This window comes from Martelella alba, assembly GCF_005217455.1.
In the GTDB taxonomy this organism is placed as follows: Bacteria; Pseudomonadota; Gammaproteobacteria; order Enterobacterales; family Enterobacteriaceae; genus Acerihabitans.
In genome coordinates this window covers 57,672-115,342 of record NZ_SZPQ01000011.1, presented here as the reverse complement: position 1 = coordinate 115,342, position 57,671 = coordinate 57,672, and the positions used below count along the sequence as shown (strand labels likewise).

Annotated in this window: 53 protein-coding genes, 1 tRNA gene and 2 pseudogenes (2 of these 56 cut by a window edge); 21 read left to right on the top strand and 35 right to left on the bottom strand. The window is 57.0% G+C overall.

Translation table 11 applies throughout. The features are described 5' to 3' along the window. From FCN80_RS09955 to FCN80_RS09945, 3 genes are all read left to right on the top strand, one after another. Positions 1-237: the final stretch of an efflux RND transporter permease subunit gene (locus FCN80_RS09955; RefSeq protein WP_136990003.1), read on the top strand. 2,934 nt of this gene lie to the left of the window's left edge; the window shows 237 of its 3,171 coding nt (coding positions 2,935-3,171); its start codon lies off the left edge, out of view; its stop codon occupies positions 235-237. An 85-nt stretch (positions 238-322) separates the two neighbouring features. Next, complete coding sequence (gene folM, locus FCN80_RS09950) at positions 323-1,048, top strand: dihydromonapterin reductase (RefSeq protein ID WP_136990002.1); 726 nt, start codon at positions 323-325, stop codon at positions 1,046-1,048. Further along, positions 1,026-2,120, top strand: a complete 1,095-nt coding sequence (locus FCN80_RS09945) for a hypothetical protein (RefSeq protein WP_230492594.1) — start codon at positions 1,026-1,028, stop codon at positions 2,118-2,120. Before folM ends, FCN80_RS09945 begins: the two co-directional genes overlap by 23 nt. On the opposite strand, the gene FCN80_RS09940 is transcribed toward FCN80_RS09945, so the two are convergent. From FCN80_RS09940 to FCN80_RS09930, 3 genes are all read right to left on the bottom strand, one after another. Continuing rightward, entirely contained in the window at positions 2,114-2,497 is a 384-nt protein-coding gene (locus tag FCN80_RS09940) for a hypothetical protein (protein WP_136990001.1), read from the bottom strand. The genes FCN80_RS09945 and FCN80_RS09940 overlap by 7 nt on opposite strands. 315 nt (positions 2,498-2,812) lie before the next feature. Then, positions 2,813-4,369 (bottom strand): hydantoinase/oxoprolinase N-terminal domain-containing protein, encoded by a 1,557-nt coding sequence (locus FCN80_RS09935; RefSeq protein WP_136990000.1) that lies wholly within the window; start codon positions 4,367-4,369, stop codon positions 2,813-2,815. A 3-nt stretch (positions 4,370-4,372) separates the two neighbouring features. Continuing rightward, entirely contained in the window at positions 4,373-5,464 is a 1,092-nt protein-coding gene (locus FCN80_RS09930; RefSeq protein WP_136989999.1) for a DUF917 domain-containing protein, read from the bottom strand. Between the two features lie 912 nt (positions 5,465-6,376). On the opposite strand from FCN80_RS09930, the gene FCN80_RS09925 reads away from it, so the two are divergent. Together FCN80_RS09925 and FCN80_RS09920 are read left to right on the top strand one after the other, a co-directional pair. Continuing rightward, positions 6,377-7,111, top strand: a complete 735-nt coding sequence (locus FCN80_RS09925) for a helix-turn-helix transcriptional regulator (RefSeq protein WP_136989998.1) — start codon at positions 6,377-6,379, stop codon at positions 7,109-7,111. Positions 7,112-7,170: 59 nt separating this feature from the next. Beyond that, the gene (locus tag FCN80_RS09920) at positions 7,171-8,799 is read left to right on the top strand and encodes an ABC transporter substrate-binding protein (protein WP_136989997.1); all 1,629 of its coding nucleotides are present in this window, start codon (positions 7,171-7,173) and stop codon (positions 8,797-8,799) included. Positions 8,800-8,896: 97 nt separating this feature from the next. Here FCN80_RS09920 and pta read toward each other — a convergent pair whose 3' ends face one another. From pta to FCN80_RS09860, 13 genes are all read right to left on the bottom strand, one after another. Next, the gene (gene pta, locus FCN80_RS09915) at positions 8,897-11,038 is read right to left on the bottom strand and encodes a phosphate acetyltransferase (protein ID WP_230492593.1); all 2,142 of its coding nucleotides are present in this window, start codon (positions 11,036-11,038) and stop codon (positions 8,897-8,899) included. A 263-nt stretch (positions 11,039-11,301) separates the two neighbouring features. Beyond that, positions 11,302-12,111, bottom strand: coding sequence for a DeoR/GlpR family DNA-binding transcription regulator (locus tag FCN80_RS09910; protein WP_136989995.1), 810 nt, complete (start codon positions 12,109-12,111; stop codon positions 11,302-11,304). A 229-nt stretch (positions 12,112-12,340) separates the two neighbouring features. Beyond that, complete coding sequence (gene ppk2 / locus FCN80_RS09905) at positions 12,341-13,153, bottom strand: polyphosphate kinase 2 (RefSeq protein WP_136989994.1); 813 nt, start codon at positions 13,151-13,153, stop codon at positions 12,341-12,343. Between the two features lie 135 nt (positions 13,154-13,288). After that, positions 13,289-13,906, bottom strand: a complete 618-nt coding sequence (locus tag FCN80_RS09900; protein WP_136989993.1) for an RBBP9/YdeN family alpha/beta hydrolase — start codon at positions 13,904-13,906, stop codon at positions 13,289-13,291. Further along, positions 13,903-14,865, bottom strand: a complete 963-nt coding sequence (gene citG / locus FCN80_RS09895; RefSeq protein ID WP_136989992.1) for a triphosphoribosyl-dephospho-CoA synthase CitG — start codon at positions 14,863-14,865, stop codon at positions 13,903-13,905. The genes FCN80_RS09900 and citG overlap by 4 nt, the downstream gene beginning before the upstream one ends. Next, a complete protein-coding gene (gene citX, locus FCN80_RS09890) occupies positions 14,855-15,400 on the bottom strand; it encodes a citrate lyase holo-[acyl-carrier protein] synthase (protein WP_136989991.1) in 546 nt (181 codons plus the stop codon). The genes citG and citX overlap by 11 nt, the downstream gene beginning before the upstream one ends. Further along, positions 15,401-15,742: a citrate lyase subunit alpha gene (locus tag FCN80_RS27225; protein ID WP_306767864.1), complete on the bottom strand. Its 342-nt coding sequence runs from the start codon at positions 15,740-15,742 to the stop codon at positions 15,401-15,403. Next, on the bottom strand, positions 15,633-16,928 hold the full coding sequence (gene citF / locus FCN80_RS09885; RefSeq protein WP_306767863.1) for a citrate lyase subunit alpha: 1,296 nt from the start codon (positions 16,926-16,928) through the stop codon (positions 15,633-15,635). The genes FCN80_RS27225 and citF overlap by 110 nt, the downstream gene beginning before the upstream one ends. Positions 16,929-16,954: 26 nt before the next feature. Further along, complete coding sequence (citE, locus tag FCN80_RS09880) at positions 16,955-17,830, bottom strand: citrate (pro-3S)-lyase subunit beta (RefSeq protein ID WP_136989990.1); 876 nt, start codon at positions 17,828-17,830, stop codon at positions 16,955-16,957. Continuing rightward, positions 17,827-18,120, bottom strand: a complete 294-nt coding sequence (gene citD, locus FCN80_RS09875; protein ID WP_136989989.1) for a citrate lyase acyl carrier protein — start codon at positions 18,118-18,120, stop codon at positions 17,827-17,829. Before citD ends, citE begins: the two co-directional genes overlap by 4 nt. A 29-nt stretch (positions 18,121-18,149) precedes the next feature. Beyond that, positions 18,150-19,238: a [citrate (pro-3S)-lyase] ligase gene (gene citC, locus FCN80_RS09870; protein WP_230492592.1), complete on the bottom strand. Its 1,089-nt coding sequence runs from the start codon at positions 19,236-19,238 to the stop codon at positions 18,150-18,152. 16 nt (positions 19,239-19,254) lie between these two features. Beyond that, positions 19,255-20,136 carry a fumarylacetoacetate hydrolase family protein gene (locus tag FCN80_RS09865; protein ID WP_136989988.1) on the bottom strand — a complete coding sequence of 294 codons (882 nt, stop codon included), beginning with the start codon at positions 20,134-20,136 and terminating at the stop codon, positions 19,255-19,257. Positions 20,137-20,223: 87 nt separating this feature from the next. Continuing rightward, on the bottom strand, positions 20,224-21,594 hold the full coding sequence (locus tag FCN80_RS09860; protein WP_136989987.1) for a 2-hydroxycarboxylate transporter family protein: 1,371 nt from the start codon (positions 21,592-21,594) through the stop codon (positions 20,224-20,226). 407 nt (positions 21,595-22,001) lie between these two features. Between FCN80_RS09860 and FCN80_RS26760 the strand changes: the two genes are divergently transcribed. From FCN80_RS26760 to FCN80_RS09850, 3 genes are read left to right on the top strand one after another with little or no spacing between them, the layout of a single operon-like run. Next, positions 22,002-23,033 (top strand): sensor histidine kinase, encoded by a 1,032-nt coding sequence (locus tag FCN80_RS26760; RefSeq protein WP_230492591.1) that lies wholly within the window; start codon positions 22,002-22,004, stop codon positions 23,031-23,033. A gap of 27 nt (positions 23,034-23,060) precedes the next feature. Beyond that, positions 23,061-23,645: a sensor histidine kinase gene (locus FCN80_RS26755; protein ID WP_230492590.1), complete on the top strand. Its 585-nt coding sequence runs from the start codon at positions 23,061-23,063 to the stop codon at positions 23,643-23,645. After that, positions 23,635-24,330 (top strand): response regulator, encoded by a 696-nt coding sequence (locus FCN80_RS09850; protein ID WP_136989986.1) that lies wholly within the window; start codon positions 23,635-23,637, stop codon positions 24,328-24,330. Before FCN80_RS26755 ends, FCN80_RS09850 begins: the two co-directional genes overlap by 11 nt. A gap of 64 nt (positions 24,331-24,394) precedes the next feature. Here FCN80_RS09850 and maeB read toward each other — a convergent pair whose 3' ends face one another. From maeB to FCN80_RS09835, 3 genes are all read right to left on the bottom strand, one after another. Beyond that, positions 24,395-26,674 (bottom strand): NADP-dependent oxaloacetate-decarboxylating malate dehydrogenase, encoded by a 2,280-nt coding sequence (gene maeB / locus FCN80_RS09845; protein WP_136989985.1) that lies wholly within the window; start codon positions 26,672-26,674, stop codon positions 24,395-24,397. A 446-nt stretch (positions 26,675-27,120) separates the two neighbouring features. After that, positions 27,121-28,395 carry a beta-ketoacyl-ACP synthase II gene (gene fabF, locus FCN80_RS09840; RefSeq protein WP_136989984.1) on the bottom strand — a complete coding sequence of 425 codons (1,275 nt, stop codon included), beginning with the start codon at positions 28,393-28,395 and terminating at the stop codon, positions 27,121-27,123. Further along, the gene (locus tag FCN80_RS09835) at positions 28,392-28,904 is read right to left on the bottom strand and encodes a winged helix-turn-helix transcriptional regulator (protein WP_136989983.1); all 513 of its coding nucleotides are present in this window, start codon (positions 28,902-28,904) and stop codon (positions 28,392-28,394) included. The genes fabF and FCN80_RS09835 overlap by 4 nt, the downstream gene beginning before the upstream one ends. 386 nt (positions 28,905-29,290) lie before the next feature. On the opposite strand from FCN80_RS09835, the gene FCN80_RS09830 reads away from it, so the two are divergent. The 3 genes from FCN80_RS09830 to FCN80_RS09820 all read left to right on the top strand — a co-directional run bounded on the left by FCN80_RS09830 (position 29,291) and on the right by FCN80_RS09820 (position 32,369). Beyond that, positions 29,291-30,166, top strand: a complete 876-nt coding sequence (locus FCN80_RS09830) for a winged helix-turn-helix domain-containing protein (RefSeq protein WP_136989982.1) — start codon at positions 29,291-29,293, stop codon at positions 30,164-30,166. A gap of 2 nt (positions 30,167-30,168) precedes the next feature. Next, positions 30,169-30,636: a FidL-like protein gene (locus tag FCN80_RS09825; RefSeq protein WP_136989981.1), complete on the top strand. Its 468-nt coding sequence runs from the start codon at positions 30,169-30,171 to the stop codon at positions 30,634-30,636. Between the two features lie 164 nt (positions 30,637-30,800). After that, entirely contained in the window at positions 30,801-32,369 is a 1,569-nt protein-coding gene (locus FCN80_RS09820) for a sensor domain-containing diguanylate cyclase (RefSeq protein ID WP_170975361.1), read from the top strand. A 12-nt stretch (positions 32,370-32,381) separates the two neighbouring features. Here the strand turns inward: FCN80_RS09820 and FCN80_RS09815 are convergent, their stop codons facing one another. The 3 genes from FCN80_RS09815 to FCN80_RS09805 all read right to left on the bottom strand — a co-directional run bounded on the left by FCN80_RS09815 (position 32,382) and on the right by FCN80_RS09805 (position 34,480). Beyond that, positions 32,382-33,143, bottom strand: a complete 762-nt coding sequence (locus tag FCN80_RS09815; protein ID WP_136989979.1) for a molybdopterin-dependent oxidoreductase — start codon at positions 33,141-33,143, stop codon at positions 32,382-32,384. After that, complete coding sequence (locus tag FCN80_RS09810) at positions 33,136-33,780, bottom strand: cytochrome b/b6 domain-containing protein (protein WP_136989978.1); 645 nt, start codon at positions 33,778-33,780, stop codon at positions 33,136-33,138. The genes FCN80_RS09815 and FCN80_RS09810 overlap by 8 nt, the downstream gene beginning before the upstream one ends. Before the next feature lie 73 nt (positions 33,781-33,853). After that, positions 33,854-34,480: a hypothetical protein gene (locus tag FCN80_RS09805; RefSeq protein ID WP_136989977.1), complete on the bottom strand. Its 627-nt coding sequence runs from the start codon at positions 34,478-34,480 to the stop codon at positions 33,854-33,856. Positions 34,481-34,709: 229 nt separating this feature from the next. Here FCN80_RS09805 and FCN80_RS09800 point away from each other — a divergent pair, with 229 nt between their 5' ends. Both FCN80_RS09800 and FCN80_RS09795 read left to right on the top strand, forming a co-directional pair. Continuing rightward, positions 34,710-35,381: a heavy metal response regulator transcription factor gene (locus FCN80_RS09800; RefSeq protein WP_136989976.1), complete on the top strand. Its 672-nt coding sequence runs from the start codon at positions 34,710-34,712 to the stop codon at positions 35,379-35,381. Continuing rightward, entirely contained in the window at positions 35,378-36,802 is a 1,425-nt protein-coding gene (locus FCN80_RS09795; protein ID WP_136989975.1) for a heavy metal sensor histidine kinase, read from the top strand. Before FCN80_RS09800 ends, FCN80_RS09795 begins: the two co-directional genes overlap by 4 nt. A gap of 24 nt (positions 36,803-36,826) precedes the next feature. On the opposite strand, the gene FCN80_RS09790 is transcribed toward FCN80_RS09795, so the two are convergent. From FCN80_RS09790 to FCN80_RS09735, 12 genes and pseudogenes are all read right to left on the bottom strand, one after another. Continuing rightward, the gene (locus FCN80_RS09790) at positions 36,827-38,557 is read right to left on the bottom strand and encodes an ABC transporter ATP-binding protein (protein ID WP_136989974.1); all 1,731 of its coding nucleotides are present in this window, start codon (positions 38,555-38,557) and stop codon (positions 36,827-36,829) included. A 9-nt stretch (positions 38,558-38,566) separates the two neighbouring features. Then, the gene (locus FCN80_RS09785; protein WP_136989973.1) at positions 38,567-39,514 is read right to left on the bottom strand and encodes an acetamidase/formamidase family protein; all 948 of its coding nucleotides are present in this window, start codon (positions 39,512-39,514) and stop codon (positions 38,567-38,569) included. Positions 39,515-39,567: 53 nt separating this feature from the next. Then, positions 39,568-41,177: pseudogene (locus FCN80_RS09780) on the bottom strand (ABC transporter substrate-binding protein). A 13-nt stretch (positions 41,178-41,190) separates the two neighbouring features. Continuing rightward, entirely contained in the window at positions 41,191-42,117 is a 927-nt protein-coding gene (locus tag FCN80_RS09775) for an ABC transporter permease (protein WP_136989972.1), read from the bottom strand. Further along, on the bottom strand, positions 42,117-42,965 hold the full coding sequence (locus FCN80_RS09770) for an ABC transporter permease (protein WP_136989971.1): 849 nt from the start codon (positions 42,963-42,965) through the stop codon (positions 42,117-42,119). Before FCN80_RS09770 ends, FCN80_RS09775 begins: the two co-directional genes overlap by 1 nt. Further along, positions 42,962-43,555, bottom strand: a complete 594-nt coding sequence (locus FCN80_RS09765; RefSeq protein WP_136989970.1) for an ANTAR domain-containing response regulator — start codon at positions 43,553-43,555, stop codon at positions 42,962-42,964. Before FCN80_RS09765 ends, FCN80_RS09770 begins: the two co-directional genes overlap by 4 nt. Then, the gene (locus FCN80_RS09760) at positions 43,552-44,691 is read right to left on the bottom strand and encodes a transporter substrate-binding protein (RefSeq protein WP_136989969.1); all 1,140 of its coding nucleotides are present in this window, start codon (positions 44,689-44,691) and stop codon (positions 43,552-43,554) included. Before FCN80_RS09760 ends, FCN80_RS09765 begins: the two co-directional genes overlap by 4 nt. Positions 44,692-44,982: 291 nt before the next feature. Then, complete coding sequence (acuI, locus tag FCN80_RS09755) at positions 44,983-45,966, bottom strand: acrylyl-CoA reductase (NADPH) (RefSeq protein WP_136989968.1); 984 nt, start codon at positions 45,964-45,966, stop codon at positions 44,983-44,985. A 47-nt stretch (positions 45,967-46,013) separates the two neighbouring features. Continuing rightward, positions 46,014-46,628 (bottom strand): acrylate utilization transcriptional regulator AcuR, encoded by a 615-nt coding sequence (gene acuR / locus FCN80_RS09750; protein ID WP_230492589.1) that lies wholly within the window; start codon positions 46,626-46,628, stop codon positions 46,014-46,016. A gap of 60 nt (positions 46,629-46,688) precedes the next feature. Beyond that, a complete protein-coding gene (locus tag FCN80_RS09745) occupies positions 46,689-48,296 on the bottom strand; it encodes a DHA2 family efflux MFS transporter permease subunit (protein ID WP_136989966.1) in 1,608 nt (535 codons plus the stop codon). Beyond that, entirely contained in the window at positions 48,283-49,419 is a 1,137-nt protein-coding gene (locus FCN80_RS09740; RefSeq protein WP_230492588.1) for an HlyD family secretion protein, read from the bottom strand. The genes FCN80_RS09745 and FCN80_RS09740 overlap by 14 nt, the downstream gene beginning before the upstream one ends. Continuing rightward, entirely contained in the window at positions 49,416-49,877 is a 462-nt protein-coding gene (locus FCN80_RS09735; RefSeq protein ID WP_136989965.1) for a MarR family winged helix-turn-helix transcriptional regulator, read from the bottom strand. Before FCN80_RS09735 ends, FCN80_RS09740 begins: the two co-directional genes overlap by 4 nt. A 295-nt stretch (positions 49,878-50,172) precedes the next feature. On the opposite strand from FCN80_RS09735, the gene FCN80_RS09730 reads away from it, so the two are divergent. From FCN80_RS09730 to FCN80_RS09715, 5 genes and pseudogenes are all read left to right on the top strand, one after another. Next, on the top strand, positions 50,173-51,513 hold the full coding sequence (locus FCN80_RS09730; RefSeq protein WP_136989964.1) for an anaerobic C4-dicarboxylate transporter: 1,341 nt from the start codon (positions 50,173-50,175) through the stop codon (positions 51,511-51,513). Between the two features lies 1 nt (position 51,514). After that, the gene (locus tag FCN80_RS26420; protein WP_170975360.1) at positions 51,515-51,670 is read left to right on the top strand and encodes a hypothetical protein; all 156 of its coding nucleotides are present in this window, start codon (positions 51,515-51,517) and stop codon (positions 51,668-51,670) included. Positions 51,671-51,711: 41 nt separating this feature from the next. Beyond that, positions 51,712-51,787 (top strand) — tRNA-Asn (locus tag FCN80_RS09725). A gap of 161 nt (positions 51,788-51,948) precedes the next feature. Continuing rightward, positions 51,949-53,217: a tyrosine-type recombinase/integrase gene (locus tag FCN80_RS09720; RefSeq protein WP_136989963.1), complete on the top strand. Its 1,269-nt coding sequence runs from the start codon at positions 51,949-51,951 to the stop codon at positions 53,215-53,217. A gap of 635 nt (positions 53,218-53,852) precedes the next feature. Next, a pseudogene (locus FCN80_RS09715) lies at positions 53,853-54,180 on the top strand (IS1 family transposase). A gap of 96 nt (positions 54,181-54,276) precedes the next feature. Here FCN80_RS09715 and FCN80_RS09710 read toward each other — a convergent pair. Continuing rightward, positions 54,277-55,182 (bottom strand): LysR family transcriptional regulator, encoded by a 906-nt coding sequence (locus FCN80_RS09710; RefSeq protein ID WP_136989962.1) that lies wholly within the window; start codon positions 55,180-55,182, stop codon positions 54,277-54,279. Between the two features lie 112 nt (positions 55,183-55,294). Here FCN80_RS09710 and FCN80_RS09705 point away from each other — a divergent pair, with 112 nt between their 5' ends. The 3 genes in view from FCN80_RS09705 to FCN80_RS09695 are tightly spaced (at most 52 nt apart) and all read left to right on the top strand, a layout consistent with a single transcriptional unit that may run on beyond the window. Next, positions 55,295-56,260 (top strand): transporter substrate-binding domain-containing protein, encoded by a 966-nt coding sequence (locus FCN80_RS09705; RefSeq protein ID WP_170975359.1) that lies wholly within the window; start codon positions 55,295-55,297, stop codon positions 56,258-56,260. A 52-nt stretch (positions 56,261-56,312) separates the two neighbouring features. Next, complete coding sequence (locus FCN80_RS09700) at positions 56,313-57,176, top strand: DMT family transporter (RefSeq protein WP_170975358.1); 864 nt, start codon at positions 56,313-56,315, stop codon at positions 57,174-57,176. A gap of 26 nt (positions 57,177-57,202) precedes the next feature. Continuing rightward, positions 57,203-57,671, top strand: partial view of a 2OG-Fe(II)-dependent halogenase WelO5 family protein gene (locus FCN80_RS09695; RefSeq protein WP_136989959.1) — the 5' portion only. 419 nt of this gene lie beyond the right edge of the window; the window shows 469 of its 888 coding nt (coding positions 1-469); its start codon is at positions 57,203-57,205; its stop codon lies off the right edge, out of view.

Here is a 57,671-nt window from a genome sequence, read left to right as displayed (position 1 = left end):
CCCATCGTCATGACATCGATTGCCTTTATCGCCGGCACCGTTCCGCTGATCCTCGGCCACGGGCCCGGCGCGGAAGTGCGAAGCGTCACCGGCATCACGGTGTTCGCCGGTATGCTCGGCGTCACCGGGTTCGGCCTGTTCCTAACCCCGGTCTTCTATGTGGCGTTGCGCACGCTGGTTAATCGGAAAGCCGACTCGCCGGCGTCCGGCCAACGGGGGGAGCGCCACGCCAGCTGACGAAAGAGAAATGGAGCGCGGGGGATGTTTGTCGATATAATGACGCCATTCCAAGACGCGAAGCCAATAGGTTCAGGAGTTCTGGTTGACAAACATCACCCCACCCGCGCCGGTACTCATTACCGGCGGCGCGCGCCGCATTGGGTTGGCGCTGGCCGAATCCTTGCTGCGACAGCGCATTCCGGTCATTGTCAGTTACCGGCAATATTATCCGGCGCTGGACGAATTGGCGCGCCTCGGCGCCCAGTGCGTCCACGCGGATTTTTCCGATAACCGCGGGATCTATGCCCTGGCTGATGAGGTCAAAAACCGCACGCGCAAACTGCGGGCCATCGTCCATAACGCCAGCGCTTGGCGGGCCGAAAGTCCCGATGTGCCGCCGGAGGAAACCCTGGCGGAAATGTTGCAGGTGCATGTCAACGCGCCCTATCTGCTGAATCTGTCCCTTGAACCGCTGTTGCGCGGCCAGGGGCATGCCGCCGCGGATATCATTCATATCACCGATTTCGCGGTGGACAAAGGCAGTAAAAAACATATCGCCTATGCCGCCAGCAAAGCGGCGCTGGATAACCTCACCCGCTCCTTCGCCCGAAAAATGGCCCCGGATGTGAAGGTCAACGCCATCGCGCCGGCCTTGATTCTTTTCAATGAGGGGGACGGCGAGGCGTATCGCCGTCGCGTGCTGGATAAGACACTGATGGGGATCGAGCCTGGCGAACAGGAGATCGTTAATCTGGTGCATTATTTGTTCCAATGCCGCTACATGACCGGCAAGACCCTGAGCCTGGATGGCGGACGATGCCTGCGGTAAGCCGGTCGGACGCGGGGAGTTCCCCGACATGGGGCTGATTGCCGACGATGACGTCCTGTTTCATCCGGGCAGCCTGCTTGACGCCGATGGCCGTATCATCGCCCCTTACGATATCGAACAGCAGCCGGGTGCCGAACGCGGCGGACAATACCACGCCCTGGCCGACCAACCCGGTATCCTGTGCGCCGCCGCCGCGCCTTTCATTCTGAATTACGCCGAAATAGCCGAGGCGCACATCGTCAACGGCATGGGCGTGGCCCTGGGCGATGCCATTATCGGCCTGACCGCGCTTCGGGCTTTGCGACAACTGAACCCACGGCTGCGTTGCCTGCTTTACCGACCGGCGCGCATCCCGGCCTATGTCGACCAGCTTTACCGTCTGGCCAACCATCTGGTGGCCGATATGCGCTCGTTGCCCTGGCGTCTGGCGGATCTGCCAACCGGAGCGCCGCGCATTGATTTGGGTAACCATCTGTTCTGGCCGGACTTTGCCACTTTGCCCATGATCGATTTTTTCCTCCGGGCGCTGGGCACGAATCCGGCGCAAACGCCGCCGGCCCTGAAAACCAACCGATGGCTGGATGATGTGTGCCTGCCCGCGCCGCCTCGGCCCTGGGATCGACAGGACTATGTGCTGTTTTGTCCGCAGTCCAGCACGCCGCTACGCAGCATTCCCGTGTTTATGCATCAGGTTTTGGTGGAGGGGCTGTGGCGGCGCTTCGGTTGTCCTGTGCTAGGTTTTGCCGCCGTTTCCCACACCCGCTATAGTGATATCCGCCCGCGTTCCATCGATACCGCCCAATTCCTCTCCTGGATAAAACACGCCCGTTTCGTGCTGACATCGGACTCGGCGGCCGTGCATGCCGCGGCCGGATTCGCCGTCCCGACGCTGGCCTTGTTGACGTCTATCGCGCCGGAACTGAGAGTGCGGGATTATCCATTATGCCAGCCGCTGCATCTGGCGATACCGGCGCTTAACAACGTGCATGCCAGCAGCCGCCGAGAGGATATCGCCCTGGTTGAACAAGCCTACCGAGACATCGATTGGCGGCGGTTTGGATTCGATCAATAGACGATACCGTCGCCGGATTCGGCGCGGGCATCGCCATACCGTTCGGGCCGGGGCCAGATCACGCCGCGGGCCATGATGGACTGAAAGGCGGCATCGCGGGCAATCTTATCGGTATCCATCAATAGATTCTGGCCGACGTATAAATCCTTTGGCAACGACGTAATATTCGTGCCCTGGATATTAAGATAATCGCCGACGAACAGGTTACTGGGCAATTGCGCGATTGGGGTGTTCTCCAGGTCCAGACCGCCGTCTATGCCCATGTTATCCGGCAACGCGTAGATTTGGGAATTCTCCAGAAAAAGATTGCCGCCCACCTGCAGATCTTTCGGTAACGTTTTTATCGGCGTGTTTTTCAAATCCAGGTCTTCGATCACATGCAATTTTCCCGGCAAGCATTCTATATCACAATGCCTCATTATTAACGAGTTGATTATAGTCAGTTTATCCGGTATCTGGGTGATGCCGCTGGAGGTCAGATTCAACGAACCATAAATTACCGTGCTACCATCACCTTTCCTGCAAAATTCGAGATTGCTTTCAAAGAGGAATTTATAAAAGCAAGAATCAGGGGTAGACATTATCTTTCTCCCACACACTCCCACACATATTCACAAAGCCACTTTTCCCATTACAAAGCGAAACTGTCGTACAACCCAGAGTAGCTAATACCTTCACTCGTGCTCCCGCCGTCAGAATTTCAACGTCCCCACCGCCTTGGCGCGTATACGCAGCGCATTGCCTGGCATATAGGCCAGGGGCAGCGTATCCAGTTCAATAATATCCACCGTGTCGGGTATGGCGCCGGCATTGATGGCCGCCGCCCGCGCGCCCGCGGCGGCGGACGCCAGACGGGCCTCCCGATCGCCGCTGTCCAGCGAAACAATGGTATCAACGACGCCGCTGACCTGGGCGATGGCGACCCCGACGGCGTTGGCGACATCGGCGTCGGCCGGACGGATCACTGTCGAGGCGCCTTTCAGGCGGGTGGGCAGCAGGCCCGCGCCGCCGCCCACCAGTACGACCGGCATAGGCGCGTCATGGCTTTTCAGACGGCCGATGACCTCTTCCACCATAGCGACATAGCAGGCGAACGCGCCTTCGACCAGCCCGGCGGAAAGATGCCGCACCCGGCTGGCGTCCCCTAGCCGCATCATCCCCTTGGCCACCGCGATATCAGTGACGGTCAACGTATCGCCGCCGAAAACCAGCGCGCGCTGCCGCAACTGATAGCCGACGCTTTGCGGCCCTATCTGAATGGCGCCTTTGCCGTCCGTCGTGACGATTGAGCCGCCTCCCAAACCGATGGAGACGATGTCGGGCATCCGGAAGTTGGTCCGGACGCCGCCGATTTCCACCGCGTGGCCGGACTCCCGCGGCAATCCCCTGGACAGCACGCCGATGTCAGTGGTGGTGCCCCCGACATCCACCACCAGCGCATCGCGCATATCGGCCAGGTAAGCGGCGCCGCGAATGCTGTTGGTAGGCCCGGAGGCGATGGTCAGTACGGGAAATGCCCGCGCCTGGCGCAACGGCATAAGCGTACCGTCATTCTGGCCGAAAAAGATATCCGCCCGAATGCCGTGGCGCCGTAACGCCTGATCGAACCCCTGGGTGATGCCGTGCGACACCCTTTGCAGCGACGCGTTCAAAATGGCGGCGTTTTCCCGCTCCAGCAAACCCACCGAACCAATATCTCCCGAGAGGGAGATCGGCATATCCGCGCCGAGTTCTTCCCGCGCCCATTCTGCCACTTGCCGTTCCTGCCAGCCGGAAACCGGAGCGAACACGCCGCAAACGGAGATGGAATCCACCCGGCCCCGCACGGATTTCAGGCATTCACGGACTCGCCTTTCGTCAAGGGACGCCAACAATGCGCCGTCGTACTCGTAACCGCCGTCGACGGTAAACAGCCGGGCCGACAGTAACGCCCTGAGGTCCGCCGGGATATCGCTCATCGGCGGGATGGCCAACGTGGCCGGCGCGCCCAGCCGGAAATGGGCCAGGGAATTGAGTCCTTTGCGCTCCACGATGGCATTGGTGCAGTGGGTGGTGCCCAGCATGGCCTGGCCGACGGCGGATTTATCGACGGCCGCCTCGCGCAGTAGCGCCGCGATGGCATGGCCGATCCCCTCCATCGCCTCCGGCGTGGTGGGTTGCTTTATCCGGGCGACAATGCCCTTGTCCCGGTCCAGTAAGACGGCGTCGGTGTTTGTTCCGCCGACATCAATGCCGATTCGATAGGTCATGGCTCATCCCTCCTGGGCGGCGGCCAGGGTTTCCACCGCGATGTAGTCGGTCTGATAGCGAAAATAGCGGGGCCCGGCCACATCAATGCCGCGCGCCGTCCGCCATCTCGCGTTGGCCGGCACGCCCAGGGCGGCCACCCGCACGCCGTAGCGCAGGCGCTCGCCCAGTATCGGCCGCCCGGTATCCTCGTCCAGCAGCAGGATCAGATCCGGCGTCATGCATAATGGCCGCTGACCGCATTGGGCTAGCAGATATTCGTTCTGAAAAAAAACGTCGAACCGCCGGCCCTGATAATCGTCTATACCGACAAAACCCACCATACCACGGGTGAAACCACCCTCGCTGCGCTGATCCACCATGACGGCCTTGCCGCGAAAAAGGATGTGCCCTCCCAGCGCGTCCACCAGCATGGTCAGCACGTCGCGCTTGCCGCGCCGCGCCGCCTCAACCTGCTCGCCCAGCCGCCGCATCTGGCTCAGGGTGCCGATAATGCCCGACGCCGCGGCTTGCGCCGGTGAGATGGGATAGGCGGCGAAGATGGCCGCCCCGCCCATTTTCACCGAGACGGCCCGGGCGAATTTCTCCGCGCGCACATTGTCTTTGGCCTCGATCACCGCGGCATCGCCCTTCTCGTCGACTACCACGAAGGGCGACGCCGCCACCTGATCCAGGTGGAACGTGGTCATCTGGAATTCCGGAAAGGCCCGTCCCATGGCATCGAGGTCCGCCACCGGCAGGCCGAGTCGGGCGGCGGTCGCCAGCGGCAATAATGAGTTGATGCCGCCGGCCTCAATGGGATAAATGCCGTCGATGGACCGGCCGAGACGCTCTTCTATCAGTCGACAGGCGATAAGCGATTCGTCGCCGTTCGGCACTTTCTCCATCATAACCGTGGGGGAGCCTATCATACCGGTGGAGAGGAGTAGCGCATCCGTCTTGAACGCCGCCACCGGCAGCAGCCCAGGCGGCCCCTTCTCCTCCACGGCCGCCAACGCCATGATTTTGCCGATGTAGGGATCGCCGCCGCCGCCGCTGGCGAGTAGCGAAGCGCCGATACTGATTTGTTCGATGGCGTGTTTGTCCAATAGCCGCATGAATCATCCTTGGTATGAGTGAGGGTCCGGGTTAACGACCACCGAGACGCGGGAAACCGCACGTCGAAACCGGGGTAGGCGCGCAATGCGGGCGGCCAGGGTAATTCCCGGGGCGTATCCCATCGTTGGCCGCCGGCGGTCACCCGGCCGTTAAGACCACTGTCTGCGGCAGACTGCCGCTGGCCTCTTTGTCGGCAGCGTTCGCTCGCCCCGACCAGGGCGTCGTTTATGCGCCGGAGACGCGTTCAATTGTCGCCGTGATGCTGCCCGAATTATCGCGTGTCGATCTTTACGTTAATAATAGCCCGATCATAATTCGGTAAAACCGTATTTTAATTTTCAATAACCAACAACAAATAAAGCCATAAAAAGTTGTCGTACCGCCAGTTTTTTGCTAAAAAAAGGATAGCATATTTCCCCCAAAAGAAAATAAACACTTCCTCATTTAATCGGGGGGATAGGAATTACCACTATTTAAATGTTAATTATTCAAATATGCCGAACCGGGGTATTTGATAAACGTTATACTCTTAATACGTCGAGTCGCATCGCGGCGGCAAGCGAGAAAGTCCCCAGGAGCATAGCTCACTTTGTGACTGGGGCGAGCGAGCGTAGCCGACAAAGCGCCGGCTTGTCGTATGACGGGTATAAATCATTTAAACGGCATCTCGACGGCAAGTCAGCGACAAATCCGCTGGAAACGGATTCAACCACCAGCGGGCGGGCCCCGGGTGCGGGACGGAAAGGTCCCTCACGCCTTGCCAGGCGCCTTGACGACGCGGCGACCGGGGCGCGCGAACGCCGCCGACAAAGACGCAAGGTGAAGTACGACGCGTATACAAGCGATGCGACAATTGGTTCGCGGTCATGTCAATTGTCATTAAAGATAATAATGGATTGGATGATAAATAGATGAATCATGATCTCAGTGAGGCTTTTGCGGCCTTTGAAGCCTATTCAATAAACATATCCAAGCAATTGCTGATTTTATGGGAAAGTTCCAGCGAACCCTGGGGCGTGAAAAATACCGATTCCCGTTACGTATATGCCAATAAGGCTTATTATGAATTACTTAATCTTGATCCCTCATCGGTGCGCATTGAAGGGCATTATGACGACGAATTACCCTGTTCAATCGCCAAATTCGCCTGGTTTTTCAAGGAACATGATCGTCATACCCTGGCGTTGAAGGACAGGCTGTGCTCGTTGGAAATTCACTGCTATGGCCCGGAGCAAATTCTCAAGCCCTATTATTTTGATAAATTCCCCCTGTTCGATAATACCACTGCAAAATGCGTCGGCATCATCTTTCATGCCCGCAAATTGGAAAACTACTCCCTCTTGGAGCATATCAATGGGGAAGAACCGGGCACGTTTTGTTTTTTCCCGCCAGAAGATCTTTTCTCCGAAGGCGAGCTGGATGTCATATTTTTTGTGCTGCAATCCTTGTCCAGCAAACATATCGCCAAAAAACTCAACCGTTCTCACCGAACCATTGAAAACAGATTGCAACAGATATATCAGAAAGCCGGCGTCCACAGCCTGGGACAATTTCAGGAGTTCTGTAAGGCGAAAGGCTATGACCGTTATATTCCGCAAAAATTTTTTCAACCCGGCAGTCGGATGCTAACCGCCAGCCATAATTAAACACCGCGTCGATAACGGCCAGGCCGTTTCCGTTGTCGCGCGTTAACCAGGATAAGACAATGAAATTGATCACCGTTTTACGCATAGGATATTACCTGCTGTGCCTGCCGGCCGGATGGGTATTTGCCGACGCCCGGGCCGCCAGTATCCCCGCCGGCGTCCAGTTGGACGCCCGGCAGGAAATTGTCCGGCAAAATATGGCCGAACCCGCGTCGCTCGACCCGCATAAAGTGGAGAGCGATGTGGAATTCGCCATTATCAATGATTTCTTCGAGCCGCTTATCGCCATCGGCGATGACGGCGTCATCGAGCCCCGGCTGGCCATCCGCTGGGAACAATCCCATCCCACCCGCTGGGTCTTTCATTTGCGCCCCCATTTACGCTGGTCGAACGGCGATCCCATCACCGCCGGGGATGTCGCGGCGAGCTGGCGCCGGCTGGCCGATCCCGCCACCGCCTCCCCCTACGCCAGCTATCTGGCCAATATGCAGGTGGAACATGCCGCGGATATCGCCGACGGCCGGCAACCGCCATCGGCGCTGGGCGTCCGGGCGCTGGATGATCTAAGGGTCGAAATCCGGCTGCGCCAGCCCATGGCCTATTTTCTCCAGATGCTGGCGCATCAGGTGCTGGTGCCCGTCAATACCGCGCGAATAGCCAAGGCCGGAGAAAAATGGGCGCAACCGGCAACCTTTGTCAGCAGCGGCCCTTTTACCCTGCAAGAATGGGTGGTCAACGAGAAACTGACGGGGGTGAGAAACCGCTGCTATTGGGATGACGGGCAAACACGGATTGAACGGGTCACCTACCTGCCCATCGTCTCCGAGACCGCCGCGCTCAACCGGTATCTCGCCGGCGAAATCGATATTGTCAAAACCCTTCCTGAAACCCAGTTCGCCGACCTGCAAAAGCGTTACGGCGGCGAAATGCGCATTACGCCGCTGCTGGGAACCTATTACTACGACATCAATACCCGCAAGCCGCCTTTCGATGACGCCCGGGTCAGGCTTGCCCTTAACCTCGGTCTGGACAAGGATATCATCGCCGAGCGAATCATGGGTCAGGGCCAGAGCCCGGCCTTTCTTTTCAGTCCGCCGGATATCGGCGGTCATCGACTCCAAGAACCGTATTACGCCCGCTGGACCCGCCAGCAACGCCTGGACCGGGCGCGGGAACTCCTGGCGCAGGCCGGTTTCAGCACGCAACGGCCCTTACAGTTCAAGTTATTGTACAATACCTCTGAAACACACCGGCGCCTGGCCATCGCGGCCAGTTCCATGTGGAAAAAAAACCTGGGCGTGGAAGCCATCCTGGCGCACCAGGAGTGGAAATCCATGCTGGATAAGGCGCGTACCGGCGATTTCGCCGTCGTGCGCTCGGGCTGGTATGCGGATTACAACGATCCCTCCACTTTCCTGAACAACTTTCGCGGCGGCGATAGCGGCAACTTTGCGGGCTATCGCAGTCCCGCTTACGACGCCGCGCTGGACAGCGCCGCCCGCGCGGCGTCAACCGCCGCCGCCGCGCCTTTTTATCAACAGGCTGAAAATACGCTGGCTGAAGACGCGCCGGGTATTCCGGTTTTCCATCATGTGGGCGTGAGACTGGTGAAACCGCATGTTGGCGGCTTCCATGAAACACGGCTGGGATTTATCGCCACCAAGGATCTTTATATCATGTCGCACTAGAGACGCCCGGTGGGGGCACCGTATGCGTCCAGGTTGCAGGGCGCCAGGCCGGCGATCCGGCGCGCGGACGCGCCGCCGAAGCCCCCCCGCGCCGGACTCAAGGCGCCGCCGCCGCTGTTTGCCATGAGGCTTGAATGGCGGTCAACGCGATGGTATAGACGATGTCGTCCACCAGCGCGCCACGGGAAAGATCGTTGACCGGCTTACGCAACCCTTGCAGCATCGGTCCGATGGACACCAGATCCGCCGAACGCTGTACCGCCTTGTAGGTGGTATTGCCGGTATTCAGATCGGGGAAAATAATGACGGTGGCCCGGCCGGCCACCGGCGAATCCGGCGCTTTGGTATGGGCGACATCGGCCATGATGGCGGCATCGTACTGCAACGGCCCGTCGACTATCAAATCAGGACGTTTCGCCCGGACCCGCCGGGTGGCTTCTCGGACTTTGTCCACATCGCTGCCGACGCCCGATGTCCCGGTGGAATAAGACATCATCGCCACCCGCGGCTCTATGCCGAAAGCGGCCGCCGAATCGGCGGACTGGATGGCGATTTCCGCCAGTTGCTCGGCATCGGGATCCGGATTAATGGCGCAATCCCCGTAAACCAATACCTGTTCGGGCAACAGCATGAAAAAGATCGACGACACCAGCGAACCGCCGGGCGCCGTCTTAAGGATTTGCAGCGCCGGACGCAATGTATTGGCGGTGGTATGCACCGCCCCCGAAACCAGCCCGTCCACGTCGCCGCCCTCCAGCATCAGGGTGGCGAGCATGACATTATCTTCCAGTTGTTCGCGCGCCACCACCTCGGTCATCCCCTTGTTTTTGCGCAACGCCACCAACCGCGCCAAATAACGCTCACGCAGCGGCTCCGGGTCCAGCAGTTCGACGCCATCGCCGAGCGTTACCCCCTGGGCGGCGGCCACCCGACGAATATCGTCGGGCACCCCCAGCAGGATGCAGCGGGCGATGCCTCGTTCAGCGCAGATGGCGGCCGCCTGTACCGTGCGGGGTTCATCCCCTTCCGGCAGCACGATGGTTTTGCCGGCCCGGCGCGCCCGTTCAGTCAGCGCGTAACGGAAAGCCGGCGGCGAAAGGCGTCGTGAGCGCTGCGACTCGGCGCTCAGGGATTCAATCCAGTGGGCGTCGATGAAACCGGCGATGTAATCCTGGACTTTTTCCACTCGCAAGTGATCATCCACCGGCACTTCCAAATTGAAGCTTTGCAGATTAAGGGATGTCTGCCAGGTGTTACTGTCCACCATGAACACCGGTAAACCGGTCTGGAACGCCCGTTCGCACAACGCGGCCACCGCCGCGGGGATGGGATAACCGCCAGTAAGCAGCACCGCGCCGATGGCGACCCCGTTCATGGCGGCCAGACAGGCCGCCACCAGAACTTCCGGGCGATCCGCGCACGTCACCAGTAAAGCGCCGGGACGGAAATGCTGCAACATATTGCCCAGTTCCCGGGCGCAAAACGTGATCGATTGTACCCGGCGGGTGGCCATATCCCCGGCGTTAATGACCCGCGCATGGAGATGACGCGCCATATCCACGGCGCGGGTAGCGATCAGGTCGAACCGCCAGGGTATGCAACCCAACACCTTAAGCGGACTGTTGACGAATAACGGCCGTGGACCGGACAAAGGGCCGTCGTCCTGTTTGTCGGCGTCGAACAGTTCAAACAGATCGGGGCGGGTACGCCCCAGTTCATCCACCGGCGCCTGCCATTTGTTAATGATGACTCCGGCGATACTGGAATTGCCGCAACCGCCGAAACCGGCACAGGCCAGTTCCAGGCGCGCCTTGAGCTGCGCGGGCGAATCGGTGCCCAGTGTCGTGACAAACACCATCTCGGCATTCAGGGCGCGGGCGATATCGTAATTCAACGCATTGGCGAACTGATGCCGCCGGGTCAGCATCAAGCCTTCCACCAATATCACTTCGGCATCTCGCCGGCTTTCCTGATAACGCGCGACGATCTCTTCCATCAGCACATCGTGGCGCTGGCTGCCGAGCAGGTTTTCCACGTAATCCATCGCCAGCGGCTGCGCGGCGGGAATGGCCGAATTGGCCCGAATAAGGGCGGTGGTCTGATCCGGCCGCTCGGCGCCGTCCCTGGCCTGGGCGATGGGTTTATACACGCCGAGGCGCACTCCCTTCCGTTCCATGGCGCGCATAACGCCCAAGCAGACGCTGGTCAGGCCCACACGCGTACCGGTGGGAATTAACATAATGGCACGTGGCACAATTTGACCTCTTGATAAAGGCAATCACAAAACACCGCGGTTGGGCGGCGATATCGCCGTTGGAATCTTTCCCGTCCATAATGGCGTTTTTCACGGCGAAATTCTTTTATGCCGCTTACAGACTTGCTTTCCGGCACGGGGATTACCCCCGGCCTCCTTTGCCGGTCCACCGGACAGGAGTACGCATCCGCCCCGTTGCCGCCGGCGAATGCGGCGGCGCACGCCGACCGTCGTGGGTGAAACTGGCGTCAAACAATGAGCGTCGCCAACGCCGGCAGTTCGTCCAGGGCCTGTCTATCTTCCGCTGAAATGCCGGTATCGGTGACGATGCAGTGGATATCGCTGATGGGCAATACCAGATTGAAACCGCGCCGGCCGAATTTGCTGGCGTCCATCACCGCCACCACCCGCCGCGCCGCTTTGGCCATCACGGCGCTGATGGCATAGCCTTCGTTGAAGGTGGTAATGCCCTGGCGGATATCCAGGCCGTCGGCGCCGACGAACATGATATCGGCAGTGATGTTTTGCAGCGACAGTTCGGCAAGGGCGCCGTGCATGGAACGGGTTTTATGGCGCAGCGTACCCCCGCAGACCACCAGCGTAATGTCCTGATTGTCGGACAGCGCCTGAGCGGCGGGCAGATTATTGGTAATCACCGTGATATTATCGACGTTCGCCAGTTCCCTGGCGATAAGAAGCGTCGTGCTGCCGCTGTCCAGGATAACGGTATCGCCGGTCTTCACCATGGCGGCGGACGCAACGGCGATGCGCCGCTTGGCGTCTTCGGCCATGGGGTAGCGATCCTCCAGGAGCACCTCGGCGTTATCCTTTTCCCTGGCCGGGGAACCGGCTTCGTCGGGCACGGTGGTGAAATGGGTTGCCGGTTTGCTGGCTCCGCCGTGAAAGCGGCTGACCAGTCCCTTTTGTTCCAGCAAACGTAAATCGGCGCGAATCGTAACTTCAGAAGTACCAAAAGAATCCGAAAGTCTGGCGACACTCACGCTACCGTTAAGATTGACCAGATCGACAATTTTATTCCTTCGCTCAAAAGTATTCATAAGAAAAACCTGTGCTTAAAACTTAAGCCCAGTGTAAACGAAAGAAAGAGAAAAGAGGAGTGTCGGGTTGCATATTCCTGACCGCGTTCGCGGGGAAAAGACCGGGGCGGCCCCCCGGCGGTAGGGAGGCCCCGCCCGCGCGGGGCGGCGCCGGCATTTCAAGGACACTACGCGATACCGATAACGAAGGCCCAGCCCGCGCGGGGCGCCGCCGGCGACCAACCGCGAGCTAAGGCGCCAGTCGGCCGTTTTCAATGCACACGGCGTCGAAGGGGAACACCACTTCCGGATCGGGCAACGCCAGATTTTTATCTTTGTCCTGATAATTAAGGCGTCCCAGCAGGTCGCGCAGGATATTCAACCGCGCCTGATGTTTATGGTCGGTGTGCACCACCACCCAAGGCGTGGTTGCCGTATGCGTCCCCAGCAACATCTCGTCGCGGGCATGACTGTATTGTTTCCAATATTTGGTGGCCTGTTGATCGATGGGGCTGATTTTCCACTGTTTAAGGGGATCGGTCTCACGGGATTCCAGGCGCTGCTTTTGCTCGTGTTTGCTGATATCGAGATAATATTTGATGATTTTGATTCCGGATTTCACCAGCAATTGTTCGAAATCCGTCACGGTATTCATGAACAAGTCATATTCCGCGTCCGTGCAAAAACCCATCACCCGCTCGACGCCGGCGCGGTTATACCAACTGCGGTTGAACAGCACCATTTCCTGCGCCGCCGGCAGTTGCGCCACATAACGTTCGAAGTACCATTCGGCGCGATCCCGCTCCGACGGCTTGCCCAGCGCCACGACCCTGAATTCGCGCGGGCTGAGGTGTTGGGAAATGGTTTTGATGATACCGTCTTTGCCCGCCGCGTCGCGTCCTTCGAAAATCACCAGGATCCGATCATTGGCGGCGATGATCTCCCGTTGCAGTTTCACCAGCTCGATTTGCAGCAAATGCAGGGCCTGCTCGTACTCCTTGCCCTGCAACGCTTCCGACGCGGCGCTTTCGTCATGGCGGCCATGTTGTTTATCTTTACTCATGGGTTCTCTCCCTTGCGTGGTCCCGCCCCGATCCGGCAATCGTCTGTTATCTCAACCCGACGGCACGACCGGTGGCAAACGGGGAAAATAAACAGTATGGCATAGCGGGAGGAATGGGTTGAGTGAAGCATGGCATTAAAAAGTGCGAATAAAATTTTCAATGGTGCTCAAACCATGCGCCCAGGGGCCGAAGCCGGCTTGGGCATTGATATGGCCCGCCTCTCCGATATCCATCAGTTCGCTCCCCCAGGCTTGGGCCCAATAGCGCGCCCGATCAAATGTCAGCAAGGGATCGTTATGGCTGGCCACCAGCAGGCTCGGTACCGGCAACGGCGCGGCGACGATGCGCTCTTCAATGGCGAAGCGCGCCGGCTCGGCCGGGGCCACCAGCACCACGCCGGCGGTTATGCCGGGATTTTGGCGGGCGAAATAACAGGCGCTGAGCGCGCCGAAACTGTGGCCGATAAGCAGCGCACGGCGTTCCTGGCCGGACAACGCGCGCCGGATGGCCGCCAGCCAGCCGTCCAGATCCGGCTCCAACCAGTTTCGCTGGGCGATCCTTTGCCAAGACGGACGTTGCCGCTGCCAATAACTCTGCCAGTGCTCCGGCCCGCTGTCCTGAATTCCCGGCACCAACAGCACCGTCACGCGTTCGCCGCCGCTATCGGCGGTCAGCGCCCGGTCGGGGGAGTTTTTTTGCGCCGAACGGCCGGGGACCCACAGCGCGCCCCGCGCCAAAGAGCCATTGTTCATCGCGGCAACCCCGACAACACATACGTTACGGCCAACAAGTCCGCGCTGCCGCCGGGGCTTAGGCGGCGGGCGGTCAACGCCCGGTCCATGCGCCGCAGCCGGGGAATATCCCAACCGTCCGCCAGCAACCGGCGGGCGTAGTCCTGTACGAAGGTCAGACCGGCCAGACCGCCGCGCGAGACCAGATTGGTGTCGGGATTATGAGCCATAAGCAGCAGCAAGCAATGCAGCAGGCGGCGCTGTTCGGCCGCCCCGGCGGCGGCCAACCCATCCCAGGCGGGCAACGCATAACGACGCACCGTGGCGAAACCACTGGCGGCCTCGCCGCGCGCGCCGGTAAGCCCATAGCGACAGAATAGCCGCTCGCCGGCGGTGACGCCCCGGCGTCCGCCGACGAGTTCCGTCCCGACCAGCCCGGCGCAAATCGCCGCCACCTCCAGGCACAGATTTTGCCGACCGACCGGCCGTCGTCGCCCGACCAACCGGCCGGCGGCGGCGCACAATAATCCCAGGGGAAATATACCGCCCTTGTGGGTATTGACGCCTTCGGTGGCGGCAAACATCCCCTGTTCGCAGGCCATGCCCATCGGCCGTAAGCCGGCCAGAAACGCCGCCGCAGAGCGGTGGGCATGCTGTCTGCCATAGAGGGCGAACCGTGCAAACCAGGGAGCGATGGCCGTGATGCTGTGTATAAACACATCCAGATCCATATCCCGATGGGCGCCGTTATTCTCGCTATCCACCAATCCCGGTTTCGGCGTCAGCAGCACTTCGCGATACAACGCGTCCACCGCCCGCTCCGCCACCCAGACATCGACGTTGCCGTCATCCCCGTTATCGATACCGGCGACGTCGAGACCGCCGACGGCCTCCCCGGTCCATTCGGCGACCAGGATATTATCGTCGCAAACGGCAGGCAGGGCGCGGATGGCCTGGCCGGCCAGGTTTTCAGACGGCATGACGGACAAGGTATTCCTCCAGCATTTTCTCGATTCTGGCCGATAATTGCGACAACGGATGCCGACGGGATCGGGCGCAGGCGTGCGCGGGCCGCCGGCATAAAAGACATCGCCGCCCGTCCCGCCCCAGGGAAGCCCGGCCGATGGGTCGGGCATCGGTCGCTATGACGTCCATATCCCACAATCGGCCGAGAGGATGGGCCTGTTCCAGCTTCACCGCGGCGGTCTTGAGCGACACGCCCCCACCGTTCACCGACCAACAGGCTTCCGGGCCGGTGGGCAGCCAGAAAATTTCCCGGGCCGCCACCGGCCAGCCGCCGGCGGCCAACATCCCGTCGGCGGCGGTCACAGCCAGATTCATCAAAAGCCGGTAGCCGGGCGTGTCTTTTACCGGCCCTGGCGTCACCAGCGTCAGTGACAGTAAGGGATGACCGAATTGGCGGATCCATTCCCGTTGCCGTGCCGAACGGCACTCTTTGGCCGCCAACAGCTGCTCCAGGGTAACGCCATGGGCCAAGGACGCGTCGCGGTCCACTCACGCGTCCTCTTTGACCTGGCGCACGACATCAATCACGCTGCCGTCGCGATAGCGCACGACGCCGACAATCCGGGAAGTGAACTCGATGGGCCGGGGTTCGCCGGTCAGCGTTACCGCCCGCTGATACAACTGCTCGATATCGACCACCGCCAGTCCCGCTTCTTCCAGGCGTCGGCGTATTTCCGGGCGAGCCGGATTCACCGCGATACCCTGATCGGTGACCAGCACATCAATACTTTCCCCAGGTGTGACCAACGTCGTCACCCGACGGACCACCGTGGGGATCCGGCTGCGGGTCAGCGGCGCGGTAACGATGGTAAGATTGGCGGCGGCGGCCACATCGCAATGCCCCCCCCGACGCGCCGCGCATGACGCCATCCGATCCGGTGATCACATTGACGTTAAAGTCCAGGTCGATTTCCAGCGCGCTCAAGATCACAATATCCAGTCGATCGCAACAAGCGCCTTTGGCCGCCGGGTTGGCGTACATATTAGTGGAAATTTCCCGATGCCGCGGATTGCGTTGCAGGGAGTCGGCCGCCTGGCTGTCGAAGGATTGGGTATCCAGCAGCGTATCTATAAGTCCCTTTTCATGCAGATCGACGATACTGCCGGTAATGCCCCCCAGCGCGAAGCTCGCGTGGATACCCCGCGCCGTCATCATCGTCGCCATAAACCGGGTACACGCGGTGGACGATGCCCCCGAGCCGGTTTGCAGGGAAAACCCCTCGACGAAATAACCGGAATGGGCAATCACCTCGGCGGCGGTGCGCGCTATCATCAGTTCGCGGGGATTGCTGGTGACCCGTGCCGCGCCCACGCTGATTTTGGCCGGATCGCCCACCTGATCCACCTTCACAATGTAGTCCACCTGATCTTGGGTCAGGCTGGCGGGAATATTGGGAAAAGGCGCCAGGGTTTCGGTCAGCACCACCACTTTGCGGGCATAATGGGCGTCCACCATGGCATAGCCCAGCGATCCGCAACGGGATTGGCCATGGCTGCCGTTGGCATTGCCGAATTCATCGCTACAGGGCACGCCGAGAAACGCCACGTCGATATTGAGCTCGCCATCCTGCAACAGTTTGACCCGTCCGCCGTGGGAGTGGATTTGTACCGGCTCGGTCATCAGGCCATGGGAAATGGCATCCGCCAGCTTGCCGCGCATGCCGGACGTATAGATGCGGGTAATGACGCCGGCGCGAATGGGTTCGATCAGCGCATCATTGCAGGACATTAGCGAACTGGACGCCAGCGTCAGATTTTTAAAGCCCATCCGGGACAAGGTATCCACCACCTGATTGATGACCCTGTCTCCCTCGCGGAAAGCATGGTGAAACGAGATGGTCATCCCATCGCGCAATCCGCTGCGCTCAATGGCCTGCTCCAAGCTGTCGCAAAGTTTCCGCCGGCGCTTGGCATCCGCATCCTCCAGCCAGGGCGTGGTACGGCTGGCATGGCTGAAGGGTGTCAGGCGCCCGAGATGACGATATTGCGCCTGTAGATTTTCAATAAGATCGCTCATGACATAGTCCTATTACTATTAATCCGTTACCGGCGAATGCCGGAAGCCCGCGCACGGTCCAGCACCACCCTGGCATGATTGATAATCGGTCCGTCAATCATCTTGCCGTTGAGGGAAATGACACCCAGCCCTTTGCGCTCGCCCTCCTCGGCGGCGGCCACCACCCGTCCGGCGTAATCCACGTCTTCCTGGGTCGGCGCATAGGCGTTGTGCAACAGTTCTATCTGGCGAGGATTAATGAGGGATTTGCCGTTAAAGCCCATTTTGCGTATCAGTTCCACTTCCCGCAGAAAGCCGTCCTCGTCATTGATGTCGGCGTACACCACGTCGAAGGCGTCGATACCGGCGGCGCGGGCCGCATGCAATACCGCGCAGCGGGCGAAAAACAATTCAGTGCCATCGCCCCGCTCGGTTTGCATATCCATGACATAATCGAACGCCGCCAACGCAATTCCCATCAGGCGGGGCGAACACCGGGCGATGGCCGCCGCATTGATGACCCCGACGGCCGATTCGATGGCGGCCATGGTCCGGGTGGAGCCGACCTCCCGCCCGCATTCCCGTTCAATGCGTTCTATCTGCGTCTCCAACTGGTGAATGTCGTCCGGACTGTCGGTTTTCGGCAGACGCACCACATCCGCGCCGGCGCGTACCACCGCTTCCAGGTCTTGCAGGCCGAAAGGGGTGTTGAGGGGATTGATGCGCACCACGGTTTCGATGTCACGGTACATGGGGTGCTGCAAGGCATGGAATACCAGCAGCCGGGCGCTGTCCTTTTCCCGCAGCGATACGGCATCCTCCAAATCGAACATGATGGAGTCGGGCCGATAAATAAAGGCGGTGGATAACATGGCGGCGTTGGCGCCGGGAATAAACAACATACTGCGGCGAAGCTTTTTCATGACAGGCTGTCCCATACGATGTGTTCCGCTTCGGCGCCCCTGAGCACGGCGGTCTGTATCCGGGCGCGGATCACGCAATCCAGCGCGCCTTTGTCATCAACGATAATCAATCCTTCGCAAACGCCCATGTCGGCCAGAGTTTGGTCGATAACTTGCCGTATCCGGTCGCCGAACTGTTTCATGACCTCGCTATTGACGACAATATTCAACTCGCCGTCGGCTGGCGCGATTTTCACCAGCAAATCGCTGGATTCAAAGGTGCCTGCCAAGGCCTCACGCACGATTTTCATAAAAAATGTCCTGATTAAAATAAAAACGGTTACGCGCATTCCGGGCGCTGGAATGCCGTTAGAAACTCAAGCGTACTTGGCGGTACGATTTCCCCGACCGATGATAATCGGCCTTCTTTCAGCAATGCCCTTACCCGCGAGGCGGAAATCGCCCAGCCGGACGCCTGGCATTTACGGGGGATTTCCACAACCCGGATCGGCGGGCTGGGAGAACGGGAAGGCTGTTCCAGCCATATGCGCATATCGCGGTTATACTGGCCGGTCACCGGGCAATAAGGCTCGGTACCGACAAACCGCTGGGTAATACCGAGCGCCGGCGCGAGATAGTTGCGAAATATCAACAGATCGATAGCGCTGTGCGTCTGGCCGACCAGATGCGAATCCCGCAGAAAATAGTGAGGAAACGTGGCACGGGAAATGAGGTATTCCGACCCGGGGTGTACCGTGACATTGTCAAGATGGGCCACGCCGCGCTGTACCATTTCCAGCCGCTCCGCATAGGGAAACAGCGACGCATCCTCGCGCACCACAAAAATGTGCAGCCAGTCGCTGGCCGCCGCCGCCCGCTCCGCCAGGTAGGCATGGCCGAGCGTGAAGGGATTGGCGTTCATCACCACGGCGCCGATACGCTCTCCCGGACGGTAATGCCGGGCCAGGTTTTGACAGTAATGGCTGATACCCACCGGGGTATTTTCCATCAGCGCCGCCACCGTGTCCCATTGCGCCAGCGGATAAAATCCACACTTGCGGAACAAGGGAATATTGACCGGCCGGGTATAAAGAAACAGGTGGGCGTGTCCCTGGCGCAACGCCAGGTTTTCCGCCTCTTCGAGCAAACGGGCGCTCAGATTGCCGCCCCGGTACTGCGCCGCCACCGCGACGCATTTAATCGTATTGCCCGCCAGCCCGGCGCAACCGGCCAGACCGTGGTCGCCGCGCGCCGCCGCGAACCAGCGGATATCCCCCTCCAGGTCCAGATCGCAGGCGGCCAGCAGAACACGGACCTCATCCAGATCGCGAGACGGTTCGGCGGCCGAAAATACATTTATCTCCAGCGAGTCGAAGTCAACCATATCGCCTACCCCATAGCTATTGTTGCGCGCCGGACCTGTGTCCATTTTCGGTCGCGCCGGTTCAGTAAGATGCGACGGCATAAGCCGGGCCGCCGCCGGATTGGCAATCGGTACCGACCACCCGATTGCGCAGATGGCCGATATTTTCGATTTCCACCTCAATGGCGTCGCCATCCTGTAAAAACAGCGGCGGGGTCCGTTTTTTCCCTACACCGCCCGGCGATCCGGTAATAATGACATCGCCGGCATGCAGGCAGGTGAAAGTACTGATATATTCGATCAGTTCGGCGACCGGATGGATCATGCTGCCGGTACTGTCATCCTGTACCAACCGTCCGTTTAACCAAGTGCGGATGCTGAGGGCGTTGGGGTCGGGAATTTCATCGGTGGTGGTGAGGTAAGGGCCGAAGGCGCCGGTTTGTTTCCAGTTTTTCCCGGCGGTGAACCAACTGTGTTGCCAGTCGCGAGCCGATCCGTCCATATAGCAGCTATAACCGGCCACATGCGACAACGCCTGACCGGCGGGGATGTGTTGTCCACCGTCGCCGATAATCACCGCCAGCTCGCCTTCGTAGTCGAATTCCACGGAATGGCTGGGTTTGATGATCGGCGCGTCATGCCCGGTCTGCGAGTCGGCGAAGCGCACGAACAAGGTCGGCGCCGGGTCCGTTTCATTGAATTCCCGGCGTTTATCGGCATAATTCATGCCGACGCACAGAATTTTTTCCGGGTTTTCAATCACCGGCAAAAAAAACAGCCCGTCAATGGGCATATCCGCCGGTTGGGCGCCATACGCTTCGGCCAGGCCTAGCGCATCGCCGGCCAGTAGCGCCTTGATATCCGGGTAACGCCGTCCAAGACGCCGGCCCAAGTCGATCATGCCGTCCTGCGTCGCCAAGCCGTAGCTTTTGACGCCCTGAAAAATGTAGCTTGCGAGTTTCATAACCCTTCCTGATAAACTTTCTATCGGCCCGTTCCGGCCGGTATGCGGCCTTTACCCGAGACCGCCGTCGGGTAAAGGCCTGCGTATTTAGAGCAAAAAATTACCCAGTACCAGCAAGGCGACCGAAACATTGATCGCGCCGCCGATGCGAGTGGCTATCTGAGCGAAAGGCATCAATTCCATACGATTGCCGGCGGTAAGAATGGCGACATCGCCAGTGCCGCCCTGACCGCTCTGACAGCAGGAAACAATGGCGACATCAATGGGGTACATGCCAATCTTTTTCCCCACCAGGAAGCCGGTACCCACCAGCGAACCCACGGTACTCACAATCACCAGCAGGTTGGAGAGAGTGAAGGCATTGACCAGCTCTTGCCACGGCGTAATGGCGACGCCGACGGCGAACAGAATCGGATAGGTCACCGACGTCTGGAAGAATCGGTACACCACTTGCGAACCCGCCAGCATGCGCGGGGATACGCCATGAGCCAGTTTGATGAGCACCGCGATAAACAGCATGCCTACCGGGGCGGGCAAGCCGATAAGCCGGTTTACCAGCATCCCCAGCATATACAGCAGGATCGCCAGCAACGCGCCGGCGGCGATGGCGGTGACATCAGTCTTACCGTTGTTAGCGCTTTGCAGGCTGGCGGCGGTGATGCCCTGATCCGGTCGTCCCGTCGCCATCAGGCGGCCTTCGCCGGTGAGGTGCGGATACCGTTTTCCCAAACGGTTCAGACAGCCGGACAGGATAATGGCGGTCAATCCGCCCAGCATGACGATAGGCAGGATCCGCCCTAATGCCACGCCCTGCTGCATATGCAGCAACGCGGCATAGCCGATGGACAAGGGAATGGCCCCCTCGCCCACCCCGCCGGCCATAATGGGCAGGATCAGAAAGAAAAATATCTGGAAGGGCGGCAGGCCGAGCGATAGCCCTACCGCCATGCCCACCAGCATGCCGACCACTTCCCCGCAAAACATCGGGAAAAATATCCGCAGGAAACCCTGGATCAGCGTGCGCCGATCCATGCTCATGATGCTGCCGACGATGATGCAGCAAATATAGAGATACAGAATGTTGGTGGATTTGTAAAAACTGGTGGTGGACGCCACCACTGCATGGGGCAATAACCCATAATGCACCATTGCCGAGGGGATAAATGTGGCGCAGATGGCCGCCGCGCCCATTTTACCCACCACCGGCAAACGTTTCCCTATTTCACCGCATGCGAAACCGAAAAACGCCAGGGTGGCGACCATGACGACGATATCGCTGGGGAGCTTTCCGCCCAGGCAATCGATACCGATCAATATGCCGGCCAGCAGAAATAAAGGCAGTGGGATAACGCCGACTTTCCAGCTATCGAGAATATGCCACCATTTTTCTTTCAATGTCGTTTTTTCAATCGTAGCCGTTTGATCGGCAGCGATATAACTGTCTTCTGTCGTGCTCATAATCAGCCCCTCGAATAATTGTTCGGCCATCATAATTAGAGCAAACACGGGGTTATGTGATTACCTTCAAATTAATATCGCTGTTTTAATGGACTTAAAGATTTTAATGACGTTTATTATCCCATGCGTTTATGCCATCTTCAATTTGCCAGAATAGAAATTTAATGGCATCTAAGGTTTTAATGGCGCTTATGGTTTTTATGGTTTTTATTCAGAGGCGTCGAGCCTTGTTAAGGTTAGGTAGTCATATTGTAGAGTATTTCCCCGCATCTTATCGTTGATGGCGTCATCGACTCCATCCGGCTGTGTCTAAGATCACAGTTTACGCCAAGCTCTCTTACAGGGGATTATATCCATGATAAACTTGAAATAGCGCAGTATTTTGCCCTTCAGGGGTATTTTCCATTATGCATCTAAAAATTTCATTTCATATTAAATTGTTTATCTGCCTTATCGTGTTTTTCTCGTTATTGCTCACGCTGATAGGCATATATTATTACTATGACCTTGACCGGCAACTCTATGCGGAACTGGGTGCGCACGCAAGAGTACAGGCCAGGGAAATTTCATTGATGCCCACATTGGCCGACGCGGTGAAAATCCGCGATACCCGCGCTATCGCAAAACTCATGAACCGATTGGTGGCCAGCAGCGACGCCAGCTACATCGTCATCGGCGATCGGCAGGCAATCCATTTATATCATTCCGGCGATCCGGGCATGGTTGGGAAGCCGATGATCGGCGGCGATAATACCGACGTATTGCAAGGTAAAACCAGCATCACCGTGCGCCGGGGCGGGTTGGGAATGTCATTGCGCAGTAAAGCGCCTATATTCGACGAACATCATCATATCATCGGCATCGTGTCCATTGGCTATTTAATAACGCATATTGATAGGCTGAGCGCCCGGCAATTTATTAAAATCTCTTTCATGGCGATGATATTATTACTGACATTGTTTGTTTTTTCCTGGTGGTTCGCCAATACCATGAAGAGGCAAATGTTCTTTTTGGAACCGCGTGAAATAGGGCTTATGGTACGCCAGCAAAAAGCCCTGCTGGAGTCCATATTCGAAGGCGTCATCGCCATTGACAAAGCATACCGTATCGCTGAAATAAACCAGGCGGCGAAAACTTTGCTGTCGATGAGCGAATCCTCCCGACAGCTGCGCGGTAAGCCGCTTGCCGCAGTGATTAAACCCATCGCTTTTTTTCAGGCCGATACCATGCTGGCGGGCGATACCCATGACGAAATCTGCCTGTTTAACCAGGTGACGGTCATTGCCAGCCGGGTCAGAATTATGCTGGAAGATACCCTACAGGGCTGGGTCATCACCTTTCGCGATCAACGGGAAATAAACAGTCTGAGCGTCCAGTTGAGCCAGGTAAAACGCTATGCCGACAATTTGCGCATTTTACGGCACGAACAATTGAACTAGACCGCCGCCCTGGCCGGATTGCTGCATATGAAACGCTACGACGAAGCGATACGCTACATTGAGGCCCAGTCGGAAAATGCCCAGGAAATCCTCGATTTCGTGTCGTCGCGTTTTCATTCGCCCACATTGTGCGGTCTGCTGCTGGGCAAATACGCCAGCGCCCGGGAAAAAGGCGTGGAACTGCTGTTTGACCCGGCCTGTACCCTGACCTGCCGGCCTTCTTCGCTGCGCGAAACCGAGTTGATGTCCATCATCGGCAACCTGCTGGATAACGCCATTGAGGCCACGCTGGCGCGCGAAGGCGACCGTTATCCCGTCGAAGTCTACATCGTCGGCGGCGCGAGGGAACTGGTGATCGAAATCGCTGATCAGGGCGGCGGCATCGATCCGGCCCTGCGCGAACGGATTTTCGAATTGGGCGCGACATCCAAGGACAACGGCGATCACGGGCTTGGCCTGCACTTGGTCTCCAGCTATGTGGATCACGCCGGCGGCAGTATCGAAGTCGCCGCCAATGCGCCATACGGCACCGTCTTTTCCGTGTTTATTCCCCTGCCGGGGAGCCGCTTACCCGAACCTATCAACCCGGATGAACCCGAATATGCAACCTGAACGTTTCGATGTGCTGGTGGTGGAAGATGAAGGCCAACTGGCCCGGATGCATGCTGATTTTCTCGACGGCCACCCGCAACTGCGGCTGGTGGGCATCGCCCACTCCCTCAAGGACGCCCGCGAGCAAGTACGGCTTAAGCGCCCCCGGCTGATTTTACTGGATAACTACCTGCCGGATGGCGAAGGGATAACGCTGGTGGAGGGCGAGCTGCTAAAGGGTCTTGAGTGTTCGGTGATTTTCATCACCGCCGCCAGCGATATGAATACCTGCAGCCAGGCTATCCGCTGCGGGGCGTTCGACTATATTCTCAAACCGATTTCCTGGCGTCGACTGCGCTATTCGCTGGAAAAGTTTATCCAGTTTGCCCGGACCCAACGCGCCTTTAAGGTGGTTGATCAACAAAATGTCGATATTCTTTATCAACTGCAATCCAAAAATTTCGCTCAAGAATCGGGCAGTAAAGGCATCGAAAATAATACGCTCAATTTGATCCGGCAGATTTTTATTACCGATGACGACCGCCTGTTTTCCGTCGACGATATCGTCAATCAAGCCGGGCTCAGCAAGACCACCACCCGTCGTTATCTGGAATACTGCGTAGAAACGGAATTCCTGCTGGTGGAAATGCGTTACGGCAAAATCGGCCACCCACGGCGGTTATATCGCCGCAACAAGCAGGCGTAACCGCGCCAAGGACGGAGAAAAACCCGGCGTCGCGACAGGGCGGCCGCGACGCCGGGGCGATGCCTTACAGCAGCTCGGTCTGAGCCTCGACCACCGCCAGCGCCACCATGTTCACGATGCGCCGCACCGACGCGATAGGCGTGAGAATATGCGCCGGTTTGGCTATTCCCATCAGGACCGGCCCCACCGTTACCCCTTCCGAGGAGGAAACCCGCAACAGGTTATAGCTGATACGGGCGGCTTCCATGTTCGGCATGATCAGGATATTGGCGGACCCTTTCAGCGGGCTGTCGGGCATGAGATCCTGACGGATGCTTTCCACCAGCGCCGCATCGCCATGCATTTCGCCGTCGATTTCCAATTCCGGCGCGGCGTGCTGTACCAGCTCAAGCGCTTTTCGCATTTTGCGGGAGGCGGGGCAATCGGAGCTGCCGAAACTGGAATGGGACAGCAGCGCCACTTTGGGCTCAATGCCGAACCGGCGCACCATGCGAGATGCCATCAAGGTGATTTCCGCCAACTGTTCCGGGGTCGGATCGTCATTGACATAGGTGTCGGCCAGGAAGGTATTGCCGCTAGGCAGCAATAACGCGTTCATGGCCCCGGCCACATGCACGCCCTCGCGGTAGCCGAATACCGATTCCACCACCGAGAAGTGTTCGTGGTAGCCGCCGACGGCGCCGCAGATCATGGCGTCCGCCTCGCCCCGGCGCACCATGAGGGCGGCGATAAGCGTGGTGTTGTTGATTACCGCGCGCTGCGCCTGCTCCTGGGTAACGCCGCGCCGTTTCATGATCTGGAAGTACTCGTTCCAGTATTCCTTGAAGCGGGGATCCGATTCATTGTTGACTACGGTGAAATCCTGCCCGGCGACGATATGCAGGCCCAGTTTTTTCAGGCGCATATCGATAACGCTTGGCCGGCCGATGAGAATCGGTTTTGCCAGACCCAGCGTCACCAGTTCCTGGGTGGCGTGCAGCACCCGCGGATCCTCCCCTTCCGCCAGTACCACCCGCTTCGGCTGTTTGCGCGCCTGGGAGAAAATCGGCCGCATAAACAGGTTGGTTTTATAGACGAATTCAGTGAGTTTTTCGACATAGGCATCGAAATCCGCGATAGGCCGCGTCGCCACGCCGGAATCCATCGCCGCCTTGGCTACCGCCGGGGCGATTTTAACGATAAGCCGGGGATCGAAAGGCGTGGGGATCAGGTATTCCGGTCCGAAGGACAGTTCCTGGTCCGCATAAGCCGACGCCACGACTTCACTTTGTTCGGCCAGGGCCAAGTCGGCGATGGCGCGCACCGCCGCCAGTTTCATTTCCTCGTTAATGGCCGTGGCGCCCACGTCCAATGCGCCGCGGAAGATAAACGGGAAACACAGCACATTATTGACCTGATTGGGGTAGTCGGAACGACCGGTGCAAATAATGGCATCAGGGCGGACTTCCTTGGCCAGCGGCGGCAGAATTTCCGGCTCCGGATTGGCCAGCGCCAGGATAAGGGGTTTGCTGCCCATGGTCTTGACCATATCCTGAGTCAACACCCCCGGTCCCGAACAGCCGAGGAAAATATCCGCCCCCTGAATGGCGTCCGCCAGGGCGCGCATGCCATTATCCTCAATGGCATAGGCGGCCTTGGTTTCCGCCATATTCTCCTCGCGGCCGCGATAGATGACGCCGCGGGAGTCGCAAACCACGATATTGTGGTGCTTAAGTCCCAGGGCCACCAGCAGGTTGAGGCAGGCGATGGACGCGGCGCCGGCGCCGGAGACCACCAGACGCACATCGGTGATGTCTTTTTCCACGACCCGCAGTCCATTGATAACCGCGGCGGTGCAAATGATCGCCGTTCCGTGCTGATCGTCGTGAAATACTGGTATTTTCATGCGCTCGCGCAATTTCTTCTCAATATAGAAGCATTCGGGCGCCTTGATATCTTCCAGATTGACGCCGCCGAACGTCGGTTCCAACGCGGCGATAATATCGATAAGTTTATCAGGGTCGTGCTCGTCGATTTCAATGTCGAATACATCGATACCGGAGAATTTTTTAAACAGCACGCCTTTGCCTTCCATGACCGGCTTGCCGGCCAGCGCACCGATGTTGCCCAGGCCAAGTACCGCGCTGCCGTTGGATATGACCGCCACCAGATTGCCGCGCGCGGTATATTTATAGGAGGCCAGCGGATCGTCGGCGATTTCCAGACAAGGGGCGGCCACGCCCGGCGAATAGGCCAGCGCCAAATCGCGCTGGGTCGCCAGGGGCTTGGTGGGCGTAATGCGGATTTTACCCGGCTGGGGGAATTGATGAAAATCTAAAGCGCTCTGTTTGAGTTGTTCATCCATTGTCGGAATCCTTGTGGCGTTTTTTTTAAAACCGGTACAGGTATGTAACGATGTTATGCCCTTACAGTATAAACTGTGCGCAACTTCAAACTATGAAGTAAGACATAGTCTGCGCAAGAACATGTCCGCATAAAAGAAAAATGCATTGTGCAACCACGATATCCTTACAGGAATAGTTTAACTTTTCATCTGTAGAGCGTAACGGGCAACGGCGCGGGTTTTGTTCGAGGGCCTGATTTTTATTGCCTCTACACTATCATCTCCCGGGTGGGCCAAACTATGAAGCGCGGCATAAACTCGGTAAGAAATTGTCTGTATGGCGGAAATCTTCAACACCGCCATAGCCCATCCCATCGCCAAGGCAAGGCGCGCAATGGCTTTATCCATCCTGGCCGCAAAGACGGCGTTCGCGCGGCCGGACACTGTTTCGCGGGGCGCGTCGCGTGTTACTCGGTCCAGCGTTTAAGTAAAATACTGGCATTAACGCCGCCAAAACCGAAACCGTTCGATAAAGCGTATTCCATGGCGTAGGGCAACGGTTTGCCGCCTACCAGACGCAGGCCTTCGGCGGCGGGATCCGGGTTCGCCAGATTCAAGGTGGGCGGCACCGTCTGGTCGCGCAACGCCAGCGCGGTAAAAATCGTCTCCAGCCCGCCGGCGGCGCCAAGCAAGTGCCCCGTGGCCGACTTGCTGGCGGTGATGGCCAGTTCCCCGTCGGCGCCGAAGAGATGGCGAATGGCGTTGATTTCACCCAGGTCGCCCACCGGCGTCGATGTGGCATGGGCATTCAGGTGGCGGATCTGGCGGGGTTCGACCCCCGCCCGACGTAAAGCGATTTGCATGGCCCGGCCGGCGCCCTCGCCGTCCTCCGCCCCCGAGGTCATATGATAGGCATCCGCGCTGGTGCCGTAACCGACAATCTCCGCCAGCGGCGCCGCGCCCCGCGCCAGCGCGTGATCCAACCGTTCTATCACCACCAGTCCCGCCCCCTCGCCCATCACAAATCCCTCCCGATCCCGGTCAAAAGGCCGGGATGCCTGCGTCGGCCGATCGTTATAATGCACGGCCACCGCCCTGGCCGCCGCAAAACCGCCCAAACTGACCTGATCGATGGCCGCTTCGGCGCCGCCGCACAAGGCAATGTCGGCCTCATCGTTGAGGATCAGCCGCGCCGCATCGCCGATGGCCTGCACGCCGGCCGCGCAGGCGGTTACCGGCGCGCCAATCGGTCCGCGAAACCGGTATTTAATGGATACCTGGCCGGCGGCCAGATTCGCCAGGAACGACGGAATGGTAAAGGGCGACAGCCGGCCTGGTCCCCGGGTCTCGGCAGTGCGCACCGCCTGGGCGATGGCGGGAAATCCGCCGATGCCGGTGGCGATAACCGTGGCGGTGCGCGTCTGGCGATGGAGGGTATCGGCGGTCCAGCCCGACTGCCGCAGGGCCTCATCCGCCGCCGCCATGGCGAACTGAATGAAACGATCCATTTTTTTGAGATCTTTTGCCGCCACATACCGTTCAGGATTAAAGCCGGCCTCGGCATCGTCCCGCCAATCGGGCACCCGGCCGCCTATCTTCACGGGCAACCCTTCCACGATATCATCCGGTAACGCCACAATCCCCGACCGGCCCGCCAACAAACGACTCCAGTTGACTTCCACGCCGCAGCCCAGGGGCGATACGGCGCCCATGCCGGTAATAACGATTCGACACTTGTTCATTTTTTTTCCTGTTTCGACACATCGGTATAAGGGGAGACGGGTCCGGATGCCGGTTTTTCGCCGGGCGCCGTCCCAGCGCCGCCCGTCACGCGGACATTGTGAAAATTAAGGGGCCTGCCGGTATGTTTATCAATCAGTTGCGGCGCCACGGGCCGTCCCGTCCGACGGTGAACCGGCACCACGGTGGGATCGCCGTCCAGAAACGCGTTGCCCCAACTGAGCAGGGAGAGCAAAACCGGGAACAGTTCCTCCCCCCGCGCAGTCAGGAGATATTCATGACGCACCGGGCGGGTTTGGTAGGGTTGCTTGCACAGGATGCCGTTGCTCACCAGCGTGTCAAGCCGGCGGGCCAGCATGGTGGGCGAAACCCCCAGACTTTGCCGGAATTCATCGAATTTCGTCAGGCCGCGAAACGCGTCCCGGACGATCAATATGCTCCACCATTCGCCTATCCGTTCCAGGGATTGGGCGATGGGACATCGCATTTGGTCAAAATGGGTTCTCTGCATATCGCCAACGTTGTCATTGGAATACCGGCCGGGGCGACGGCCCCTCGCGAGGGGGCAAGGGATGTTGTATTCCCCCCCGTCGCCGGCTGCCCTATCGTTTTTTCAAGTCACTACAATGATAGTACTGACTTGGGTGACTAATTTAGCTTACATGTGTAAGCTGAACAAGTCCGATCAGTGTGTCGGCCATGCTCTTTCCCGTCAGTCACGGCGTTAGCCCTAGTGCCGGGGATTCATTTACTTGCCCTTGAAATATGAAATAGGAAAGATGTCGCATATGCTCTACATTATTAAATTGTACCGTGACAGCGTGTGGATGGACACCGCTAATAAATAAGCGACGTGAAGCAGGGCGAGACGATCTCGGTTAATGCGCGGAGTGGCGTATGAAATATCTCTTTAATCATTCAGTTTTATTTGATACTACGGAATACCAATTATATTTATTGAAGGATGGGCGATCCGCCATCCGATTATCCAATACCGCGGGACGGGTTCTGCAGGAATTGATTTTATCGCGCGGGACCGGCGTTGCGGTCAGTCGTGAACAGTTATTTGAGCAGGTTTGGATAAAACAGGGACTGCAACCCTCCAATGGCAATCTGAACCAGCAAATCAGCCTGATCAGAAAAGCGTTCGCCACGCTTGGGCTTGAGCCGAATGCTATCGTCACCCTGCCCAAACGCGGTCTTAAACTCAACGATCATTTGCTGGTCGCGCCGGTGGGTCCGCTGCCATCATCCCCCCCGGCGCCGTCGGGGGGAGCGATATCACCGCACGCCGCGGACCCGGACGCGCCGCCGCCGACCGCCGACCCGGATGGGCAGGCATCGCCAACGGCGGCCGACGCCGCTGCCCAAATTTCCCCCGCGCCATCCGGTAAACCGCTTGGTCTGAAAATTCTTACCGCCGCCACCCTGGCTGTCGCTCTGGCCGCCTTGTTGCCGTTGGATATTTATTGGTTCAAAAAAGATAAACTGCCCTTATTCTTTTTTGAAAAAATTCATTCTTGCAATGTTTATACATTCAGGCCGGTTAATGATCATGAAAAACCGGCGATGAATGAACAAATGGAGAAAACACTGCAAGGGCGCATAGAAAGATGCAATAAACACCAACTGCTGCTCTTTTCATACAACATTATCAACAATGTCTCAGTACGTAATAATGCGAACCAACAGGTTTTTCTGGCCAAGTGCGATAAAGACGCCCGTGGCAATATATCAGGCTGCTTGAACTTTTATTTTTATAATTGGGATTAAAAATGAAAAAAACACTTATTGTTTTTTTGGTTTTTTCATTATTCGCCGTACTGTTCGCCAGGTATGTTTATCGTCAGCCGTTCCGGGATTTTCATTGTAAGGGCATGATGATTTTTCACGCCAAAACCACGCAGGGGCGCTTCAGCTATACCGCCGAGGCCAACATGTTTTTTATTGGCGCCCACGATGGCTTTTATGCCTTAAACGGCACATTCACCCATGACGGGCAGACATTCAACCTGCACAGAACCCAGTTTTTTACCTACCGGAAGAAAGGCCGGCAAGACGTCTACGAGATCGTCATCACACGTGAAATCATCGCAAATCTGGATAACACACCCCGTTCCGTTGCCGATCCGATATTGATGCCGGTGGGCGGATCCGTGTTGCCGCGGTTTCGGCGCATTGATAAGCATGCCATCCTGGTCAGCATGATCTCCTCGCCTTTTTTTATCTGCGCCGAAGAATAACGGCGCGGCCCGTTTTGCCGGAAACTTTGACGAAGCGTAGGAATGCATAAATACTGTTAATGTACGAGACTACCCGATGGATGACGCCACGCAGCGATACAGGGTAGGGTCGAGTCATAAACGGCAGCGCGTCTGCCTGGCTTGGGATGCCGTCGGTTATATTTATGCCAAACATGAAAAACTTCGGTTACTCCCGGCAACGAAGCCGGGAAGAAGCGGTTTACGGCCGGCAACGCTTTTCGTTGCTTTTCCAGCTTGGCGCCTCCGCGGTCGCGCTTATTATCGTCCTGATTGGGCTCAATGTCTGGTATTTGTGGCATACCCATCACTTGGCGCTGGCCCGCTCCCAGGCGACCACCGCCATTTTGACCCAGGCGTTGACCCAGCATGCCAACGATACCTTCGTTCAGGCGGAAGCGACCCTGGACGAGTTATCTTCAGTCATTGAACGGCGCGGCATTAACCCCGCGCAAGGCAGCGCGTTTCATCAGCTTTTCAAGCAAACCGCCCAGGGCATCCGGCAGATAGACGGGATTTCCCTGTTCGACGCCGCCGGCCGCATGATCGCCACACTCCAGGATCATCTGCCGGACGTCAATGATTTTTCCGATCGGGACTATTTTATCTATCATCGCACCCACTCCGATCGGCGCATTCATATCGGCAAAGTGATTCGCAGCCGGCTGACCGGCGAGCTGATACTGCCTCTTACCCGACGGCTTAACCACATCGACGGCAGTTTTGCCGGCGTGCTGCTGGAAAGCGTAATGATTAGCCGTTTTCGCAATTTCTACACCCGTTTTACCATCAACGACGATTCCACGCTGCTGATGCTGTTGAACAACGGTACGGTGCTATACCGCCATCCCTATAGCGAAAAAGCCATTGGCACCAACATCGCCGGTTCCCCGCTGTTTCGCGATAATATCCGGCAGAACCAGTCCGGCACGGTCAACAGTACCCTTGGCCACGATGCGCCGCCCATGCTTTACAGTTATGCGCATCTCAAGCAATTTCCCATTATCATCACCAGCGGCATTTCCCTGGACCAGGCCCTATCCGACTGGCGGAGCGACGCCGTGAGCCACGCGTTCATGACGTTCATTTTTATCGTCATCATTCTATTGATTTATTCATTGTTAATGCGCCAGGTTCGGGCGCGCATGCGGATTGAGCTTGAACTGGTGCACGCCCAGCAGACTTTGCGCAAGCTGAATGCCTCATTGGAAAAACTGGCGCGTTATGACGGGCTCACGGGGCTTTATAACCGGCGACATTTCGATCTGGCGCTGAAAAATGAACATCGTCGGGCCGTCGAAAACCGCCGCCCGCTCGGCCTGATTCTGCTGGATATCGATTTTTTCAAGCAATATAACGATATTTACGGCCATGTTGCCGGCGACGATTGTTTAAAACGCATCGGCGAGGCCCTGCGGGAATTACCGCTGCGTTACCGTGATCTGGTGGCGCGTTATGGCGGAGAGGAATTTATTGTGCTGTTGCCGGAAACCGATCGGCCGGGCGCGATGACCGTGGCCCATCGGATCTATGACGCCATCATTCGGCTGAATATCCCGCACGCCGGCAGTAGCGAGGGACGGATCACGCCAAGTATCGGGGTTTATGTCGGTCTGCCGGACGAAGGGGACACCCCCTCCAAAGCGGTGGTTTATGCCGATGGCGCCTTGTACCAGGCCAAACGCCAGGGCCGCAACCGTATCTGCGAAGCCTGATGGCGGCCGGCGTCAGATCCCGCTAAACCAGTTATAGCCCTGATCTTCCCAGTAACCGCCGGGATTGGTGTCGCTCACGGAAATGGCCACGATATGCTTGGCATTTTTGAATCCCAACTTGGTGGGCACCCGTAGCCGCAGGGGAAATCCATAGTCGGCCGGTAACGCGCGACCGGCGAAATCCAGCGCCAGCGTGGTTTGCGGATGAAGCGCCGTCGCCATGTCGATACTGGAATAATACCGGTCCGCGCAACGGAACCCCACGTAGCCGGCGCGCAGATCCGCGCCGATATGCTGCAAAAACAGCCTCAGCGGCACCCCGCTCCACTGCCCGATGGCGCTCCACCCCTCAATACAGATAAGGCGGGTAATCTGACCCTGTTGCGGCAGGGCCTTTAACCGATCCAGGGTCCAGGGGGTTTTGTCGGCCACCCGGCCGGAGACGTTCAACCGCCAATCGGCCACATCCACCTCCGGCACATTATATTCGGGATAGTAGGCATTGAATGGAAAGGGCCGGGTAATCTGGTCGGGACGATAGGTTTGCGCCAAGCGCCGACCGCTGAACAGCCAGGCCTGGACCCGATCATTCCAGCGCGACATGGCCCACAGCACTTTATCCACATCGTCGCCGTCCTGCATATTACAGCCGCTGAGCAAAGACAAGCCGCCCAGCGTCAACCCCGAGCGCAGCAGCAAGCGCCGCTGCAAGCGGTATAGCGCCCTACGCTGATCCGGCTCCAGGTTGGGTCCGGGTTTTGCCGGTTTAGTCATCGGCCATGTCCTCCGGTTTGCGGCGCAGGCGGCCGGTGATCATCGGCGGCAAGGTGGACGGGACAACCAACACCATGAGCAGGTGGATGACAACAAAAACACCAATACCGCTCATGGCGAAAAAATGGACGTAGCGCGCCCGGTCGAATCCGCCGAACAGCGCCGCCAGCCCGCTCAGTTGAACCGGTTTCCAGATGGAAAGACCGGACAGCACCAATACGATACCGCACAGCAACACCAGCCAATAAAGGGCTTTTTGCACGGCATTATATTTTCCGGGGGAGTGAACGAGCCGAAAACGCAAGGCCGCCGTCAAATCCGCGATAACCGTGCGGGGCGTAACCGGTAGAAAATCCCGGCGGAAATGACCGCTGGCCAGGCCCCACAGCAGGTAGATCAGCCCATTGAGGGCCAAAGCCCACATCACCGCCAAGTGCCAGGCAATGGATCCCCCAAGCCATCCCCCCAGGGTCAGCCACTGGGGAAAGTTGAAGGGAAACAGCGGGGAGGCGTTGTAGATGCCCCAACCGCTCATGAACATGCCGCACATGATAATCACATTCAGCCAATGGGTTAACCGTACCGGCGCCCTGTGCAACCGGATGGTCGGCGTGTTGGCGTTTTCGCTTATCGACATGGCGCCTCGCTTTATGACCTTGAGCGGGAAAAGGCCCGGCCGGGGAAGGGGCCGGACACGGTATTGTTATCCGTTACATGGGCGGCACGGTGCCGTTGATACCGGCCACGATCCGGGCGGCGACCATGGGCTTGGCGTTGCCCGGCGCCGGGAAGAGGATGATATGCGCTCCCGGCGCCAACAACGCGCGGCTACCAGGTGACAACGTCACAATTGGCACGTCATCCGGCACCACCACTGTCTTTTCACCGTTCTGGTACTTAACCGTCATGGTTCGGCCATTGGCGTGAACCAGCGTGCCGACGGTGCCGTTGGTCATGGTGCCCTTACGGCCATCGGCGCCTTGCCAAGGCCGAAAGCCTTCGCCGGTACCACGCATGGAGGGATCGAACACGTGCACTTCCAGCGCTTTCAGGGTACCGTCCGGTTGCGGCGCGGCGGCGGTGCCGATAAAACTATCGGGCTTGATATCGCTGATATTGCCCTTCGCCACCGCCGCGATGCCGGTCTTGTCGGTCAGGGTGGCGGTGACCGTCTGCCCCTGCCGATCGGTGAACTGCAATTGATCGCCGCTGACCTGCGTAATGGTGCCGCGCATCGGCATCGGGGGCCGCGCCGGTTCATCCGCCGCGCGCGCCGCGAGAGCGCTCAATGTCAAGGCGCCCGCCAGAATTCCCGTCAAAAAGAGATGCTTCGCCATGAAATTCTCCTGTGAGTTTTATCAATCCGGCCTGTCGCGCCGGCTCTTTCCGCATCGGTAATACCTGATCCGGCCGTTTTCTCCCCCTCAGCTTGGCAAACCAACCCGGTCCGGCGCATGACCGTTCCATGACAATAATGTCATCAAAGCGCGCCGGACAAACTGATACACTGACTCATGTCCCGCAACATTCGCTGTGTGGCGATCATCGGCCGGAGGGCATATCGGGATGCGTATATTGATAGTAGAAGATGATGACAGCACGGGCGAATACCTGCGCAAAGGCCTGGGCGAAGCCGGTTATCGGGTGGATTTGGCCCGTACGGGCACGGAAGGCCTGTTTCTGGCCCTGGAACAGGAATATGACGCCATTGTGCTTGATGTCATGCTGCCGGGGCTGGACGGCTGGCAGGTGATGGAAATCATTCGCAAGAAAAGCGACGTGCCGGTGCTGTTTCTTACCGCCCGCGATCAGGTTCAGGATCGGATCCATGGCCTGGAGCTGGGCGCGGACGATTATCTGATTAAGCCCTTTTCTTTTACGGAACTGCTGCTGCGCATCCGTACCCTGCTGCGGCGCGGGGTGATCCGAGAGGAAAACGATTTCCATCTGGCCGATTTGCATATCGACATGCTGCGGCGCAAGGTGACCCGGCAGGACATGGCGATTATCCTGACCAACAAGGAGTTCGCCCTGCTGTCGCTGTTCGTTCGCCGCCAGGGAGAGGTGCTGTCCCGGACGCTTATCGCTTCGCAGGTCTGGGATATGAACTTTGACAGCGATACCAATGTGGTGGATGTGGCGGTCAAGCGTCTGCGGGCCAAAATGGATCGTCCGTTTACGGTGAAACTGATTCATACCGTGCGCGGTATCGGCTATGTCTGCGAAGTGCGAACATGAAAAACCCGTCATTGTCTTCCCTCTCCCTGACCGCGCGTCTGACGCTGTTGTTCGCCATCCTGGCCGCCCTGGTGATAAGCGCTGTCGGATTTTATCTTTACGGCGATATGGCCCGCTCCCTGCGTCATCAGGCGGCGATCCAGACCTCTGGGCGGGTGGCGTATTTTCGCGGCCTGCTGGGCAATCAGTTTCCCATTGCCTTGCTCAGCGACAATCCGCACCTGTTTGAAAATATGCTGGGCAACGAGCGGGATATCCTGATTTTTCAACGCCCCGGCCAGGCGCCGCTCATTAACGTCAATCCCGGCCGGTACGTATTGCCGCCGGTAACGGCGGTGCGTAACGGCATGCCGCTGACCCTTGACGCCGTACACGCCGCCCGTACGCCCGAGGGCGTGCCCATCCGTTTCGTGACGGCCTGGGCCGATATTGATGGTCAGCTGCCGATTCGAATTACCGCCGGCCACGTGATGGTCAACGAAACCCGGATGTTGGCCCAATACCGCAACAGGATTATCGAAACCGTGATCGGCGCGTTTTGCCTGATAGCCTTAATGGGGTATGGCGTGTTGCGCCGCGGGCTCCGGCCGCTACGGCGCATGGCGGCGCAGGCGGAAGGCATCCATCCCGCCACGTTGAATACCCGGCTGACCGAGCAAGGCGCCCCCCCTGAGCTGCACCAGGTGATCCGGTCATTTAACGCCATGCTGGATCGGCTGGCGGACGGATATCAGCGGCTTAGCCGGTTCTCCGCCGATTTGGCACATGATATCCGCACCCCGGTTAACGCCCTGATGGGACATTGCCAGGTGGCGCTGTATCAACGCCGCCCCGCCCAGGAATATGAAAGCGTGCTGGTGCGAATCAGTGAAGAACTGGAGCGGATTTCCCGCATGGTGGAGAATATCCTGTTTTTGGCGCGGGCCGGCGAGGCGCAATCCGCTATCGCGCCGACACCGCTGCCGCTGATGGCGGAGTTGCAGCGGGTCGCTGATTATTTCGAGGGATTGGCCGAGGAACGGGGGCTGACCCTGACCTGCCGGGGCGAGGGGACGGTTCGGGCCGACGCCATGCTGCTGCGCAGAGCGCTGAGCAATTTGGTGGATAATGCCGTCCGGTATGCCGACGCCGATAGCGCCATTGTGCTGGAAGGGCGGCGCCGGAATAACGGGTTGCTCATCGAAGTGATCAACCGCGGTCCGCCGATCCCGGCCCGACATCTCGACAAACTGTTCGATCGTTTTTACCGCGTCGACGCTGCCCGTACCAGCAGCGGCAACGCCAGCGGCCTGGGTTTGTCTATCGTGCGGGCCATTATGCAACTGCACCGGGGCAGCGCCGCCGTCGTTTGCAGCCCTGAGGGGGAAATCCGCTTTAGCCTGTTTTTTCCCGACGAGACGCCCACGGACCGGGCCGCCTGAGCCGCTTTGTCACCCTCGCCGCCGCTAGCAAGCCGCCAGATGGCCGCCGCCATAATCATGAAATCGCTGCGGCGGGCTGCGGTAACCGGCGGGCTTTATGGGGTCGGGCCGCTCCATATCCGCCAGAAGCGGGCGAAAATCCCGTTTACGGCTCACATCCAGGGACGGCACCGCGCTGAGCAGCCGCCGGGTGTAGGGATGACGGGGATAATGCAATACCTGATCCCGCGGCCCGATTTCAACGATTTGGCCACAGAACATGACCGCCACGCGATGACAGATCCGCTCCACCACCGCCATATCATGGGAAATAAACAGATAGCTCAGGCCATAGCGTTCACGCAACCCTTCCAGCAGTTCCAGCACTTGCGCCTGTACCGAAACGTCCAGCGCCGATACCGATTCGTCGGCGATAATGACCTTGGGGTTCAGAGCCAGGGCTCGGGCGATACAGATGCGTTGCCGCTGGCCGCCGGAAAACTGATGGGGATAGCGCGTTAGCGCGTCGGCGGTCAGCCCCACCTGCGCCAACAGTTCCGCCGTCCGTTCCCGGCGGGCCGTCTCGCCCAGCCGCTCATATAATAGCAACGGCTCGCCCACCAACTCGAAAAGGGTCTTACGGCTGTTGAGCGCCGCATAAGGATCTTGGAACACCATCTGGATATCGCGGCGCACCTCGCGTAGACCGGCGCCGCGCAGCCCGTTCAATTCCCGTCCATCCAGCCGGGCGCTGCCGTTGAAAGGGATCATATTCAACAAGGCCTTGCCGGTGGTGGATTTACCGCAGCCGCTTTCGCCCACCAAACCGAGGGTTTCGCCAGGGAACAGATCGAAGCTGACGTTCTCCACCGCGTGCACTTGCCGTTTTGGCCGGAACGCCGGGCCGCGCACCGGAAAACGGACCGTCAATTCCCGAACCGACAACAAGGGTTTATCCGCCGTAACCGGCGCCAGTGGCGGCGCGGCGCCCAACACCGGCACCGCCGCCAGCAACCGTCGGGTATAATCCGCCCGCGGCGCGCTAAACAGTTGCGGGGCGGGCAGTTGTTCTTCCACCCGCCCTTGCCGCATCACCACCACTTCATCCGCCATTTCGGCCACCACCCCCATGTCATGGGTGATCAGCAGCAAACTGGTGGCGAAATCCCGTTGCAGTTCGCGCATGAGTTGCAAGATCTGCGCCTGAATCGTCACATCCAGCGCGGTGGTCGGCTCGTCGGCTATCAGGATTTCCGGCTGGCAGAGCATCGCCATGGCAATCATGATCCGCTGGCGCATCCCGCCCGACAACTCATGGGGATATTGCGCCAGGCGTTTTTCCACCTGGGGCAGCTTGACCGCGTCCAGCATGGACAGGATACGACGCCGAATCTCGGTCCTCGTCAAACGTTCATGGCGGCGCAAGGTTTCGGCCAATTGCTGCTCCACGGTCATCAGTGGATTCAGCGATGTCATCGGCTCTTGGAAGATCATCCCCATCCGTTTGCCGCGCAATTGCCGCATGTCGCCTTCGCCCAGCTCCAGCAGATCCCGGTTGTCGAACACAATGGCGCCGCCAGGCACCACCGCGCCATCGGGCAGCAACCCCATGATGGCGAGCGACGTCATTGACTTGCCGCTGCCCGATTCGCCAGCGATACACAGGGTTTGTCCGGGCAGCAACGCGAAACTGACATCGTCCACCACCCGGCGCGCGCCGAATGCGATAGTTAACCGTTCAACGGAGAGCACCGGCGATTCACTGGCTGTTTGCATCGTCCTTCCTCACGCCAACACCGTTTTGGGAAAATAAAACGACACCACCCAATTTGGCGCGTCGACGATTTCGCTGATGCGCAGATCACCGCATACCGAACAGAGCATATAGGCGTCTTCGGCCCCCATTCCCTCTTCCCGGCACAACCAATCAATGGTATGGCGCAGCGCGTCGCGGGCCGCGATCATCAAGTCATCGCCGATGCCGGTGAAAACCTCGTAACCGGCCCCGTCCAGATGGCGGGACACCGGACCGGGGGTACTGAAACGCGGCGCGGCCAGCGGGGTGTTTTTAATGAGATCCAGGCGTAATACCACGTCCATGGCGCTTTCTATGGCGGTACCGCACACCTCGCCGTCCCCTTGGGCGGCATGGGTATCGCCGATGGAAAAGAGCGCCCCCGCCGTCTCCACCGGCAGATACAGCGTACACCCGGCAGTGAGATCGCGGATATCCAGATTACCGCCCACCCGGCGCGGCGGCACCACGGAATGCCGACCGGGCGCGGCCGGCGCCACGCCGATGGTGCCGGCGAAGGGTTTTAACGGTACTTTACCGTATTCACCGAAGGCGCAAGGCGCCATGCTATGCCTGTCATAACGCCACAACGCCAGCGCGGGCGCGGCAAACTGGTCCGCCAGCAGGCCGAAACCGGGGATCACCGCCGTCCAGCCGAAACCGCTTGGCCGAAACTCATCGAGAGTCACCTTGAGGATATCCCCCGGCTGGGCGCCCTCCACATAGACCGGTCCGTTAACCGGGTTTATCCGGTCGAACGGCAGGCCCGAAACATCGGCCGCCCTGGATTGCGCGGTAAAATGGCCGTTACCGGAATCCAGGCAATGAAACTCCAGTATTTCCCCCGGCGCCACCCGAACGGCCGGCGCCAGGGCATTATCCCAGCCGAAATGATGCTGGGCGTGATGAAGGGTTTTCACCAGACAATGCTGACACATAACTTTCTCCCGTTACTCCCTGGCTCGGCCCGTGTCGGCCATGCCGGTCGTCATCATGACTTTATCCAGATGGCATCGTAATTAACCGGCACATGCACCGGATCCACATACAGGGCATCCGCCCCGCCCATGCGCGCCGAGTGCACGGTGAACCGTTTTTCATTGAAAATCGGCACCCAGGGCGCGTCGTTCATGGCCGCGATAAAGATCTTCCGCCACTGGGCGACCCGAGCCCCCTGATCTTGCTCACGGGTCATGGCGTCGGCCTTGGCCGCTTCGGCATCCAACGTCTTATTGCAGTAACGCGACCAGTTCCAACCACCATCGACCGCCCCCATGCAACCGAGGATCGGGCCGTAGAAGTTGGACGGATCCGGGAAATCGGCAATCCAGGCCATGCCGCCGGACCAGACCATGGGCGCCTGATCCGCCGAACCGCCGGCGGCGATCACATTGGCCTGCGCCAGCGATTTAATGGCCACGCGAATACCCACTTGCGCCAAATCCTGTTGAATGGACTGAGCGATACGCGGTTGCGGATCGGTATTCATAACATACAGCTCGGTGGCGAACCCCGTGGGAAATCCGGCTTCGGCCAGCAATTGCCGGGCCTTGGCGGGGTCATAGGCAAACCCCTGGTAGCTTGGGTCGTAGCCAGGCATGGCGGGTGGTAGCGGCTGATTGGCGGGCGCGGCGCGGCCGTTAATGATTCGCACGATCCGGTCTTTGTTGATAGCCATATTCACCGCCTGGCGCACGTTGAGATTATCAAAAGGGGGCAGTGTGGTTTTCATGGTGACATAGCCGGTTTGCAATTGATCGCCCGCCACCATCAACCCGGCGTATTTCGGATCATGCCGGAATTGTAAGAAACGGGCTGGCGGCACGCCGTCGCCGGCAATATCCACTTCGCCCTTCTCCAGCCTGAGCAAGGCCACCGACGGGTCCTGACCGATTTCAAAACGGATGGCGTCCAGATGGGGAACGCCGCCTTGTAGTAGTGCGGATTTTTTTTGAACACCAGTTCCTGGCCCAGCTTCCATTCGCTCAGTTCGAACGCGCCGGTGCCCACCGGATGTTTGCCAAAATCCGCTCCCCACTTCGCCACTTCCTCCTTGGGCACAACCGATGCGAAGTTTAGCGCCAGCACATGCAAAAAGGTGGCATTGGGTTCTTTGAGGGTGATTTTCACCGTTGACGGATCCACCACCGTTATACCGCTCAGACGATCGGTTTTACCGGCGGCCACATCGTCGTACCCGACGATGGCGCTGAAAAAACCGGCGCCGGGGCTTTGGGTTTTCGGGTTGACCGTGCGCTCCAGCGAATATTTCACGTCATCGGCGGTCAGCGCGCGGCCATTATGAAATGTCACGCCCTTGCGCAAGGTAAAGGTATACACCCGGCCATCATCGGAGACGCTATAGTCCTGCGCCAAATCCTTCACCAGTTCCGTGGTGCCCGGTTTGTAATCCATCAAGCCATCGAACAAGCTTTTGATCATCGACCAGTTCTGCCAATCATAGCCGATGGCCGGGTCCAGCGTGGCGACGTCGTTTTGATAGGTCACCACCGCCTCGCCGCCGTCTTTGGCCTCCTCCGCCTGGCCGCCGCCGGCATACAGCGCAGCCGCCAGGGCCAGCATAAGCAAACATTTTTTCATTACCTTGCTCCTGTTACTGTTTTTTTATATCGATGCGAGGATCGACCCACGGCAAAAGCAAATCCGCCAGCAAATTCCCCAACACAATGGCCACCGCCGAGACGGTGGTCACCCCCACAATGACCGGTATGTCCACTTGCTGAATGGCCTGCCAGGCCAACTGGCCGATACCCGGCCAGCCGAACACCGACTCCACCACCACCAGCCCGCCGAGAAAGACGCCGATATCGATACCCATCATGGGTATCAACGGCAGCACGGCGTTCGGCAGGACATGCCGCACGACCACCCTCGCCCGACTGAGTCCCTTGGCCCGGGCTGTGCGGATAAAATCCTGATGCAATACCTCAATCATGGATGAACGCAGCATGCGCGAATACCAGCCGCTGCCGAGGATACCCAAGGTCAACGCCGGTAGCGCCAGATGGCTGAAGCCGCCATAGCCGCCCATGGGAAACCAGTTGAGCATCACGGCGAACAGATAAAGAAACAGCATGGCGGCAATGAACTGCGGCGCGGACACGCCGATAAAAGACAGCGCCATAAGCATCCGGTCGGCCAGACCGTTACGGTTTAGCGCCGCCAGCGTTCCCAGCACAATGCCGATTGACAGTTCGCAGACGATGCCGGCGGCCATCAATTGCAGCGACGGCCCGACGCGGGCGGCAATAAGTTCACTGACCTCGCTGCGCTGGATAAACGAACGGCCCAGATTTCCGTGCAGCAAATCGACCAAGTAACGCAGATATTGCCGGTAAAACGGCAAATCCAGCCCCAGTTGGTGACGGATACTGGCCACCACCTCCGGGGTCGCGCTGCGTCCGGCGATTTGCCGGGCCGGATCGGCCGGCAGCATGAACAACAGCAAATAGCTTATCAATGTCACGCCCAGCAAGATCAGCAAGGCATGACCCAGCCGGCGGCTGAGAAACGGCAGCATTAGGAACGTCCTTTCAATGTGGGATCCAGGGCATCGCGTAGCGCGTCCCCCAGTAAATTGAACGATAGCGACAGCGCCACGATGGCCGCTCCCGGGAAAAACACCAGCCAGGGCGCCGATGTGAAATACGTCTGGCTTTCAAAGATGATATTGCCCCAACTGGCGGTGGGCGGCTGTACGCCGACACCAAGAAACGACAAGGTGGCTTCCAGCAATACGGTGGTGGAAATACCCAGGGTGGACCAGACCAGGATGGTCGGCGCCAGATGCGGCAACAAATGGACGCCAAGGATCCTGAGCGACCCGGCGCCGAGCGTCCGTTCCACCGCCACGAAATCACGGGCGCCGAGCGTGGCGGTTTCGGCATAGATCACCCGGGCTATCTGCACCCAGTTGACCATGGCGATCACCATGGCGACGATCCAGACACTGGGCTGGAAGATCGCCGCCAGCGTCATCGCCAGCAGCAACGCCGGAAACGCCATCATCAGGTCGGTAAAACGCATCAGCGCGCCGCCCAGCCGACCTTGCACATATCCGGCCGTCAGTCCGACCAGTGTGCCGATCGCCACCGCCAGGCCATTGGCCGCCACGCCGATCAGTAAAGAAGTACGGGCGCCGTAAATCAGCCGGGACAGCAGATCGCGGCCAAGCAAATCGGTACCAAGCCAGAACCGGCCGCCAGGGGCCAGGGGCGCGCCATCCATACTCAACCCCTCGGTAAACTGCTCGTTGGGATCAAACGGCGAGCACCAGGGGGCGAACAGCGCCGCCAACACCACCACGCCGATAAAGGCCGCCGACAGGCAGACCGCCGGCCGGCGCCAGAAAGTGTTCACGCCGGTCATCCGCGCTCCCCCCGTCGCGCGAACGGATTCTCCTCCCGCCACTGCCGACAGATATCCTCAATTCGCCGGTTGGTGCGCATGGATTCCGCTCTCAACCAGGCATATGCCTGCTGTTCGTCCATATCCCATCTCACCATCAACGCGGCCAGGGTCTGCGCCAGTTCGCCGGTCAATCCCAGACGGCGGCGGGATTGCGCCAAATCCCGGCTGTCCTCGTTCAGTTGCCGACGCAGTCCGACAGCCATCATCAACGTGGTAAAAACCGCCCGCTGATTAATGGGCTTGGGTAATAAGGCGGTGGCGCCCAGGTCGATGGCGCGCTGAATCTGCGACAACGCCTCATGGGAAGTCAGGGCGACGATGGGCAACCCGGCCTGGTTCAATTGCGCCAGCACACCCGGACTGGCAAAGTGCTCCAGTTCCACCAGCGCCGCGCTAAGCGTATCGGACGACAACGGGGCGTCCCGCTCTACCGTCAGCCAGCGCACGCCCATGCGAAGTAAGCTTTTTTCCAATGCGGCCAGACTTCTGGCCTCGCAATCCACCAACAGCAGCGGGTGGGTTGCAAAATCCGGCGGGATCAGGGTCATTTGATAATCCTCAATGATCGGCCTGTGGCCCGTAGACGGTCGGACACAGGTTGTCGCAAATCGGTCTGGGTCAGATAAGGGTCGGGCGCCAGACAGCGGTTTTCGCTGTGAACCAGTTCCAGCACGCCGCCGCGTAATTCCGCGATATGACAAGGAAGAAAGGCATGGTTGTTGCGGCGGGAGATTTTCAGTGACCCCATAAAAGTGACATTGTCACTGTCGTATAACGCGTCGCAAATCTGCTGGGGATCCATCACGCCGGTTTGCTGCAACGCCCGGGCGAACAGCCGTACCGCCAAATAGGCGCCGGTATAGTAATGGGAATAGTGCCGGGTACCATGGCGCCGCTGCTGGCGGGCGCAAAACAGCGGATCGGCCGTTGCGAAAAACGGCCCGCACGTCAGCAGCCGGAGTGCGCGGATGCCACCCAATTGATCCAGTTCCGCCTCGGTAAGATTGCAGCTCAGTACCGGCAACGCGATACGCCGCTCAAGACAAATAGCATCCAGTCGGCGTAAAAACGCATAGGAGGATTCTCCCACCAGGTTATTCAATACAAAAGAGGGTGAGCCGGCCAGCACGCCTTGTACCGCATCCTCCACCTGGGTATGCCCCAGATGCAGGTACTTTTCGCCAGTGATTGTTCCGCCGGCGACAGTCACCACCTCGCGAGCGATACGATTGCTTTCCCAGCCCCAGACATAATTGGAGCCAATTAGAAACGCCCGCTGGCCGAAATGCTCCAGCGCCAGCCGCAATAACGGTATCAGGGTTTGGTTGGGACAACCGCCCAGATAAATGACGTGCTCGCTGCTCTCAAAGCCTTCATAAGGCGAGCCGTACCATAACAGGGCGCTGTGCTGTTCCAGATCAGGAATGATCTCTTTGCGGCTGGCCGATGTGATCGTGCCAAAAATATGCCTGACGCCGGCCTCAATCAGGGTGGCGACGCCCTCGCCATAGGCCGCCAGCCGGCCCTGGGGATTAATATGCCGGGCCTGGAGCTTGAAATCGTAGCCGTCTTCCTGGTTGATTTCCGCCAGGGCATCCAGCGTACCCGACAGGGCGCTGGCCGCCATATGGCGGTAGGTGCCATCGGTGGACAGTAAAATGCCGATATCGATTCTGCGGCGCATGTCTTTCTCCAAAAAAAAACCTGATCGTCCCTTACGGGAGGATCAGGCTTCATTACCTGCATAATGCTTGTCGGCAAGACTTATCGGACGATACCGTGCTTGGGTAGCTCAAATTATAACGTTAGCGGTGTCATGAAAATATCGTGCCAATCTCGCATAGCGGGTTTGGGCCGCTGTCAGGCCGGGTTCGGCTTGAACGGCGTCGGCGAATACGCCCCAAAAATGCGCAAATGCACCAAACCAGCGCACCCTGATTTGCCGCAGGCGGCGCGGCGCAACGGGATGGCCCGCTTAGCGATTGACGTCCACCACCAGCCGACCGCGGACTTTGCCCGCCAAAAGATCGCCGGCGGCCGAGATAACGTCGCCCAAGCCAATTTCCCGACTGATGCTGCCCAGGACCTTTTCATCCACCAACGTAGACAACCGTTGCCATGCGGCGGCGCGATCCGCCAGGGAACGCATAACACTGTCGACCCCGGCCAGCGTTACGTTCCGCAAAATAAACGGCGCCACCGTGGCCGGGAAATCCATACCCTGGGCCAGGCCGCAGGCAGCGACCACCCCTTGATATTTAAGACCGGCGCAGACATTGGCCAGGGTATGGCTACCGACGCTGTCGATGGCTGCCGCCCATTGTTCCTTGCCCAACGGGCGCCCCGGCCCGGAAAGCTGGGAACGCTCGATCACTTCCGCCGCGCCCAGCCGCTGCAAATGCTCGGTTTCCTCCGGCCGTCCGGTAGAGGCCGTCACCTGATAGCCCAGGCGCGAGAGGAACACAATGGCGAAATGCCCCACTCCGCCATTGGCGCCGGTTACCAGCACTTTGCCCTGCTCCGGCGTGATGCCGTACTTTTCCAGCGCCATTACCGCCAGCATGGCGGTATAGCCGGCGGTGCCCACGGCCATGGACTGCCAAGGAGTCAGTCCCGCCGGCAGTGGGATCAGCCAATCACCGTTGAGTCGCGCCTTTTGCGCCAATCCGCCCCAATGCTTTTCGCCAACGCCGCAGCCGTTCAGCAGCGCCAAATCGCCGGGTTTGAACGCGGGATGGCCGCTCAGTTCCACTTCGCCGACCAAGTCTATGCCCGGCACCATGGGAAACGCCCGCACCACCGGTCCTTTACCGGTAATAGCCAGGCCGTCTTTATAATTGAGGGTGGAATAGCGCACATTGACAAGGACATTGCCGTCCGGCAACTGCGCCTCGGCCAATTCCGCCACGCGAGCGCGATAGCCTTGATCGTCTTTCTCAACCAGTATTCCGTTGAACATGATAAATCCTCTTATTTAGACCGATCGTCTAGTAATGAACAAAAAAATCACTTCGGCAAACCGGCAAAGAAACCCGTTGCAAACCGCTGGAGCGGACCGGCGTTGCCCGCCAGTCGCGCACGCATCACTGCCCCTTCCCAGCCGATCCAGAAGTAATCCGCCAACGCATCGCAATCGGCATCCGGCGCCAGTTGGCCCTGGGCGCGCGCCAGCCGCAGGCAATCGGCCACCCGCGCCTGCCATTGCTGAAAAATGGCGCTTAACTGCTGCCGGTAATCCCCGGGCAACGCATTGATTTCCTGACCAAGATTGCCCACCAGGCAGCCGCGCCGAAAGGCATACTTCTCCATACCCCGCTGGGCGTCGTCCATAAAGGCCCTTAGGCGATCCAGTGGCGCCAGATCGCTATCTTGCAGGCAGCGATCCAGCTTACGCAGAAAATAGCGGCCGTAGTAGGCGATAATCTCGCGGCCAAACGCCTCTTTGCTCGCGAAATAATAATAAAACGACCCTTTGGGCACCCCCACTTGTTTGAGGATACCGTCAATTCCCGACGCGGTAAAACCCTGCTCGGTCAAGACGGCGGTACCACCGCGAATCAGCATCAAACGCGTGTCGGCGGCATCGCGGGCGATTTTCGGCGGGCGCCCCCGCCTTTTCAAAGAGAGGTTGGTCATGATGGGGAAAAATATAGACCAATCGACTATAAAATACAATCGGCCTTATGCGCGGCCTGACGGCACGCGGGCCGGTTCGGCGTTGATGCCGGAACGCGCTTTACCGCGCATAAACCATGCGGGAATGATCGCCAGAAAAAAGAAAATCGCCACGACATAAAAACCGTCCTGGTACGCGAACATTTGCGCTTTAGGCACCAGCATGCTTTCCAAATAGCTCATGGCGCCGGGGGGTACGCCTTCCGGCAGTCGGGTACCGAACGGGTTGCCCCAATGGCTGAACAGAATCGACAATCGATTGATGGCTTCGGCGGCGGCGGCGTTATCGGCGGTCAGCGCCTGCGCCAAGGCATCGCCGTGGAAAGTGGTTCGCCTGTCAATGACGACCGACAACACGTTTACGCCAAAAGCGCCCCCCAACTGACGGATAAAATTCAGGCTGCCCGATCCCTGCGCCAGTTTATCGGGCGGCAACGCCCGCAACCCGCCGGCGTTCAACGCCGGCAACATGACACCCAGGCCGATCCGGCCCAACACCACCCAGCCGGCCAACGTCCAAAAGGGCGTATTGACGTCGACGCCGCCGGATAACAAGCTTGATAAGGCAAAAATCGCCAATCCGGCCATCACCGGCAAATGCGGCGGCATCCGGTCGCTTAACTGCCCGGCAATGGGAAAAATCAGGCCCAGTACCAGACCGGACGGCATTAATAACAACCCGGATCGGGTCGGGGTAAAACCCTGCACCGTCTGTACAAACAACGGCACGATATAGGTGGAGCCATAGATGCCGGCGCCCAGGGCGAATGCCACCACACAGGCGGCGGAAAACCGCAGATTGTTGAACACCCTTAAGCTCAACAGCGGCTGCGGGGCGAAAAGCTCCCACAGGATGAAACCGGCCGTGCTTATGAAGGCGGCGGCAAACATGCCGATGATAAAGAAGGAATTCCAGCCTTGACGTTGTCCATTGGACAAGGCCGTCAATAATGTGGTCAGCGCCGCGACCAACAGCGCGAAACCCAGGCCGTCGAACCGGCGGCGCGGCGCCGGCGCCCCTTTTTCCTGACCGGGCATGATAAAAAATGATGCCGCCATGCCGGCGACGCAAAACGGCACTACCACCAGAAAGACAAAGCGCCAGTCGTACTGATCGACCAGCAAACCGCCCACCGTAGGCCCCAGCGCCGGCGCCAGCACCACGCCCACCCCATAAATGCCCATGGCCTTACCCCGCTGGGACGGCGGGAATACCTGGGAAAGCACCACCATGGCCATGGGCTGGATAATTCCCGAGGCGCTGCCTTGCAGGATGCGCGCCAGTATGACTTCCGTGCCGCTATCGCTGGCGAACCCCAACAGGCTGCCGAGGATAAAGACCGCCAGCGCGCCGACCAGGGTGCGCCGATATCCGAATCGCTCCAGTGTCCAGGCGATTATAAGCATCGTGGCGGTCATGGAGGCCAAAAACGCGGTGGACAGCCATTGGACCTGATCATTGCCCAAACCGAAGGCCCCGGCGATGTCGCGCATGGCGATATTCACTATGGTGGCAGTGGCGGTAGTGGCAATGGTGCCCAGCATCACCGTGCCGGTGGCCAGCCAGCGATAGGAGGGACCAAATCGCGCTATTTGAGCCTCAATGGGAGACATCGATCGATACCTCAACCATCAAGCCGGGTCTCATCCGCGCATCAACGTTATCCAGCGCGATACGCACCGGCACCCGCTGGGTGATTTTGGTGAAGTTGCCCGACGGGTTGGGACTGGGCAACAATGCAAACTGGTTGGTGGCGCTATTGCCCACTCTTATCACATGGCCGTGGCTCACCAGGCCGGGATAGGCGTCCACCGTCACATCCACCGGTTGTCCAACGGCGATATGTTCCAGATCGGTTTCCTTGACATTGGCTTCCACCCAGACATCCTTCGGGTCATGCACCATCATGACCCACTGTCCGGTCTGCACGTAGTCGCCCACATCGGCCAGCGTGCGATCCACCACGCCGTTCACCGGCGATCGCAGCGTCCTATCGCTGATTTCCTGCCGCAACTGATCCGCCTGGGCATGCAATGAGAGCAATTGCTTGCGCTGCATATCGATCTGCCTGTCCAGCACCTGCAACTGCCCGCGCTGCGCCTGGGCATCGGCCAGGGCCGCTTGTTGGGAAAGCACCTGCGCCTGGGCCTGGTTCTGTTCATCCTGCCGTTGTAACAAGGTGGTATGGCTTTCATCCCATTCTTTACGCGACACCAGGCCGTTTTTCACCAAATTATCATCGCGCTGAAAATTCACCCGCGCCAGCGCCAACTGGTGCCCGGCATCGGTCAGCGCCGTTTCCTCCACGGCTAACTGCGCCTTGGCCTGATCCCGTTGCGCCGCCGTGGTGGCGTCGGTGGTTTGCCGCTGGGCTTGGGTATAGCTCACCTGGGCTTCAGCGGATGCGATATTGCCCTCCACTTCCGCCAACCGTAAACGGGCGTCGCGATCATCAATCCGCGCCACGACTTGACCTTTTTTGATATGATCGCCGTCAATGACCGGCCGGGCCATCAGCCAGCCATCCACCCGACTGGCCATGGTGATGACTTCGCCGTGAATTTGCGCATCATTTTCAGTCACATGGTTCAGTCGCCAGCGTAACCAACTAGCAAACCAGATAATCAACGCGATCAGTATGATCGCGCCGAGGATGAACATGACTTTTCGGCGCCGGCCAAGACGGCGAATTCCCCGCATGGAACCACGACGGGGCGTTTGCGTTTCAAGGCTCATGACAACTCCTTGTCCACCAGCGCCAAGCTGGCCAATACCTGTTCCAACATCACATTCATTTTTATCAGTTCCTGATCGCTTACGGTCGACAACACCTGATTTCTCACCTGTAAGGCCATGCCTTCCACCTGCTCCACCCGCTCCAGGCCCAGCGCGGTCAAATGAATTTCCTTGGCGCGCCGGTCTACGCCTTCATGGCGCTCAATAAACCCCAGCCCCTGGAGGTTATCCAACAGCCGCACTACGGAAGACGCATCCAGGTAGATGGCTTCCGCCAAATCTTTTTGCAGCATGGGCTTTTCGGCCCGCGCCAGATACAGCAAAGGAACCCAGGTGGCTTCGGTCAGGCCAAAGGGCTGCAACTTACGGTTGATGACCCGGCGCCATTGGCGGGCAGTTTGGGCAATCAGGTTGGCAAAACGGCGTTGGGGCGTGAGCGGACAATGGGATTGTGACATGTGGTAATACGTTTAACCAAATAATTGACATGTCATTAATAAACTACCTAACGTAATAGTTGTCAAGAGCGCTGTCCGGGCGGAGCAAGGGAACGATGACCAGCAAAGAAAAACCCCCGTTGATGGCGAGGCGATACCCATGGGTTTTCAGCCGCCAAATTCAGGTCTGTGATGAACCTCTCGGCTTTAAACATCATTACTTACAACTGAGACTTTTTTAGATTTCAAGCAATGTCTGCAATGTCGACCAGAATCATATTGTCGATAACGACAAGTGATTATTGCAGAGGATGCTATGGATTTTATCATTCAGCTAGCGGTTATTCTGGCTTGCCTGCTTTATGGCGCCAAGAAAGGCGGTATCGCCCTGGGATTGTTGGGCGGGATTGGGCTGGTCATACTGGTCTTTATTTTCCATCTCGAACCCGGCAAACCGCCGGTGGATGTTATGTTGGTGATTATCGCCGTGGTGGCGGCATCGGCAACGTTGCAAGCCTCCGGCGGTCTGGACGTCATGCTGCAAATCGCCGAACGGTTGCTCAGGCGCAACCCGAAATACGTCTCCATCGTCGCGCCTTTCGTGACCTGCTTTTTAACCATTCTCTGCGGCACAGGGCATGTGGTCTACACCATCCTGCCCATCATCTACGATGTGGCCATCAAAAACAATATCCGGCCGGAGCGGCCCATGGCCGCCAGTTCCATCGGCGCGCAAATGGGCATTATCGCCAGCCCCGTGTCCGTGGCGGTCGTCTCATTGGTGGCGATGCTGGGCAATGTCACCTTTAACGGCCGGCATCTGGACTTTCTCGATTTGCTCTCCATCACTATCCCGTCCACGCTATGCGGCATTTTGGCCATCGGAATATTCAGTTGGTTTCGCGGAAAAGATCTGGATAAGGACGAGACATTTCAGAAGTTTATTTCTGTGCCGGAAAACCGCCATTATGTCTATGGCGATACCGCCACCTTGCTGAATCGCAAATTGCCCCGCCGCAATTGGATAGCCATGTGGATTTTTCTGGCAACCATCGCCGTGGTGGCTATTCTCGGCGCCGTGACGCCATTGCGTCCGTCATTTGGCGGCAAGCCGCTGTCCATGGTGCTGGTGATCCAGATGTGCATGCTACTGTCCGGCGCGCTGATTGTTATCATCACCAAGACCAACCCGGCCGATATCTCCAAGAACGAGGTTTTCCGCTCAGGCATGATAGCCATTGTGGCGGTTTATGGCATCGCCTGGATGGCCGAGACCATCTTTGGCGCGCACCTTAAGGAAATCGAGAACACGCTGGGGTCTCTTATCCGCGTTTATCCCTGGACATATGCCCTGGCGTTGCTCATCGTTTCCAAGTTCGTCAATTCCCAGGCGGCTGCCCTGGCGGCGGTCGTGCCGCTGGCCCTGGCCATCGGCGTCGACCCGGCGTATATCGTCGCCTCGGCGCCGGCCTGCTATGGCTATTATATTCTCCCGACTTACCCCAGCGATCTGGCGGCAATTCAGTTCGACCGTTCCGGCACCACGCATATCGGTAAGTATGTCATTAACCATAGTTTTATTTTGGTAGGTCTGATCGGCGTCGGCGTTTCCAGCGTGATCGGCTGGATATTGGCGGCGGCCTACGGTTTACTGTGAAATGGCCGTCCGACGCGGGCCGTTCCCGGCCCGCGTCGGGCAGAGCGTCGATCATTTGGCCGGCAGCGCGGCGAAAACCCGCCGGCAAAGCGTCGCTTTTCGCTGGGAATGGGTAATCAGTGAGCAAACGGTCGATTTCAGCGGTTTTCACCTTTGACATCGGTCCGGACCCCCGCTATGATGCCATCCACTTGCGATTCCTCTGTAGTTCAGTCGGTAGAACGGCGGACTGTTAATCCGTATGTCACTGGTTCGAGTCCAGTCAGAGGAGCCAATTTCCTGTTTTCATGCATCCTAGCGAATCCTTATATTATTTTGATTCAACAGGTTAGCGTGAAAACTCTTCCCGATGTATTTTGATTTAACCCTCCGCATCGGGAAAAATTGGTGGTCAAATCTGGGGTCAGGTTGGTTCGATAATGGAGTGACCCCCATATGTCCCTTTCCGACGCGAAAATCCGTACGCTCAAACCTTCTGATAAACTCTTTAAAGTCTCCGATTCCCACGGTCTGTATCTGCTGGTCAAGCCGGGCGGCTCCCGTCACTGGTATCTCAAGTACCGTATAAACGGTAAGGAATCCCGCATTGCACTGGGTGCCTATCCTGCCGTCTCCCTGTCTGACGCCCGGCAACAGCGTGAAGGTATCCGTAAAATGCTGGCACTGAATATCAACCCGGTACAGCAGCGTGCAGTTGAACGCGGAGCCTGCACACCGGAGAAAAAGTTTAAAACCGTGGCGCTGGCGTGGCATAAAAGCAATAAGAAATGGTCGCAGAACACCGCCGACCGTCTGCTTGCCAGCCTGAACAATCATGTATTTCCGGTTGTCGGTCACCTGTCAGTCGCAGAGCTTAAACCACGGCATTTCATTGACCTGCTGAAAGGGATTGAGGAAAAAGGCCTGCTGGAAGTCGCGTCCCGTACACGCCAGCACCTTAATAACATCATGCGTCATGCCGTCCATCAGGGGTTAATAGACACGAACCCAGCAGCAAACCTTGACGGCGTCACAACACCGCCCGTCAGACGCCACTATCCTGCCCTACCGCTGGAGCGCCTTCCAGAATTGCTTGAACGTATTGAAGGTTATAATCAGGGACGAGAACTAACCCGGCTTGCAGTCCTGCTGACGCTGCATGTGTTCATCCGCTCCAGTGAACTGCGTTTCGCCCGCTGGTCAGAGATTGATTTCCGAAACCGGGTCTGGACGATACCCGCCACACGCGAAGCTATTGCAGGCGTCCGTTATTCCGGTCGCGGTGCCAAAATGCGAACTCCGCATATCGTGCCCCTGTCAGAACAGGCTGTCACCATTCTGAAACAGGTTAAGGATATATCCGGTGAGTATGAACTGGTGTTTCCCGGCGACCATAACCCGTATAAACCGATGTGCGAAAACACCGTGAACAAGGCACTACGTCTGATGGGATACGACACGAAAAAGGATATCTGCGGGCACGGTTTCCGGGCAATGGCGTGCAGCGCCCTGATGGAGTCCGGTTTATGGTCACAGGATGCAGTGGAGCGCCAGATGAGCCATCAGGAGCGCAACACCGTGCGTCTGGCTTACATTCATAAGGCTGAGCATCTGCAAGCCCGTAAGGCGATGATGCAGTGGTGGTCGGATTATCTGGATACGTGCCGGGAAACTTATGTGCCGCCGTATATTCAGAGTCAGGAAAACAGCCACAAAGTCGCATGACACATCAGGCATAATAAAAATCATGAGAAAAGCCGTATCAGCCTATGTTGGTGCGGCTTTGTTCATTTAACCAGTAATTCAGAAAGCGACGGCTGACGGCATTCTCATAAGCATTAACCCAACTGAACATCTCAGTACCCGTAAAGCTATGATGCACTAATCGCCAGATTATCTTACTACGTTTGGAAAAACTTACATTCCACCTTATATCTGGAGCATTCAGAAAAATGATCAGACCGTTCAATCTGGTACAATTACACTAAATAAAAAGGCCAAAATTACTCCTGCCCACTTTCTAATAATTATTAGTATTACAGATTTTCAAGAAAAATTACAGGGGTATATTCTAATGGATTTGCTACAACATCCCGCGTGAGATTAAAAACCACAACAGTGTAGCATTTAAATTAATTAGACTAAAGTTAACATCTTATTTTTTCATCAAGCGCGCATATGAATGCTTCAAATTTTAAAAAATAACGTCATTCAACAAGGTTATTCAGCACAAAGAACCTTAAATGGATTCCAAAATTTGATAATCAAAGTGACATTTTTATCTAATAGTAATAAAACTATTTTTGTGATATCTTCGATTAGTTGATTTGATGTAAGATGCTTACTTTTAAGGTTCTTTCATGATCGGCGTTAACATTCATTGTTCCCGTTGTTAGTCTGTTCAGGTTTATCTCCACGGTCATAATCCTAAAGGCCATGACAGATTCCGCTGTTGTGACAGTCATCTCGCCTTTCAACTGACCTACCGCTATGAAGGAAGTTATGCCAGAGAAGTGCCGTAGGATAAGCACCAAAGAGGAAAATATTTATTCAGCGCATTGAGCGGAACAACCTGAGGTTGCGCACCCGTCTTAAGCGGCTGACACGAAAAAAGATTTTTTCTCTCGTTCTGTCAAAGTCCATGAAAAAGACATTGGCGCTTTCATCGAGAAATACATGTTCTACTAATTGGAGGCATCACCAGCTATTATATATAAAAATCACTCACTTTTATAAACGGCATACATCAATACCAATTTAATTATTTTCCTGATTATTAAATCATCATCTCTTAGTGCTTTTTATCATAAAGTCAATAAAAACCCTGGCTTTTTCTGGTAAAAGATAATTAGGAGGAGAAATAATATAAGCGATGTCTTCCTGTGGCGGGATAATATTGAAATCTGGCAAAACTACTACTAATTCGCCAGATTCTATCAATCTTTGCGCGACAAAGTCAGGCAGAATACCTATACCTCGTCCTTGCAACAAAGCATCCAGCATCGCATCACCGTTATTTGTCACCAATCGAGGCTGTATCGTTATCTGGTATTCCTGCCCTCCCTTCTCAAAACAGCATGTGGTACCAAAACCTCTGTCTTTAGGCATGAAAACAGAATGCTGCTCAAGCTCGCCTAATGTAGTTGGCAAATTTCTCCCATATTTTCTAGCACATACCATAACATACTTCACAGGCATCAGCGTCCGGGCAACTAAGTCATCGGACGGGCGATTGGTCACTCTTACCGCGAGGTCATACCGTTCTCTCAGTAGATCGGCAAGATTGTCTGAAAGATCCATATCAACATACACATCGGGATACTGTTCCAAAAAATGAGGAAGTAAAGGCGCAAGTACCATTTTACCAAGCGTAACAGGTGCCGTAATACGAAGAAATCCTTGGGGAATTTTACTGTATGTTTGCGACCGGGCCAATAGTTCATCTGCTTTACCAACAATCGCGCTTGCCATCGCATAGATCTCTCGTCCTGCCTCTGTCACCTGTAGATATCTTGTTGTCCGTTGCAGCAGAACAACGTTCAAATCTTTTTCCAGGCGATCAATCTGTCTGGCGACGGCCGAAGGACTCAACAACATTGCTCTTCCCGCCGCAGAAAAACTCCCGCCCTCAACAACCTTCGTAAAGGTCACTAGGCCGGGAAGCAACCCTTCAACATTATTTATGCGCACAGTGCAAAACTCCTTTTCAAATATGTGTATTCACAGATATCGAAATTTTTCTAATAGTAAACCTGACGACTTCATCTCATGACGTTGAAAAAACCTGATAGTGAGAATGTATATGATTATTGATGAAAACAGAAAACGAGGATTTCTCCGGGCAGGCGTAAGTCTGGGATTTCATGGATTTTCCTGTCTTAATCCAGTTACAGAGCAATGGGAAGGATTCGATATTGAACTCGCCCGAGCAGTATCATCAGCAGTATTGGGTGATAAGGACTTCATAGAATTTATTCCGCTATCGTCATCTGAACGTTTCGAAGCCTTACAAAACAACAGGATAGACATCGGAACATATAATTCCAGCATTACATTAAGTCGGGAAATAACCGACAAAGTCTTTTTTACACATCCTATGTTATACGATGGGGAAGGCCTGTTAGCAAGGAAAAGTGAAAAAGATGAAAAAACTTCAACATGGGAAAGTTTATTGTTCAGATGTCCACGTATTGCCGCACTGAAGGGATCTACATCCCATGAAAATTTGATCCGTTTCTTTCAGGCCCGTAATTTAAAATTTGATATTCACTTACACAAGTCTCCGAAAGATGCCTGTCAGTCATACGATGATGAAGAATGCGATATGTTCTGCCTGGATCGTTACCTTCTGGCTGGGGCACAAACGACGCTCAAAGAACCATACAATCACGAGATTCTACCTTATGTAATTTCTCGTGAAGCAATGGCACCTTTCGTAAACGATTCAGATCCACAATGGCGTTCGGTTACAACCTGGGTTATGAGAACTCTTATAGAAGCAGAATCGTTAGAAATTAACAGTCATAATATTGATAAATACGACCAGGATAAAAAAAGTAATGAATATCAATTTATTAATCCACCAGAATCTATTTTGAAATATCTTAGACTCAAAAATAATTATGTGAAATCAGTGATAAAGTCCGTAGGGAATTACGGAGAAATATTTGATAGAACACTAGGGGTTAACTCAGGCATCAATGCTCCCAGAAGGGAAAATCGACCATGGGGACATGGAGGAATGCTTTGGTGTCCAAATTTCATTTAATACAATTAACGGAAAGATAAATACTGTGAATATAAATGAAAGAAATACTGGCATGATCCAACTCACTATTGCCATGCTCTTATCGGGCACTATTGGTTATTTTGTTGTGGAGTCAGGGCAAACACCAATTAATGTCGTACTAGCCCGATGCGTGATAGGTAGTGTTTTTTTGATAATTTATTGCTTATACGCGAAGTTATTTAGCAAATCTTATCTTACATCTAAAAACATAGGGTTATTAATTATCGTTGGACTATCAATAGTTCTTAATTGGATTGCATTATTCAGTTCTTATAAATATGCATCTATCGGTGTTGCGACTACTATCTATCACGTTGCACCATTTATTGTGTTCTTTGGGGGAGCATTCCTGTTCAAAGAGGGATTCAGTAAATCCCGACTCATTTGGCTTTTCACCGCCTTTGCTGGGGTTATTTTAATAGGAGATCCAGAAAACCAAAAAATTTCCGTCGAAAAATCCTATATTTTAGGATGTGGACTAGCTCTTATTGCCGCTACTCTATATGCAATGGCTACTCTTGCTAGTAAATTCATAAAAAATGTTCCACCACATGTTACTGCTTTATCTCAAATGCTAATTGGTGTAATGGTACTATCGCCATTTGCTCAATTCAGCCTGTATTCAGGCACAGTCTGGCAATGGAATTGCCTTCTCATTCTAGGCGTAGTTCATAGCGCTTTCATGTACATACTAATTTATGCTTCATATAAAAAATTACAGACAGCGACAATAGCGATCCTTTCCTATATATATCCTGTTGTTGCCGTAATTGTTGACTACGTGGCATTTGACCATGTGTTCTCAGCCTTACAGATCGCTGGGGGAGTCATGATTCTGACCGCAGGTCTCTGTGGAACACTTAACCTAAATCCCTTCATGTTAAAAAAGCATTAAGTTTTTTACGAAAAATGAGGTTAAATATGGAAAAATTAGTGACTGAAAAAGAATTTAAAGTATCAGGAAACACGATCCCTTCTGGTTTTGGTTATCTAGAAACAACCGCAAAAAACCTAGACTTTGAAATTATACGCTCACTTATACAGGAAGGTAGTTATGATGGAAAAATACTTTACGTCATACGGGGTAATGTATCTAAAGAATGGTGCGAATCAATTTCCAGCGAATTTGATGAGTATCTATCAAAGGTTGGTGGAAATCGGGAAGGAGATACTTACGTTTCAACAAAACAGATCGGTGCATCACAGTTTTCCAAAAATGGAGCGACCTACACAGAAGAATCGAGAAAATTGGCTGGAGGTGTTACTGAATTACTGAAAAATGTACCTCAGAGCATAATCGAAGACATTTCTCTCACTCACTATCAGGAGGAGCATTTTCTTGATATAGGGATTCATTTCGGCTCTGCCCGGTATAAAAATAGTCATGCTA

Bases quoted from the DNA above. Each gene is read 5' to 3' on its own strand.
- FCN80_RS09850 (WP_136989986.1), top strand. From the start codon at position 23,635: ATGCAACCTGAACGTTTCGATGTGCTGGTGGTGGAAGATGAAGGCCAA.
- FCN80_RS09775 (WP_136989972.1), bottom strand. From the start codon at position 42,117: ATGCTGCCGTTTCTCAGCCGCCGGCTGGGTCATGCCTTGCTGATCTTG.
- FCN80_RS09785 (WP_136989973.1), bottom strand. From the start codon at position 39,514: ATGTGTCAGCATTGTCTGGTGAAAACCCTTCATCACGCCCAGCATCAT.
- citE (WP_136989990.1), bottom strand. From the start codon at position 17,830: ATGAAAAAGCTTCGCCGCAGTATGTTGTTTATTCCCGGCGCCAACGCC.
- FCN80_RS09825 (WP_136989981.1), top strand. From the start codon at position 30,169: ATGAAAAAAACACTTATTGTTTTTTTGGTTTTTTCATTATTCGCCGTA.
- FCN80_RS26420 (WP_170975360.1), top strand. From the start codon at position 51,515: ATGGCCGTCCGACGCGGGCCGTTCCCGGCCCGCGTCGGGCAGAGCGTC.
- citC (WP_230492592.1), bottom strand. From the start codon at position 19,238: ATGGACACAGGTCCGGCGCGCAACAATAGCTATGGGGTAGGCGATATG.
- FCN80_RS09865 (WP_136989988.1), bottom strand. From the start codon at position 20,136: ATGAAACTCGCAAGCTACATTTTTCAGGGCGTCAAAAGCTACGGCTTG.
- FCN80_RS09935 (WP_136990000.1), bottom strand. From the start codon at position 4,369: ATGACCTATCGAATCGGCATTGATGTCGGCGGAACAAACACCGACGCC.
- FCN80_RS09765 (WP_136989970.1), bottom strand. From the start codon at position 43,555: ATGACCCTGATCCCGCCGGATTTTGCAACCCACCCGCTGCTGTTGGTG.
- FCN80_RS09820 (WP_170975361.1), top strand. From the start codon at position 30,801: ATGCCAAACATGAAAAACTTCGGTTACTCCCGGCAACGAAGCCGGGAA.
- acuI (WP_136989968.1), bottom strand. From the start codon at position 45,966: ATGTTCAACGGAATACTGGTTGAGAAAGACGATCAAGGCTATCGCGCT.
- FCN80_RS09735 (WP_136989965.1), bottom strand. From the start codon at position 49,877: ATGTCACAATCCCATTGTCCGCTCACGCCCCAACGCCGTTTTGCCAAC.
- FCN80_RS26760 (WP_230492591.1), top strand. From the start codon at position 22,002: ATGCATCTAAAAATTTCATTTCATATTAAATTGTTTATCTGCCTTATC.
- FCN80_RS09920 (WP_136989997.1), top strand. From the start codon at position 7,171: ATGAAATTGATCACCGTTTTACGCATAGGATATTACCTGCTGTGCCTG.
- FCN80_RS09800 (WP_136989976.1), top strand. From the start codon at position 34,710: ATGCGTATATTGATAGTAGAAGATGATGACAGCACGGGCGAATACCTG.
- FCN80_RS09910 (WP_136989995.1), bottom strand. From the start codon at position 12,111: ATGAATACTTTTGAGCGAAGGAATAAAATTGTCGATCTGGTCAATCTT.
- FCN80_RS09770 (WP_136989971.1), bottom strand. From the start codon at position 42,965: ATGACCGGCGTGAACACTTTCTGGCGCCGGCCGGCGGTCTGCCTGTCG.
- FCN80_RS09835 (WP_136989983.1), bottom strand. From the start codon at position 28,904: ATGCAGAGAACCCATTTTGACCAAATGCGATGTCCCATCGCCCAATCC.
- FCN80_RS09730 (WP_136989964.1), top strand. From the start codon at position 50,173: ATGGATTTTATCATTCAGCTAGCGGTTATTCTGGCTTGCCTGCTTTAT.
- FCN80_RS09790 (WP_136989974.1), bottom strand. From the start codon at position 38,557: ATGCAAACAGCCAGTGAATCGCCGGTGCTCTCCGTTGAACGGTTAACT.
- citF (WP_306767863.1), bottom strand. From the start codon at position 16,928: ATGAGCGATCTTATTGAAAATCTACAGGCGCAATATCGTCATCTCGGG.
- FCN80_RS09705 (WP_170975359.1), top strand. From the start codon at position 55,295: ATGATTATTGATGAAAACAGAAAACGAGGATTTCTCCGGGCAGGCGTA.
- FCN80_RS09700 (WP_170975358.1), top strand. From the start codon at position 56,313: ATGATCCAACTCACTATTGCCATGCTCTTATCGGGCACTATTGGTTAT.
- FCN80_RS09900 (WP_136989993.1), bottom strand. From the start codon at position 13,906: ATGAACAATGGCTCTTTGGCGCGGGGCGCGCTGTGGGTCCCCGGCCGT.
- FCN80_RS09830 (WP_136989982.1), top strand. From the start codon at position 29,291: ATGAAATATCTCTTTAATCATTCAGTTTTATTTGATACTACGGAATAC.
- FCN80_RS09925 (WP_136989998.1), top strand. From the start codon at position 6,377: ATGAATCATGATCTCAGTGAGGCTTTTGCGGCCTTTGAAGCCTATTCA.
- FCN80_RS09795 (WP_136989975.1), top strand. From the start codon at position 35,378: ATGAAAAACCCGTCATTGTCTTCCCTCTCCCTGACCGCGCGTCTGACG.
- FCN80_RS09930 (WP_136989999.1), bottom strand. From the start codon at position 5,464: ATGCGGCTATTGGACAAACACGCCATCGAACAAATCAGTATCGGCGCT.
- ppk2 (WP_136989994.1), bottom strand. From the start codon at position 13,153: ATGAGTAAAGATAAACAACATGGCCGCCATGACGAAAGCGCCGCGTCG.
- FCN80_RS09805 (WP_136989977.1), bottom strand. From the start codon at position 34,480: ATGGCGAAGCATCTCTTTTTGACGGGAATTCTGGCGGGCGCCTTGACA.
- maeB (WP_136989985.1), bottom strand. From the start codon at position 26,674: ATGGATGAACAACTCAAACAGAGCGCTTTAGATTTTCATCAATTCCCC.
- FCN80_RS09815 (WP_136989979.1), bottom strand. From the start codon at position 33,143: ATGACTAAACCGGCAAAACCCGGACCCAACCTGGAGCCGGATCAGCGT.
- pta (WP_230492593.1), bottom strand. From the start codon at position 11,038: ATGTTAATTCCCACCGGTACGCGTGTGGGCCTGACCAGCGTCTGCTTG.
- citD (WP_136989989.1), bottom strand. From the start codon at position 18,120: ATGAAAATCGTGCGTGAGGCCTTGGCAGGCACCTTTGAATCCAGCGAT.
- FCN80_RS09760 (WP_136989969.1), bottom strand. From the start codon at position 44,691: ATGCGCCGCAGAATCGATATCGGCATTTTACTGTCCACCGATGGCACC.
- citG (WP_136989992.1), bottom strand. From the start codon at position 14,865: ATGCCGTCTGAAAACCTGGCCGGCCAGGCCATCCGCGCCCTGCCTGCC.
- FCN80_RS09740 (WP_230492588.1), bottom strand. From the start codon at position 49,419: ATGAGCCTTGAAACGCAAACGCCCCGTCGTGGTTCCATGCGGGGAATT.
- FCN80_RS26755 (WP_230492590.1), top strand. From the start codon at position 23,061: ATGAAACGCTACGACGAAGCGATACGCTACATTGAGGCCCAGTCGGAA.
- FCN80_RS09745 (WP_136989966.1), bottom strand. From the start codon at position 48,296: ATGTCTCCCATTGAGGCTCAAATAGCGCGATTTGGTCCCTCCTATCGC.
- FCN80_RS09860 (WP_136989987.1), bottom strand. From the start codon at position 21,594: ATGAGCACGACAGAAGACAGTTATATCGCTGCCGATCAAACGGCTACG.
- FCN80_RS09945 (WP_230492594.1), top strand. From the start codon at position 1,026: ATGGCGGACGATGCCTGCGGTAAGCCGGTCGGACGCGGGGAGTTCCCC.
- FCN80_RS09720 (WP_136989963.1), top strand. From the start codon at position 51,949: ATGTCCCTTTCCGACGCGAAAATCCGTACGCTCAAACCTTCTGATAAA.
- FCN80_RS09810 (WP_136989978.1), bottom strand. From the start codon at position 33,780: ATGTCGATAAGCGAAAACGCCAACACGCCGACCATCCGGTTGCACAGG.
- fabF (WP_136989984.1), bottom strand. From the start codon at position 28,395: ATGAACAAGTGTCGAATCGTTATTACCGGCATGGGCGCCGTATCGCCC.